This is a genomic window from Hydrogenophaga sp., from assembly GCF_031426985.1.
Taxonomy (GTDB): Bacteria; Pseudomonadota; Gammaproteobacteria; order Burkholderiales; family Burkholderiaceae_C; genus Hydrogenophaga.
Genome location: NZ_JASJOY010000172.1, coordinates 1 through 43,680, shown reverse-complemented (window position 1 = coordinate 43,680; position 43,680 = coordinate 1). Strand labels below are relative to the sequence as shown.

44 protein-coding genes and 1 riboswitch are annotated in these 43,680 nt (G+C 68.3%); of the genes, 12 read left to right on the top strand and 32 right to left on the bottom strand.

Annotated features, from left to right (window positions below; genetic code table 11):
- The 4 genes from cysW to RMP09_RS18585 form a co-directional block, all read right to left on the bottom strand.
- Nucleotides 1-664: sulfate ABC transporter permease subunit CysW (gene cysW / locus RMP09_RS18600; RefSeq protein WP_310567465.1), on the bottom strand; the 664-nt coding region annotated here is incomplete at its 3' end.
- Nucleotides 661-1,539, bottom strand: a complete 879-nt coding sequence (gene cysT, locus RMP09_RS18595) for a sulfate ABC transporter permease subunit CysT (RefSeq protein WP_310567464.1) — start codon at nucleotides 1,537-1,539, stop codon at nucleotides 661-663. The genes cysW and cysT, both read right to left, overlap by 4 nt.
- Before the next feature lie 132 nt (nucleotides 1,540-1,671).
- On the bottom strand, nucleotides 1,672-2,235 hold the full coding sequence (locus tag RMP09_RS18590) for an alpha/beta hydrolase (RefSeq protein WP_310567463.1): 564 nt from the start codon (nucleotides 2,233-2,235) through the stop codon (nucleotides 1,672-1,674).
- Nucleotides 2,232-3,260: a sulfate ABC transporter substrate-binding protein gene (locus RMP09_RS18585; RefSeq protein WP_310567462.1), complete on the bottom strand. Its 1,029-nt coding sequence runs from the start codon at nucleotides 3,258-3,260 to the stop codon at nucleotides 2,232-2,234. Before RMP09_RS18585 ends, RMP09_RS18590 begins: the two co-directional genes overlap by 4 nt.
- A gap of 212 nt (nucleotides 3,261-3,472) precedes the next feature.
- Here RMP09_RS18585 and RMP09_RS18580 point away from each other — a divergent pair, with 212 nt between their 5' ends.
- The 3 genes from RMP09_RS18580 (at nucleotide 3,473) to RMP09_RS18570 (ending at nucleotide 7,243) form a co-directional block, all read left to right on the top strand.
- On the top strand, nucleotides 3,473-4,492 hold the full coding sequence (locus RMP09_RS18580) for a ZIP family metal transporter (RefSeq protein WP_310567461.1): 1,020 nt from the start codon (nucleotides 3,473-3,475) through the stop codon (nucleotides 4,490-4,492).
- A gap of 57 nt (nucleotides 4,493-4,549) precedes the next feature.
- Entirely contained in the window at nucleotides 4,550-5,914 is a 1,365-nt protein-coding gene (locus RMP09_RS18575; protein WP_310567460.1) for an MBL fold metallo-hydrolase, read from the top strand.
- A 135-nt stretch (nucleotides 5,915-6,049) separates the two neighbouring features.
- Complete coding sequence (locus RMP09_RS18570; protein WP_310567459.1) at nucleotides 6,050-7,243, top strand: lytic murein transglycosylase; 1,194 nt, start codon at nucleotides 6,050-6,052, stop codon at nucleotides 7,241-7,243.
- A gap of 28 nt (nucleotides 7,244-7,271) precedes the next feature.
- Here the strand turns inward: RMP09_RS18570 and RMP09_RS18565 are convergent, their stop codons facing one another.
- Together RMP09_RS18565 and RMP09_RS18560 are read right to left on the bottom strand one after the other, a co-directional pair.
- Nucleotides 7,272-7,751, bottom strand: a complete 480-nt coding sequence (locus RMP09_RS18565) for a hypothetical protein (protein ID WP_310567458.1) — start codon at nucleotides 7,749-7,751, stop codon at nucleotides 7,272-7,274.
- A 39-nt stretch (nucleotides 7,752-7,790) separates the two neighbouring features.
- Nucleotides 7,791-8,138, bottom strand: a complete 348-nt coding sequence (locus RMP09_RS18560; protein WP_310567457.1) for a heavy metal-binding domain-containing protein — start codon at nucleotides 8,136-8,138, stop codon at nucleotides 7,791-7,793.
- A 132-nt stretch (nucleotides 8,139-8,270) separates the two neighbouring features.
- Here RMP09_RS18560 and bfr point away from each other — a divergent pair, with 132 nt between their 5' ends.
- A complete protein-coding gene (gene bfr / locus RMP09_RS18555; RefSeq protein WP_310567456.1) occupies nucleotides 8,271-8,738 on the top strand; it encodes a bacterioferritin in 468 nt (155 codons plus the stop codon).
- 13 nt (nucleotides 8,739-8,751) lie between these two features.
- Here the strand turns inward: bfr and RMP09_RS18550 are convergent, their stop codons facing one another.
- From RMP09_RS18550 to RMP09_RS18515, 8 genes are all read right to left on the bottom strand, one after another.
- Entirely contained in the window at nucleotides 8,752-9,195 is a 444-nt protein-coding gene (locus tag RMP09_RS18550) for a hypothetical protein (RefSeq protein WP_310567455.1), read from the bottom strand.
- Between the two features lie 14 nt (nucleotides 9,196-9,209).
- Complete coding sequence (locus tag RMP09_RS18545; protein ID WP_310567454.1) at nucleotides 9,210-10,820, bottom strand: DHA2 family efflux MFS transporter permease subunit; 1,611 nt, start codon at nucleotides 10,818-10,820, stop codon at nucleotides 9,210-9,212.
- Nucleotides 10,821-10,822: 2 nt separating this feature from the next.
- Nucleotides 10,823-12,070, bottom strand: a complete 1,248-nt coding sequence (locus RMP09_RS18540; RefSeq protein ID WP_310567453.1) for an efflux RND transporter periplasmic adaptor subunit — start codon at nucleotides 12,068-12,070, stop codon at nucleotides 10,823-10,825.
- A gap of 34 nt (nucleotides 12,071-12,104) precedes the next feature.
- Nucleotides 12,105-13,547 carry an efflux transporter outer membrane subunit gene (locus tag RMP09_RS18535; RefSeq protein ID WP_310567452.1) on the bottom strand — a complete coding sequence of 481 codons (1,443 nt, stop codon included), beginning with the start codon at nucleotides 13,545-13,547 and terminating at the stop codon, nucleotides 12,105-12,107.
- Nucleotides 13,548-13,598: 51 nt separating this feature from the next.
- Nucleotides 13,599-14,009, bottom strand: coding sequence for a MarR family transcriptional regulator (locus tag RMP09_RS18530; RefSeq protein ID WP_310567451.1), 411 nt, complete (start codon nucleotides 14,007-14,009; stop codon nucleotides 13,599-13,601).
- 176 nt (nucleotides 14,010-14,185) lie between these two features.
- Complete coding sequence (locus RMP09_RS18525) at nucleotides 14,186-14,830, bottom strand: ABC transporter ATP-binding protein (RefSeq protein WP_310567450.1); 645 nt, start codon at nucleotides 14,828-14,830, stop codon at nucleotides 14,186-14,188.
- Nucleotides 14,823-16,466: an iron ABC transporter permease gene (locus RMP09_RS18520; protein WP_310567449.1), complete on the bottom strand. Its 1,644-nt coding sequence runs from the start codon at nucleotides 16,464-16,466 to the stop codon at nucleotides 14,823-14,825. Before RMP09_RS18520 ends, RMP09_RS18525 begins: the two co-directional genes overlap by 8 nt.
- A gap of 138 nt (nucleotides 16,467-16,604) precedes the next feature.
- Complete coding sequence (locus RMP09_RS18515) at nucleotides 16,605-17,645, bottom strand: thiamine ABC transporter substrate-binding protein (RefSeq protein WP_310567448.1); 1,041 nt, start codon at nucleotides 17,643-17,645, stop codon at nucleotides 16,605-16,607.
- A 67-nt stretch (nucleotides 17,646-17,712) separates the two neighbouring features.
- A riboswitch (TPP riboswitch) is annotated at nucleotides 17,713-17,819 on the bottom strand.
- Between the two features lie 155 nt (nucleotides 17,820-17,974).
- Between RMP09_RS18515 and RMP09_RS18510 the strand changes: the two genes are divergently transcribed.
- Entirely contained in the window at nucleotides 17,975-18,754 is a 780-nt protein-coding gene (locus RMP09_RS18510; protein WP_310567447.1) for a hypothetical protein, read from the top strand.
- Between the two features lie 108 nt (nucleotides 18,755-18,862).
- Here the strand turns inward: RMP09_RS18510 and RMP09_RS18505 are convergent, their stop codons facing one another.
- A complete protein-coding gene (locus RMP09_RS18505; protein WP_310567446.1) occupies nucleotides 18,863-19,033 on the bottom strand; it encodes a hypothetical protein in 171 nt (56 codons plus the stop codon).
- Nucleotides 19,034-19,119: 86 nt separating this feature from the next.
- The gene (locus tag RMP09_RS18500) at nucleotides 19,120-20,016 is read right to left on the bottom strand and encodes a transglutaminase family protein (RefSeq protein ID WP_310567445.1); all 897 of its coding nucleotides are present in this window, start codon (nucleotides 20,014-20,016) and stop codon (nucleotides 19,120-19,122) included.
- 192 nt (nucleotides 20,017-20,208) lie between these two features.
- Between RMP09_RS18500 and RMP09_RS18495 the strand changes: the two genes are divergently transcribed.
- From RMP09_RS18495 to RMP09_RS18475, 5 genes are all read left to right on the top strand, one after another.
- The gene (locus RMP09_RS18495; protein ID WP_310567444.1) at nucleotides 20,209-22,758 is read left to right on the top strand and encodes an ABC transporter permease; all 2,550 of its coding nucleotides are present in this window, start codon (nucleotides 20,209-20,211) and stop codon (nucleotides 22,756-22,758) included.
- Nucleotides 22,758-23,882 carry a carotenoid 1,2-hydratase gene (locus RMP09_RS18490; RefSeq protein WP_310567443.1) on the top strand — a complete coding sequence of 375 codons (1,125 nt, stop codon included), beginning with the start codon at nucleotides 22,758-22,760 and terminating at the stop codon, nucleotides 23,880-23,882. The genes RMP09_RS18495 and RMP09_RS18490 overlap by 1 nt, the downstream gene beginning before the upstream one ends.
- A 214-nt stretch (nucleotides 23,883-24,096) precedes the next feature.
- A complete protein-coding gene (locus tag RMP09_RS18485) occupies nucleotides 24,097-24,408 on the top strand; it encodes a hypothetical protein (protein WP_310567442.1) in 312 nt (103 codons plus the stop codon).
- A 96-nt stretch (nucleotides 24,409-24,504) separates the two neighbouring features.
- Nucleotides 24,505-24,795 (top strand): hypothetical protein, encoded by a 291-nt coding sequence (locus RMP09_RS18480; protein ID WP_310567441.1) that lies wholly within the window; start codon nucleotides 24,505-24,507, stop codon nucleotides 24,793-24,795.
- 58 nt (nucleotides 24,796-24,853) lie between these two features.
- Nucleotides 24,854-26,641 (top strand): ABC transporter transmembrane domain-containing protein, encoded by a 1,788-nt coding sequence (locus RMP09_RS18475; protein WP_310567440.1) that lies wholly within the window; start codon nucleotides 24,854-24,856, stop codon nucleotides 26,639-26,641.
- A 117-nt stretch (nucleotides 26,642-26,758) separates the two neighbouring features.
- Here the strand turns inward: RMP09_RS18475 and RMP09_RS18470 are convergent, their stop codons facing one another.
- The 6 genes from RMP09_RS18470 to RMP09_RS18445 all read right to left on the bottom strand — a co-directional run bounded on the left by RMP09_RS18470 (nucleotide 26,759) and on the right by RMP09_RS18445 (nucleotide 32,568).
- Entirely contained in the window at nucleotides 26,759-26,881 is a 123-nt protein-coding gene (locus tag RMP09_RS18470; RefSeq protein ID WP_310567439.1) for a hypothetical protein, read from the bottom strand.
- Nucleotides 26,878-27,840 carry a dipeptide ABC transporter ATP-binding protein gene (locus RMP09_RS18465; RefSeq protein ID WP_310567438.1) on the bottom strand — a complete coding sequence of 321 codons (963 nt, stop codon included), beginning with the start codon at nucleotides 27,838-27,840 and terminating at the stop codon, nucleotides 26,878-26,880. Before RMP09_RS18465 ends, RMP09_RS18470 begins: the two co-directional genes overlap by 4 nt.
- Nucleotides 27,837-28,814, bottom strand: a complete 978-nt coding sequence (locus tag RMP09_RS18460) for an oligopeptide/dipeptide ABC transporter ATP-binding protein (RefSeq protein ID WP_310567437.1) — start codon at nucleotides 28,812-28,814, stop codon at nucleotides 27,837-27,839. The genes RMP09_RS18465 and RMP09_RS18460 overlap by 4 nt, the downstream gene beginning before the upstream one ends.
- Before the next feature lie 18 nt (nucleotides 28,815-28,832).
- The gene (locus tag RMP09_RS18455) at nucleotides 28,833-29,690 is read right to left on the bottom strand and encodes an ABC transporter permease subunit (RefSeq protein ID WP_310567436.1); all 858 of its coding nucleotides are present in this window, start codon (nucleotides 29,688-29,690) and stop codon (nucleotides 28,833-28,835) included.
- Entirely contained in the window at nucleotides 29,687-30,715 is a 1,029-nt protein-coding gene (locus RMP09_RS18450) for an ABC transporter permease subunit (RefSeq protein WP_310567435.1), read from the bottom strand. Before RMP09_RS18450 ends, RMP09_RS18455 begins: the two co-directional genes overlap by 4 nt.
- A gap of 260 nt (nucleotides 30,716-30,975) precedes the next feature.
- Nucleotides 30,976-32,568: an ABC transporter substrate-binding protein gene (locus RMP09_RS18445; protein WP_310567434.1), complete on the bottom strand. Its 1,593-nt coding sequence runs from the start codon at nucleotides 32,566-32,568 to the stop codon at nucleotides 30,976-30,978.
- Nucleotides 32,569-32,767: 199 nt separating this feature from the next.
- Between RMP09_RS18445 and RMP09_RS18440 the strand changes: the two genes are divergently transcribed.
- A complete protein-coding gene (locus RMP09_RS18440) occupies nucleotides 32,768-33,745 on the top strand; it encodes a dipeptidase (protein WP_310567433.1) in 978 nt (325 codons plus the stop codon).
- 131 nt (nucleotides 33,746-33,876) lie between these two features.
- Nucleotides 33,877-35,205 (top strand): Glu/Leu/Phe/Val dehydrogenase, encoded by a 1,329-nt coding sequence (locus RMP09_RS18435; protein ID WP_310567432.1) that lies wholly within the window; start codon nucleotides 33,877-33,879, stop codon nucleotides 35,203-35,205.
- Nucleotides 35,206-35,272: 67 nt separating this feature from the next.
- Here the strand turns inward: RMP09_RS18435 and RMP09_RS18430 are convergent, their stop codons facing one another.
- The 10 genes from RMP09_RS18430 to RMP09_RS18385 form a co-directional block, all read right to left on the bottom strand.
- Nucleotides 35,273-35,743, bottom strand: coding sequence for a DUF1178 family protein (locus tag RMP09_RS18430; RefSeq protein WP_310567431.1), 471 nt, complete (start codon nucleotides 35,741-35,743; stop codon nucleotides 35,273-35,275).
- Nucleotides 35,744-35,751: 8 nt separating this feature from the next.
- Nucleotides 35,752-36,345, bottom strand: a complete 594-nt coding sequence (locus RMP09_RS18425; RefSeq protein WP_310567466.1) for an NUDIX hydrolase — start codon at nucleotides 36,343-36,345, stop codon at nucleotides 35,752-35,754.
- Nucleotides 36,346-36,396: 51 nt separating this feature from the next.
- Nucleotides 36,397-36,699, bottom strand: coding sequence for a DUF2818 family protein (locus RMP09_RS18420; RefSeq protein ID WP_310567430.1), 303 nt, complete (start codon nucleotides 36,697-36,699; stop codon nucleotides 36,397-36,399).
- Nucleotides 36,700-36,761: 62 nt separating this feature from the next.
- Nucleotides 36,762-38,258: an NADH-quinone oxidoreductase subunit NuoN gene (gene nuoN, locus RMP09_RS18415; RefSeq protein ID WP_310567429.1), complete on the bottom strand. Its 1,497-nt coding sequence runs from the start codon at nucleotides 38,256-38,258 to the stop codon at nucleotides 36,762-36,764.
- Between the two features lie 30 nt (nucleotides 38,259-38,288).
- Nucleotides 38,289-39,764 carry an NADH-quinone oxidoreductase subunit M gene (locus RMP09_RS18410; protein WP_310567428.1) on the bottom strand — a complete coding sequence of 492 codons (1,476 nt, stop codon included), beginning with the start codon at nucleotides 39,762-39,764 and terminating at the stop codon, nucleotides 38,289-38,291.
- A gap of 13 nt (nucleotides 39,765-39,777) precedes the next feature.
- On the bottom strand, nucleotides 39,778-41,820 hold the full coding sequence (gene nuoL, locus RMP09_RS18405) for an NADH-quinone oxidoreductase subunit L (protein WP_310567427.1): 2,043 nt from the start codon (nucleotides 41,818-41,820) through the stop codon (nucleotides 39,778-39,780).
- Between the two features lie 28 nt (nucleotides 41,821-41,848).
- A complete protein-coding gene (nuoK, locus tag RMP09_RS18400; RefSeq protein WP_310567426.1) occupies nucleotides 41,849-42,157 on the bottom strand; it encodes an NADH-quinone oxidoreductase subunit NuoK in 309 nt (102 codons plus the stop codon).
- Nucleotides 42,154-42,792, bottom strand: coding sequence for an NADH-quinone oxidoreductase subunit J (locus RMP09_RS18395; RefSeq protein WP_310567425.1), 639 nt, complete (start codon nucleotides 42,790-42,792; stop codon nucleotides 42,154-42,156). Before RMP09_RS18395 ends, nuoK begins: the two co-directional genes overlap by 4 nt.
- 23 nt (nucleotides 42,793-42,815) lie before the next feature.
- A complete protein-coding gene (gene nuoI / locus RMP09_RS18390) occupies nucleotides 42,816-43,349 on the bottom strand; it encodes an NADH-quinone oxidoreductase subunit NuoI (RefSeq protein WP_310567424.1) in 534 nt (177 codons plus the stop codon).
- A 15-nt stretch (nucleotides 43,350-43,364) separates the two neighbouring features.
- Nucleotides 43,365-43,680: NADH-quinone oxidoreductase subunit H (locus RMP09_RS18385; RefSeq protein ID WP_310567423.1), on the bottom strand; the 316-nt coding region annotated here is incomplete at its 5' end.

Here is a 43,680-nt window from a genome sequence, read left to right as displayed (position 1 = left end):
CCGCGCCGAACTCGCCCATGGCCCGCGCGTTGCACAGGATCACGCCGTAGATCAGACCCCACTTGATGTTGGGCAGGGTCACGTACCAGAAGGTCTGCCAGCCGATCGCGCCCAGCACGATGGCGGCCTGTTCTTCGTCGTTGCCCTGGGCCTGCATCAGCGGGATCAGCTCGCGCGCGATGAACGGGAAGGTCACGAAGATGGTGGCCAGGATGATGCCGGGCACGGCGAACACGATCTTGATGTCGTGCTCCATCAGCCAGGGGCCAAACCAGCCCTGCGCGCCGAACACCAGCACGTAGATCAAGCCCGCCACCACGGGCGAGACCGAGAACGGCAGGTCGATCAGCGTGGTGAGGAAGGACTTGCCCCGGAACTCGTACTTGGCAATGGCCCAGGCCGCCGCCACGCCGAACACCAGGTTCAGCGGCACGGCCACGGCCGCGGTCAGCAGCGTCAGGCGGATCGCCGCCCAGGCGTCGGGCTCTTTCAACGCTTCCCAATAAGCGTCCCAGCCCTTGCGCAGGGCTTCGGTGAACACGGCCGCCAGCGGCAGTACCAGGAACAGAAACATGAACACCAGCGCGATGCCGGTGAGCAGGTAGCGGATCCAGGGCGCTTCGGTGGTACCGCGCTGGGCGGTGCGAACAGTGTTCTGGCTCATTGGGAGTTACCTGCCGAACGCTTGCGCTGCCAGCCTTGCAGGCCGTTGATCACGAGCAAAAGCGCAAACGAGATGACGAGCATCACGGTGGCCACGGCGGTGGCGCCGGCGTAGTCGTACTGCTCCAGCTTGCCGATGATGATCAGCGGCGTGATCTCGGAGACCATGGGCATGTTGCCGGCGATGAAGATGACCGAGCCGTACTCACCGACGGCGCGCGCAAAGGCCATGGCAAAGCCGGTCAGCAGCGCGGGTGCGATGCTGGGGAAGATGACGCGGCTGAAGGTCTGCCAGCGCGTGGCGCCCAGGCAGGTCGCAGCTTCTTCCAGTTCTTTCTCGGCGTCCTCCAGCACCGGCTGCACCGTGCGCACCACAAACGGCAGGCCGATGAAAATCAGCGCGATCACCACGCCGTTGGGGTTGAAGGCGAGCTGGATGCCGTGCGGCTCCAGCAGCGAACCGACCCAGCCGTTGCCGGCCAGCAGGGCGGTGAGCGAAATGCCCGCCACGGCGGTGGGCAGCGCGAACGGCAGGTCCACCAGCGCATCCACGATCTTCTTGCCCGGGAACGGGTAACGCACCAGCACCCAGGCCACCAGCAGCCCAAACACCACATTGACCAGGGCCGCGATGAACGAGGCGCCAAAGGTCAGGCGGTAGGACGCCAGCACGCGCGGCGAGGTGACCGCCTCCCAGAACTGCGGCCAGGTCAGGGTGAAGGTCTTGAAGACCAGCGCCGAGAGCGGGATCAGCACGATCAGGCTCAGGTAGAAGACCGTGAAGCCCAGCGTGAGGTTGAAGCCCGGCAGCACGCGCGCGCTGCGGCGAACAACGAAGGAAGGGGCCGTCGCGACGGACAGCGTGGCAGTGGTCATGAAAGATCCAAAAAAAGCGAGGTCAGATCCGGCGCGACGTGCCCCCACCAGGGGCACCGCGGAACCGGCTGTGCCGGGCCGCCCGTGCCACCCCCTTGGGGGGTGACGCGAAGCGGCGCGGGGGGTGTCATGTCACGCTGCGCGTCGCAACAGCTCGGCCGGGTCCACCTCCACCCCCAGCTGCGCCAGCAACTGAAGACCCAGCGGCCATTCGCCAAAGCCCGCTGCCACGTTGATGTGGCCGGCGTTCTCCAGCCGCACGAATGCGCTGCCCCAGGCCCGGGCGTATGCGCCGGCCAGGCGCACGGGGCAATACGGGTCGTTGCCGCTGGCGACCAGGATGCTGCGGTAGGGCAGGCGCCGGTGGGGCACGGGCGCGAAATCGGCCAGTTGCGAGCGCCGCTCCGGATCGGCCGGCGCCACCAGCAACGCGGCGCTCACGCGCGCGGCCGCCTCGGGCGGCAGGTGGGCGGTGGTGATGCAGCCCAGGCTGTGGGCCACGATCACCACCCGCTCCCCCCGGCTGGAGAGGATCTCTTCGGTCAGCCGGTCCACCCAGTCTTGCCGGCGCGGAAACAGCCAGTCGCCCTGCGCGACGCGGCGCGCATGGGGCAGCCGGGCCTCCCACAGGCTCTGCCAATGCGCGGGCTCGGAGTTGCGCCAGCCCGGCACGATGAGGATGCGGTCCGGGCTCATTTGCGCGTGTAGATCTGGTCGAACGAGGCGCCGTCGGCGAAATGGTCCCTGGCCGCCTTCTCCCAGCCACCGAAGGCGTCGTCGATCTTGAACAGGTTGAGCTTGGGGAACTGCTTGCCGTACTTGGCCTGCGCCTTGGCCGAGATGACCGGGCGGTAGAAGTTCTTGCCGATGATGTCCTGGCCTTCCTCGGAATACAGGTACTCCAGGTAAGCGGTGGCGACGGCACGCGTGCCCTTCTTGTCGACGTTCTTGTCGACCACGGTCACCGCCGGCTCGGCCAGGATGGAGATCGAGGGATACACCACGTCGAACTTGGTGTTGAACTCCTTGTCCAGCAGGTAGGCCTCGTTTTCCCAGGCGATCAGCACGTCGCCCTGGTTGCGCTGGGCGAAGGTGATGGTGGAGCCGCGGGCGCCCGTGTCGAGCACCGGCACGTTGCCGTACAGCTTGGCCACGAAGGCCTTGGCCTTGCTGACGTCACGGTTCGGGCCGCCGTACTTGCGCAAAGCAAATTCCCAGGCCGCCAGGTAGTTCCAGCGGGCACCGCCCGAGGTCTTGGGGTTGGGGGTGATGACCTTCACGTCGGGGCGGATCAGGTCGTCCCAGTCCTTGATGCCCTTGGGGTTGCCCTGGCGCACGGCCAAGATGATGGTGGACGCGTAGGGCGTGCTGTTGTGCGGCAGGCGCTTTTGCCAGTCTTTCGGAATCCAGCCGCCGTGGGCGTTGAGCGCGTCGGTGTCGCCGGCCAGGGCCAGGGTGGCGACGTCGGCGTCCAGGCCGTCGATGATGGAACGGGCCTGCTTGCCCGAGCCGCCGTGGCTCTGCTTGATGGTCACGTCCTGGCCGGTCTTGACCTTCCAGGCCTTGGCGAAGGCGGCGTTGAATTCGACGTAGAGCTCGCGCGTCGGGTCGTACGACACGTTGAGCAGGCTCACGGGGGCGGGCTGTGCAAAGGCCAGGCCGGCGCTGGCGGCCAGGGCGGACGCGATGACGGCGGCGGTGAACGTGCGGCGGGTGTTCATGGTTTTGCTCCGGAAAAGTGGTTCAACGGAGCGGATCATGAAAGCCGCGCATCAAAACTGGAACGAATACGTTCTCAGTTGTTTATGAAGAAAACAGCTAAGCAGCGCGCATTCACGTCGCTATGGCGCCCATCAAGACAATCGAATTCCAATGTGTGATAGTTTTTGACAAACTACCACCCATTCCCGATTGCCCCCACAGGAGCCCACCCATGACCGCCCTCATCCGCCAAGTCCGCCCCGTCTGGTTGCAGATGCAACAGCTGGACCTGCCGGTGGCGCCGCACGCGCTGCGCAACGCGCTGCTGGCCCTGAGCGTGGGCCTGTTGCTGATGGCCGGGCTGGCCGCGGGCAGCACCTTCTGGGCGCCCACCCGCGTGTGGTGGGACGCCACCGGCGCCAGCAGCGGCATGACGGCCGGGGTGCAGGCCTCGCTGCTGGCGGCGCTGGCCACCGCCGTGGGCGCCCTGCCCGTCTTCCTGGTCGAGCGCGTGAGCAAGCGGCAGGAATCGGCCTTCATGGCCTTTGCCGCGGGCGTCATGCTGGCCGCGGCCATCTTCGCGCTGCTGCTGCCGTCGCTGGGCGCCGGGCGCGCGCTCATGGCGGCCACCGGTTCGCACGCGATCGGGGCGGCGGCGCTCACCGCCGTGGGCCTGGCCCTGGGCATGGCGCTGATGATCGCCATCGACCGCTTCACCCCGCACGAACACGCCGTGCTGCCGCCGGCGGCGCACGGCCACGCCATGCCCCACGCCGACGCCCACACCGCCGGCCAGCGCGCCTGGCTCATGGTGCTGGCCATCCTGATCCACAACGTGCCCGAAGGCCTGGCCGTGGGCGCGGCCTACGCCGGTGGCGCGCTGGGGGTGGCCGGCGCCGACGCGGTGAACGCGGGCGCATCGGTGGCGCTGGCCATTGGCCTGCAGAACATGCCCGAAGGCCTGATCGTCGCCATGGCCCTGCGCACCCTGGGCCAGAGCGCCGGCCGGTCCTGGGCGGTGGCCGCGCTCTCGGGCCTGGCCGAGCCCTTTGGTGCCATCGTCGGCCTGGCCGTGCTGGGCAGCCTGCCCGCCTTCTACCCGGTGGGGCTGGCGGTCGCGGCCGGCGCCATGATCTTCGTCGTCAGCCACGAGATCATTCCCGAGACGCACCGCAACGGCTTCGAGGGCATGGCCTCGGTCGCGCTGATGGCGGGGTTCATCTTCATGCTGCTGCTCGACGCCGCGCTCTGAACACGGACCCTGCGCTGCGTCATGACCGGGCGCCGTCGCGGGCGTACCATGGCCCGCATGAACGTCCATCTGCGCTTTCTCGGTGCTGCGGGCACCGTCACCGGCTCCAAATACCTCGTCGAGTTCAGCGGCCAGAGCCTGCTGGTCGATTGCGGGCTGTTCCAGGGCTACAAGCAGCTGCGCCTGCGCAACCGCGACCCGCTGCCGGTGCTGCCCAACCACATCGGCGCCGTGCTGCTGACGCACGCGCACCTGGACCACAGCGGCTACCTGCCGCTGCTGGCCAAGGAAGGGTTCCACGGCAAGGTCTGGTGCACGCCGGCCACGCGCGACCTCGCGCAGATCCTGCTGCCCGACAGCGGCCACATCCAGGAAGAAGACGCCGCCTTCGCCAACCGCAAGGGATTTTCCAAACACGCGCCGGCGCTGCCGCTCTACACCGAAGGCGATGCGCTGGACAGCCTCAAGCTGCTGCGCACCGTGCCCATGGGCCAGCCGTTCGAGCCGCTGCACGGCTGGACCGCGCAGTTCTTCCGCGCCGGGCACATCCTGGGCGCGGCCAGCCTGCTGCTGGAGGTGGGCGGCAAGCGCATCCTGTTCTCGGGCGACCTGGGCCGCCCCGACGACATGCTGATGCTGCCGCCCGACCCGCCGCCCGCCGCCGACGCGGTGGTGATCGAGTCCACCTACGGCGACCGCGAGCACCCCGACGAGGACACGCTGGCCGAGCTCGGCCCGGCCCTGCAGCGCGTGGCCGCGCGCGGCGGCACCGCCGTGCTGCCGGTGTTCGCGGTGGGGCGTGCGCAAGAGATCCTGCATGCCATCGCGCTGCTCAAGGCCAACGGCACGCTGCCGCACAGCCTGCCGGTGTACCTGGACAGCCCCATGGCCATCCACACCACCGACCTGTATGAGCGCCACCTGGGCGAACACCGCCTGAGCGCCGCCCAGTGCCACGACATGGAGCACGTGGCCAAGATGACGCGCTCGACCGACGAGTCCAAGGCCATCGCACAACAGCACGGCCCCAAGGTCGTGCTGGCCGCCGCCGGCATGGCCACCGGCGGGCGCGTGCTGCACCACCTGGTGCAGTACCTCGGCCACCACCGCAACATGGTCATGCTCACCGGCTACCAGGCACCGGGCACGCGCGGCGCGGCGCTGGGCGATGGCGCCAAGAGCGTCCGCATCCACGGACAGGACGTGGCCGTGCGCGCCGAGGTGGTGCAGATGCGCTCGGCCTCGGCCCACGCCGACGCCAGCCAGCTCATGGACTGGCTGCGCGCCCTGCCCCAGCCGCCGCACCGCGTGTTCGTCACGCACGGCGAGATGGGCGCGTCCGACGCGCTGCGCCACCGCATCGAGACCGAACTGCGCTGGCGCGCGATGGTGCCGGAGCACGGCAGCACCTGGGCTGTATAGGTAGTGCCCCCCTGCGCCGCTGACGCGGCTTCCCCCCTGCTGCGCGGGGGGACGGCCCCTGTGGCCGGGCCAAGCCCGTTCCACGGGGCCCCTGGCCTTGGGGGCACGTGCGCCGGAGGCGTTACGCTCTTGCCCATGCGTTCCATCACCCCTGCCCTGCTGCTGATTGCAGCACTCGCTCCGTCGGCCTTTGCCCAGTCGGCCTCCCCCGACTTCACCCGCTGCATCGAGAGCCTGCGGGGCGATGCGCGCGCCGCGCGTGTGCAGGACGAGGCCTTCACACGCTTCACCCAGGGCCTGGTGCCCGACATGAGCGTGGTCGAGAAGCTGGACTACCAGCCCGAGTTCCGCATGCCGATCTGGGACTACCTGGCCGCGCTGGTGGACGACGAACGCGTGGCCGACGGGCAGGCGCAGCTGGCGCAGCACGCCGAGGTGCTGGCGAAAGTGGCCGAGCGCTACGGCGTGGACCCGGCCACCGTGGTCGCGGTCTGGGGCGTGGAAAGCAACTTCGGCCGCAACTTCGGCAACTACCCGCTGGTGCAGGCGCTGGGCACGCTGTCGTGCCACGGCCGGCGCCAGGCCTTCTTCCGCGGCGAGCTGTATTCGGCACTGCGCATCCTGCAGGCCGGCCACATCGCGCCAGAACGCCTGGTGGGCAGCTGGGCCGGCGCCTTCGGTCACACCCAGTTCATGCCCACCACGTTTGAACGGCTGGCGGTGGACTTCGACGGCGACGGCAAGCGCGACCTGATGGACAACACCGCCGACGCGCTCGCCTCCACGGCCAACTTCCTGAAGAAAGCCGGCTGGCAGAGCGACCAGCCCTGGGGCTTTGAGGTCAAGCTGCCCGAAGGATTCAACGCCAATGGCGAAGGCCGCCGCAGCAAGCGCCCCATCGGCGACTGGATCGCACGCGGCCTGACGCAGGTGGACGGCGCGCCGCTGTCCCGCGACCTGGGCAGCGCCGGCCTGATGCTGCCCGCCGGCCCGCAAGGCCCGGCCTTCCTGGTGTTCAAGAACTTCGACGCCATCTACAGCTACAACGCCGCCGAAAGCTACGGCCTGGCCATCGCCCACCTGGCCGACCGCCTGCGTGGCGCCGGCCCCTTCACCACCCCCTGGCCCACCGACGACGCTGGCCTCTCACGCGCCGAACGCCGCGAACTGCAGGGCCTGCTGGTGCTGCGCGGCCACGACATCGGCGCCATCGACGGCGCGCTGGGCGAAAAAAGCCGCGCCGCCATCCGCATCGAGCAGGCGCGGCTGGGGCAGGAGGTCAGTGGCCGCGGTGGGCAGAAAATTTTGCGGGCGTTGCGCGGCGGCTGACCGCCGCCCCGTCCCGCACGCGCACGGCTTAGCGGCAGGTCTCGCCTCTGGACGGCGTGTAGCACTGGGCGGTGCGGCCCCGGGCACACACCTGTTGACCCATCCCGCACACGGTGCCGCTCTGGCAGCTTTCGCCCCGGCTGGGGGTGTAGCAGGACGCGCCCCACGGGCCCAGACAAGCGTTCTGTCCGGCGGTGCAGACCACCCCGTCGGTGCAGCGCTCGCCGGCGCTGGGGGTGTAACAGCGCTCCCCATGCCCACCCCGGCAGGCCTGCTGCCCCGCGCCGCACACCAGGGGACCCGACACGACCGGCGGCCGGTGCGGCAGCCGGTGGACCGGCACCGTCTCCACCAGCACCGGAACGACAACTGGAACGGGAATAAACACCGGGTCGGTTTCGATCGGCGCGCTGGCGCACCCGGCCAGCAACAGCCCGAGGGACAGCAGCCCTGACACCACCGCGAACCTCGCCTGGCGCGGCATGGCGGCTTCCGTGGTTGTTTGCATGTCCGTGTCCTCCTGCTGCCCGGCGCGCGCGGACCCCGCTCAGCCCAGCTTCACCGCCGTCCCACTGACGGCCACCATCATCATGCCGTTGGTCTCGCCCAGCACCTCGTAGTCGAAGTCGATGCCGATCACGCCGTTGGCACCCAGTTCTTTCGCGGCCTCGGTCAGGCCTTCCAGGGCCGCGTCACGCGCCCCGGACAGCGCGCGTTCGTAGCCGCCCGCGCGGCCGCCGACCACGTCGCGCACCGACGAAAACATGTCGCGGAAGATGTTGGCGCCGATGATGGCTTCGCCGTTGACCACGCCCAGGTACTGGCTGCGCGGGATGTCCGGCGGCGTGGTGGTGCTGAGAAAAAAACCGTCGGTGCTTTTGGAAAACCAGCCCATGTGAATGCTCCCGGTGAATGGGGTTGACGCACCCGGTCGCGGATGCGCTTTCATTCTGCCAGCCGCTGCGCTTGTGACGGGGTGTTGGTCGGCGCGATACTCGGTGCATCCCCAACCCCACCCCCAAGAATCATGCAAGGCCATCCCGACGTCATCGCCTGCCTCGTCGATCTGCTGCGCGGCGAGCTGGCCGCGCGCGACCAGTACTTCGTGCATTCGCGCACCTACGAAGACCAGGGCTTCAGCCGGCTGTTTCAGCGCCTGGACCACGAGATGCAGGAAGAGACGCAGCACGCCGATGCGCTGTTGCGGCGCATCCTGATGCTCGGTGGCCGGCCCGACATGCGGCCGATGGCGTTTGAACCCGGCCTGAACGTGCCCGAGATGCTGCGCAAGGACCTGGACACCGAGTACGAGGTGCGCAGCCGCCTGCAGGCCGCCATGGCGCTGTGCGAGCGCCTGCGCGACTTCGTCACGCGCGACATCATCCAGGCGCAGTTGAACGACACCGAAACCGATCACGCCTACTGGCTGGAGAAGCAGCTGGGCCTGATCGACCAGCTGGGCCTGCCGAACTACCTGCAGTCACAGGCGCGCTGAGCCACCCGCGGGTTCAGAGCCAGCCGAACTGCGCGCGCACCTCGCGCGCGGTCGCGTTCACCGGTGCCGACGGGGCCTGCACGTATTGCCGCAGGTTGGTCGCGCGCACACCGCCACCGTCCTGCCCGAGCACGGCCACACCCTTGAAGCGCCAGCCCCGCTCGCGCAGGCCGGCCACATAGGTCTGGGCATCGGGGTAGTCCATCAGGTCGGTGTGCACGGCGACCGGCAGCAGGCTGAACAGCACCGCGTCGCAACGCGAGCGGTGTACTTCCTGCACGAATTCGTCCAGCGTGGTGCGGGTGTTCTGCAGCGCACCGACGCGCGCGTAGAAGCGCACCGGTCGGCCCGATTGCAGCTGGATGTCGCGCACGCTGCGGTTGAAGCAGCCGGTCAGGCTGCGGATGACGGAGGTCTTGCGGGTGTTGGCGTTGCCAATGAGGAGGTAGGCGTCCATCCGGGCATTCTGCTTCAGTGCGCGCCGCCACCCCCGCCGCCGCCAACGCCCCGTATCGGCCGCGACAGCCAGACGACCCCCACCAGCAGGAAGAACAGGCCGGAGGACAGGTAGAACAGGTCGGTCACCGCCAGCGTGAAGGCCTGCTGGTTGAGCATGCGGTCGATGTTCGACAGCGCCTGCTCGCGGCTCATGCCGCTGGCCATGAGCTGGGCGATGGTGCCCACGGCGGTGGCGCTGCCGTCGTTCACCGCTTCGGCCAGCTGGGCATGGTGCAGCGCGGCGCGGCTTTCCCACAGGGTCGTGAACAGCGAGGTGCCGACCGCGCCCGCGGTGATGCGCACGAAGTTGGACAGGCCGGCCGCCGAGGGCATCTGGTCCGGCCGCAGCCCCGAGAAGACGATGGCCTGCAACGGAATGAAGAAAAAGGCCATGGCCGCGCCTTGCAGCAGCGTGGGGATCAGGATGGTCGTGAAGTCGGCCTGGGTGTTGAAGTGGGAACGCATCCACAGCACCGCACCGAAGCCGACGAAGGCCACGGTGGCCAGCCGGCGCGGGTCGATGCGGCTGACGTTCTTGCCCACCCAGGGCGAGAGCACGATGGCCAGCAGCCCCACCGGCGCCGTGGCCAGACCGGCCCAGGTGGCGGTGTAACCCATGAACTGCTGCAGCCACAGCGGCAGCAGCACCACGTTGCCGAAAAACAGCCCGTAGGCGACCGAGAGCGACAGCGTGCCGGTGAGGAAGTTGCGGCGTGCGAACAGGCGCAGCTCGACGATGGGGTGCTGGTCGGTCAGTTCCCAGGCCAGGAAGAACAGGAAGCTGACCACCGACACCACGGTCAGGGCGATGATTTCGCCGGACTCGAACCAGTCGAGTTCCTTGCCCTTGTCGATCATGATCTGCATGCTGCCGACGAACAGCACCAGCAGCAGCAGCCCCACCACGTCCAGCGGCACGCGGCGCGGCCCGGGGTCGCGCTGGTGGTAGATCGACCAGGTCAGCGCCGCCGCGAACAGGCCCACCGGGATGTTGATGTAGAAGATCCAGGGCCAGGAGATGTTGTCGGTGATCCAGCCGCCCAGCAGGGGGCCGGCCACCGGTGCGACCAGCACCGTCATGCCCCACATGGCCATGGCCATGCCGGCCTTGGCCGGCGGGTAGCTGGCCAGCAGCAGTGTCTGTGACAGCGGGATCATGGGCCCGGCCACCAGGCCCTGCAGCACGCGAAAGGCGATCAGCAGTTCGATGTTGGGCGCCAGGCCGCACAGCCAGGACGCCACCACGAACAGCAGCACGCTCATGACGAACAGGCGCACCTGCCCGAAGCGCTGCGTGAGCCAGCCGGTCAGCGGCACCGAGATGGCGTTGGCCACCGCGAACGAGGTGATGACCCAGGTGCCCTGCCCCGGGCTCACGCCCATGTCGCCCGCGATGGCGGGGATGGACACGTTGGCGATGGAGGTGTCGAGCACGTTCATGAACGTGGCCAGCGACAGGGCCAGCGTGCCCAGCACCAGTTCGCGCCCCTGCAAGGGCGGATAAGCCACTGGCCGCGCCGGCGGCGCAGGCGGTGGTGGTGGCGGCGCAGCGGAATCCGGCTGCGCGGTGACCGTGGCCGACATGCTCAGGCTCCGCTGCCGCCCGCAACCGCGGCGTGGGCGCGGGCGCCGCCGCTGTTGGCCGCGATGATCTGGCGCACACGGGCGTCGGCCTCACGGCTGTCCTGTTCGAACACCTTGGTCTCGGCCGGCGGGGTGGTGGTGCTGTCGGCGGCGAGCACTCGGCCATCGGTCTGGCTCACGTCCACCCGGGTCTCCATCGACAGGCCCACACGCAGGGGGTGCGCCTGGAGCTCGGCCGCATCGAGCTGGATGCGCACCGGCACGCGCTGCACCACCTTGATCCAGTTGCCGGTGGCGTTCTGGGCCGGCAGCAGGGCAAAGGCCGCGCCGGTACCGGCACCCAGGCCATCGATCTTGCCGTGGTAGACCACCTGGGAGCCGTACACATCGGCGGTGAGCTCGACCGGCTGGCCCAGGCGCAGCTTCTGCAGCTGGCTTTCCTTGAAGTTGGCCTCGACCCAGACCTGGTCGAGTGCGATCACCGACAGCAGCGGCGCACCGGCCTGCACGCGCTGGCCGAGTTGCACGTTGCGGCGCGCCACATAGCCGTCCACGGGCGCCTGCACATCCACACGGCGCAGCGCCAGGAAGGCCTCGCGAACCCGCGCCGCCGCGCGTTGCACGCTCGGGTGCTGGTCGAAGGCGATCCCGTCGGTGAGCGACTGGCTGGCCGCGAGCTGCTCGCGCGCCGCCTGAAGGGCCGAGCGCGCCGCTTCAGCACTGCTGCGGGCCGCGGTCAGCTGGGCGCCGACGTGGTTGAACTCTTCGCGCCCCACAGCGCCGGTGGCCACCAGCGGCTGGCGGCGGTTCACGTCGTCCTGCAGACGCGCCTGTTCACTCTGGGCGCGGGCCAGATCGGCTTCGCGCAGGGCGATCTGCGCGGCCTGGGTGCGGTTGTTGGCATAGAGCGTGCGCACCTCGCGCACGGTCTGGGCGAGCTGGGCCTCCGCCTGGTCGAGCGCGACCTGCGCATCCGCCGGATCGAGGCGGACCAGCCACTGGCCGGCCTTGACGTGGTCGGTGTCGTTGGCGTTGATGGCCACCACGGTGCCGCCCGCCTGCGGGGTGAGCTGCACCACGTTGCCCTGCACATAGGCGTTGTCGGTGGTTTCGTAGTGATTGAGCACCAGCGCCCAGTAGGCGCCGTAGCCGATGGCCGCCAGGGCAACGGCGGCGGCCACGCCGGTGAGCGCCTTGCGGCGGGCGGTGTTGCCCTGAACTGCGGGCGTTGTGTGGTGGTCGGTGGTCATGTCGGGGCTCTGGAAGCGTTGGGGTCCGGCGGCATCAGCCGCGCAAGGGGGTGGGGGTGTCGGCCGTGTAGCCACCGCCGAGCGCGCGCACCAGGCCGATGCGGGCCACCAGGTCGCGGGCCCGCAGGTCCACGCCCAGACGGCGCTGGTTGAGCAGGCCGGTTTCGGCGGTCAGCACGGTGAGCTGGCCGGTCAGGCCGGCGCGGTAGCGCTGCAGGGCGATGTCGTAGGCCGATTCGGCGGCGGCCTGCGCCTTGGCCTGATCGGCCTGCTGCCGCTGCACCGACTGCAAGCTGGTCAACTGGTCGGCCGCGTCGCGCACCGACTCCAGCAGCGCGCTGTTGTAGCCCTCGATGGCGGCGTCCAGATCGGCGGTCCGGCCACGCAGGTTGGCGCGCAGGGCGCCGCCGTCGAAGATCGGCAGGCGGATCGCCGGCCCCGCGCCGAACTGGCGGCTGTCGGCCTCGACCAGCCGGTCCAGCCCGATGCTCGACAGACCGATGAAGGCCGTGAGGTTGACGTTGGGATAGAACTGCGCGCGGGCCGCGTCCACCCCGCGGGTGGCGGCTTCCACGCGCCAGCGCGCGGCCGCCAGGTCGGGCCGGCGGCCCAGCAGGTCGGCCGGCACCGCAGCGGGCAGGTCGGTCGAGCGCAGGCGCAACAGGTCGGGTGTCAGCGTGTCAAAGCGGTCCTGCGGTTGCGCCACCAAGGCCGCCAGCGCATGGCGCGTGAGGGCGATCTGTTCGTTGATCTGTTCGATCTGCTGGCGCGCATCAGGCAAGGTCCCCTCGCCTTGGCGCAGCTCGACCCGGGTGTCGAGACCGGCGTCCACGCGCTGGCGGATCAGGCCCAGCATCTGCTCGCGCTGGGCAAGGGCGCGCTGCGCCACCTCGCGCTGGGCCAGCAGGCGCCCCAGCTGCACCCAGGTCTGGGCGACCTGGCTGGCCAGCAGGTTGCGGGCCGCCTGCAGGTCGGCCTGCGCGGCGCGGGTCTGACCCAGGGCAGCGTCCAGGGCGGCGCGGTGACGGCCGAAAAAGTCGAACTCCCACTGGGCCGCGACCTGCGCGTTGGCCAGGGTGCGGATGGAGCCGCCCAGCGGCGCGGGGTAGATGCTGGTGGCGCTGAAATGCTGTCGCGTGGTGTCGGCCGATGCGTTGACGTGCAGCCCGTCAGCGGCCTGTTCACCGGCCACCGCGGCCTGTGCACGGTCCAGGCGCGCCTGTGCCACTTTCAGGCTGGGCTGCGACCGCAGGGCCTGCTCGATCAGCCCCGACAGGCTGTCGTCACCCCAGGCCGTCCACCAGTCGGCGGCCAGCGGCGCGGCGGTGGTCTGGCTGAGCCCCAGTTCGGCAGCGCTCAAGGGCCGTGCGGAAGACGACATCCCGCCCGGGCTGGCACAGCCGGCCAGCAGGCTCAGGGCGGCCAGCGCGAGCACGGCAGAGCCCCGGCGGGCAGCAGATAAATGATCAGGCTTCATTTGCTCAGGCAATGATTTGAATCAAAAAAAAGGATTGCCGGACCGGGTCGGTCAGCCAGCATCGCGCAGCGTGTCACCCGTCTCGGCCATGCGTGTCAGGTAGCCCTTGAGGGCCTCCCACTCGGACTTGGAAAACCCGGCGAGGTGGGCATTGAGCACGTCCGACAGGACCTGCGGCACATGCACCAGCGCCGCCTCGCCTTCGGGTGTGAGCTCGACCATCACCACGCGCCGGTCTTCGGTCGAACGCACGCGCTTGCACAGGCCCTTTTTTTCCAGACGGTCCAGCAGGCGCGTCATGGCGCCACCATCTGAATTCGTCCAGCGAGCCAGCTCGGCCACCGTGCTGCGACCACCGTTGGACTGCAGGTGCTTCAGCGGCCCCCACTGGGCGGTGGTCAGGTCGTGCTCGACCAGCCGCTTGTCCACCTGCTGGACGACAGACAGCAAGATCCGCTTCATGAGAAAACCCAGGCTCTCCTCAGCGTTGTAGGTTTCCGCTTGGTAGAACTGGACGGGCTTCGGTGGTCGGGACATGGCGGCGTGTGCAAGGGTGGACACGCGATTATATGTTTGCCTAGTCAATGAATGACCAGGCATCAAAAGCCCCGACAGCGGTCAGGGCCTCATGTGGGCATTCACCACAGGGCCTGCGGCCGACCCTCGCGCAGCACCCAGGCGCGCTGCGCCATGGCGCGCGCTTCCTGCTCGTCGTGGGTGACGAGGATGGCGGTCATGCCGGCTTCGGTGATGCGCTCGCGGAACTCGGCGCGCAGCTGTTCGCGCAGGTCGGCGTCGAGCGCGGAGAACGGTTCGTCCAGCAGCAGGGCGCGCGGCTGGGTGATGAGGGCGCGGGCCAGCGCCACACGCTGCTGCTCACCGCCCGAAAGCGTCCACACGCGGGCCGTGGCGTGGTCGCCCAGACCGAAGCGCTGCAGCATCGCGCGGGCACGCTCGCGCGCCTCGGCCTTGCGCACGCCCTGCTCCACCAGACCGAAGGCCACGTTGTCCTGCACGTTCAGGTGCGGGAAGAGCGCGAAGTCCTGGAACATCAAGGCGAAACGCCGCCGCTCGGGCGGCAAGGCGGTGATGTCCACGCCGTCGAACCACACGCTGCCGCGCTCGGGCGCTTCCAGCCCCGCAGCGATCTTGAGCAGGGTGCTCTTGCCGCTGCCCGAGGCCCCCAGCAGGGCCACGGTTTCGCCCGCCGCCACCCGCAGGCTCACGCCGACCAGCAGCGGCCGGTGGTCCCATTGTTTGGCGATGTCGCGCAGTTCAAGCATGGCGGTCATTCTCGCGGGGGCGGCCTTCGATGAGGGCAAACGCGCCCAGGGCCAGCAGCATGAGCAGGCCGGCCAGCACCAGGGCAGCGTCCAGGTTGGCCTGGCCGGGACGGCCCAGGTGCTGGTAGATCAGGGTGGTGAGCGTGGTCCATTCGGGCCGCGCGAGGAACAGCGTGACCGCGAATTCGCCCAGCGCGGTGGCGGCGGCAAAGGCCATGCCGCGGCGCAGGGCCGGCGCCACCAGCGGCAAGGTGACGCGCCAGAACACGCGCCACGGACGCGCGCCCAGCGACGCGGCGGCCTGGGCCAGGCTGGCGGGCAGGCCGTCCAGGGCGGCGGTGAGGGACTTGGCCACGAACGGGTAGGCCAGCAGCACGTAGGCGGCCAGCAGCAGCGCGAGGCTGGCACTGGCGTCCGGGTAGAGCAGCAGCAGGCCGAAGGCCACCGTGACCGACGACACCACAAAGGGCAGGAAGGCCGCGGCGCGCCAGACCAGGGCCAGCGCGCCCGGCCCGGGGCCGGCGTGGCGCGCCTGCGCGGCCGCGTCCAGCGCGCGCACGCCCAGGGCATGTACCAGGCCCAGCACGGTGGCCAGCAGCAGCGCCAGGGTGGAAAAGCGCACGGTGTTCCACAGCGCGTCCAGCGTGTCGGCATCGGTCAGCACGGCCGCGCCCTGCCCCAACAGCAGGGCCTGCAGCGCCCGCCACACGATGGCCAGCAGCGGCGCGGCACAGACCACGAACAGCACCACCACCGCGCCCAGCAGCGCACACCACTGCGCAGCCCCCTGCGGGCGCTGGCGCGCGATCGGCACCACGCGGCCGGGCGCGGCTAGGCGTTTTTCCAGCACGGCGTAGGCCAGTGCCACGGCGCCGGTCAGCGCGAGCATCCACACCGCCAGCACGCTGGCCTGGCCCAGCTCCAGCTCGTGCGCGACCAGGGTGTAGATCTCCACCTCGACGGTGGCGTAGTCCGGCCCGCCCAGGATGAGCGCGAGACCAAAACCGGCGAAGCAGTACAGGAACACCAGACAGAGCGCCGAGGCCAGCCAGGGCGTGATGACCGGCCATTCGACGCGCCAGAACGCGCGCCACGGCGTGGCGCCCAGGGTGCGGGCCGCGGCCACGCGGGGCGCGCTCACCTGCTCCAGCGCGTCCACGCCGGCGCGCACCACCACACACAGGTTGAAGAACAGGTTGCCGTAGAGCAGCAGCCAGGGCGTCTCGCTCAGGTCCAGACCGGCCGCCGCCAGCGGCCCGCCCAGCAGGCCGCGCGGGCCCCACAGCGCCAGCACCCCCAGCGCGGCCACCAGCGTGGGCACGACGAAGGGCAGCATCAGCAGGCGCAGGACCAGGGTGCGGCCCGGAAACGCCAGCCGGGCCAGCACCCAGGCCACCGGCAGGCCCAGCACCAGGGCCAGCGCGCAGGTGATGGCCGCCTGCGCGAACGACCACAGCACGCGCCAGCGCAGAAAGTCGTCCTGCCACACATCCAGCCAGCGCAGGGGCTCAGCGTCCAGCGCCGCACCGGGCGCCAGCCCTTCGGCCAGCAGGCGCAGCACCGGCGCCACCAGCACCATGGCCAGAAAGACCAGCGGCAGGGCCGGTAGCAGGTAACGGGATCTCAATCCACGCATGAACGCGATGTACCCAGACGAAGGGTCGGAGCACGCGCCGCCACCAGGGCACCCGTGGAACCGGCTTTGCCGGGCCACTGGGTGCGTCCCCCCCGGGGGGAAGCCGCGGAGCGGCGCAGGGGGGTCATCCGAAGACGTTCACTTCAAGACGGTTTTGGTCCAGCGCTGCAGCCAGGCCTTGGACTTGCCCGAAGCTTCCGCGCTGGCCGGGTTGTCGTAGCTGGACGGCTCGACCGCGTGCCGCTTGATCAGGTCCGCACGCGCGGCGCCGACCTCGGCCGGGTACATCCACATCGTGGTCTGCAACGCCTGTTGCACCTGTGCCGAGCGCAGGAATTCGATGAACTGGCCGGCGGCTTCGCGCGCGGCCGGGCGGCCGCCCTTGACCAGGGCCACGCCCTCGACCTGGCGGAACACGCCGCCCTTGAGGAACAGGTTGGCGGTGGGCGATTCGGTGATCTTGTCCTTGCTGTAGAACACCTCGGCCGCCGGGCTGGTGGCGTAGCTGACCACGATGGGCCGCGTGCCGCCGTTGCGGGTGAATTCGGTGTAGTAGGCCTCGGTCCAGCCCTTGACCACTTTCACGCCATTGGCGCGCAAGGCCTTCCACCAGTCGAAGGCTTTTTCTTCACCCAGCCCGCCGATGGTGGCCTGCAAAAACGCCATGCCAGGGCTGGAGGTGGCGGGGTTCTGCACCACCAGCAGCTTGGCGTAGGCGGGCTTGGTCAGATCGTCCAGGCTGGCGGGCAGGGCCAGGCCGCTCTTGGCGAACCAGGCCTTGTCGATGTTGAGGGTGACGAAACCGTAGTCCACCGGCACCACCCCGGCATTCAGCGTGGCGGCCGACATGCGCTGCGATGCGGGGCCGGTGTAGGGCTGGATCACACCGGCGGCCAGGGCGCGCGGCAGCAGGGTGTTGTCGATGCCGTAGACCACGTCGGCAATGGGGCGTGCGCGGGTCAGGATGAGCTTGTTGGTCATCTCGCCGGCGTCTCCGGCCTTGACGATCTGCAGCTTCACGCCGGCGTCTTTTTCGAACTGGGCCAGCTGTTCCTTGGGCAGGTCGAACGAGCTGTGGGTGAGCACCCGCAGCGTGACGGGCGCCGCCGCCAGGGCCACGGGGGCCAGGCCAAGGCCCGCGAGAGACAGGAGAACCGGAAACAGAAACCGCCGTTGCATGTGAAGCCGCCTTTTCATACCAACAAAGCCATGAGGCCAGCGGCTGAAGACCGATCACCGCACAGGGCGGACCACTTCAACACGCTCCCTACGCTGGCACAACCCAGATCAGGTGAGAGGGGTATTTCTCAGCGCTGTGGCCCTTTGGACCACGGCGCACCCCCGGTGGAAGGCGCCATTGTAGGCCGGCCGTACTAGCGAAAAAACAGGCGACGAAATGTCTGCAAAAACCGCTCAAGAAGCGCAAGGATGGTTCGAAACAAAGGGTACCGACTCCCTTTTCGAGTCGCCCGGACATCACAACGACCCCCAGGGAAATGGAAACCGCCATGAACCGCAAACCACTGACCTCCCGCCTGGCCCTGTCGCTGAGCACCCTGACGCTGGCCCTGCTCACCGCTTGCGGTGGCGGCGGGGACGGAGCACCTGTTGTCGGATCCTCCGATTCGCCGGTCCAGCCGGCATCGGCCCCCACCATCTGCGGCGTGGTAGCGACGCCCGTCACCGTCGCGACCGGTCTTGAGCGCCTTGACATCGTCTACGACCTGACGACCGAGATCAACAGCGTCGAGATGCCGATGCGCTTGCTCACCTCGCTCACGGGATACCCCTACGACGTTGGCACGCAAAGTCTGGCCCTGCCGCTGGAAGACCTGCGCGACGTGATGACGCACAGCTACACGCCCACCGAAACGAACGACCGCATGGGCGTGGAGCTGGGCAGCCGCTTTGCGGCCGGCTCGGTCGGCTGCGTCACCGGCGTGAGCCGTGTGAACAACACCGGCAGCGAAGCATCGCCCAACTACCTGCTGTCGTGGACCAGCGCGATGCTGACCGACCTGCCCGTGGGCTCGCTCCCGGGCACCGCCGTCAACGGTTTCGAGTACACGCACAACTTCACGGACAAGCCCGCCACGGCCGTGTTCCGCCTGAGCAAGAGCCAGCTGGGCGACAGCAGCGCGGTGCAGATCTGCCATGTCAACCGCACCGGCGCCATCAGCTGCGAAGCACCGGTGGTCACGAGCGACGACCAGCAGTGGACCTTCAAGCGCGCCATCACCGAGTCGGGCGTCTACCTGCTCTCGGCACCGGTGGAGCCGCTGACCTGATCCGCCACCCCGGCGCGGACACCCCAACAAAAAGGCCCCGAAAGGGGCCTTTTGCATGGGTAGGGTTGCGCCCAGCGGTCCACCGAACCGCTGGCCACCGCAGGGCGATCAGCCGCCCTTCTTGGAGCGCTTGCCGGGGTTCTTTTTGGAGCGGGTGGCGACACCGCGCTCCAGGCTCACGCGCTGGCCACGGCCGGGGGTGGGCAGAACAACGCCGTTGACGGCGGAGGGACGGGGGGTGGCACGGCGGTCGGCTTCGGTGAAGAGTTTGTTGCCCATGGCAGTCTGTCTCTGAGAGGTGGGTTGAAAACCCGTTATTGGACCACAGACGCCGCCCCCTCCCGCCCCGACCCGCCACAGACCGATCAGCGCGCGTTGACCAGGTTCCAGGGCGAGGCCGCGTCGGTGGACAGCGCGTCGTCGCGGTGCACCGGGTAGACCCAGCCCGACGGGCTGCCGCTCTGGGCCGAAATGTCGATGCGCGGTGCCTGCGCGGTGACCTGGCCGAAGATCGTGGCAAACGAGGCGTCGGCCGCATCGCGCCCGGTGCCGATGCGCACAAAGCCCATGGGAATGGCCGTGCCCGAAGGGTCGAACAGGTACCAGCGGTGGCTGAGGTAGACCTCCACATAGGCGTGGAAGTCGGTCGGCCCCAGGGCCGGGTCGGCGCCGAAGTCGATGCCGGTGGTGAAGCGCGCCGGGATGTTCAGCGCGCGGCACATGGCGATCATGAGGTGGGCGAAGTCGCGGCACACGCCCGCGTGGTTGTGCAGGGTGTCCAGCGCCGAGGTTGTGGAGTTGCTGCTGTTGGACTGGAAACGCACCTGGCCCCGCACCCAGTCGCGCACCGCGATCACGCGCGCATGGCCCTGCGGCAGGGCACCGAACAGGGCCATGGCCTGCGCCGCCAGACAGTCGGACTGGCAGTAGCGGCTGGGGTACAGATAAACCAGGGCCTCGGGCGGCAGCTGGGCCACCGGCGTCTCCATCACCATCGCGGGCGCTTCGCTGTGGTGGGTGATGTCCAGCGTGGCGCGGTAACGCACCAGCAACGGGCCGGGCACGGCGCTCAGCCGCAGCGTGCGGGTGCTGGTGACCGGGTCGGTGTGGCTGGTCTGGGGCACGGGCTGGCTGACCAGCAGCTCTTCCCAGACCACCTGCTGCTGGCGCGTCTGCGCGCACTGCAGGTTGAAGATGAAGTCGGCCCCGGGCGGGGTGTGGACCTGGTACTGCAGGTCGATGGCGAGGTGGATGCGGACCATGGGATCACTTTGGAGAACAGGAACAACCCAGGGTGCCGTCAGCGCCGCAGGAGCGGACTTTCCAGCGAACTGGAAAACCCATCATAGGCGCACGCAAGCTTCGGGCCAGTGCGCTGGCGCACACCGCCGATCGGGGTACGACATGCCCATGCCCCGCGGACCGTGTTGGGCCTTGCCCTATGCTGCCTCCTCATGCGCTCGCTGCTCACCACCTTCTCCTGGCAGGAACTGCGCCACCATCCCTGGCGCAGCGCGGCGGCGGTGGTGGCCGTGCTGCTGGGTGTGGCGCTGGCGATGGCGGTGCAGCTGATCAACGCCTCGGCCCTGGCCGAATTCGCCAGCGCGGTCAGCACCGTCAACGGCCAGCCCGACCTGAGCCTGCGCGCCCGCCAGGGCCTGCTGGACGACGCCCTGCACGAGCGCGTGACCGCCCACCCCGGCGTGGCGCTGGCCAGCCCGGTGCTGGACCTGCCCACCAGCGCCCGGGCTGCGTCGGGCCAGCGCGTGCCATTGCGCCTGCTGGGGGTGGACGCCCTGGCCGTGGCCGGCGTCTCGCCCGCCCTGCTGCCGCGGCTGGCCGCGGGCGCCGGCCGCAGCGACCTGTTCGCCCCCGATGCGGTGTTCCTCAACCCCGCCGCCCGCGCGGCGCTGGGCCATGCCCCGCAGCTGCAGGTGCAAAGCGGCCTGCAATGGCACACCCTGCGCGTGGCCGGCACGGTGAACGCCCCCGGCGCCCCCTTGCTGGTGATGGACGTGGCCGCCGCGCAGGCGCTGCTGCAGCGGCCCGGCGCGCTCAGCCGCATCGACCTGCGCCTGGCCCCCGGCGCCGTGGCCGACGAGGTGCTGGGCACCCTCGCGCTGCCGGCCATGGTGCTGGCGCAGCGCCCCGAACAGACCGGCGAACGCGCCAGCCTGCTCTCGCGCGCCTACCGCGTCAACCTCACGGTGCTGGCCCTGGTGGCGCTGTTCACCGGCGGTTTCCTGGTGTTCTCGGTGCTGTCGCTGTCGGTCGCGCGGCGCCAGCAGCAGTTTGCGCTGCTGGGAGTGCTGGGCCTGTCGGCGCGCGAGCGCATGCGCCTGGTGCTGGCCGAATCGGCGCTGCTGGGCCTGCTGGGCAGCGTGCTCGGCGTGGCCCTGGGCACCGGCCTGGCCGCGCTGGCGCTGCGCGTGCTGGGCGGCGACCTGGGCGGGGGCTACTTCGCCGGGGCCGCGCCCACGCTGCACTGGAGCCCCTGGGCCGCCGGGCTCTACGGCGGGCTGGGTGTGGTGGCCGCTGTGGCCGGGGGCTGGTGGCCGGCGCGCGCCAGCGCCCGCATGGCGCCCGCGCTGGCGCTCAAGGGACTGGGCACGGGCGAGCGTGCCGGCCCACGTTCGCATGCGCTGGCGCTGGGCCTGGTGGCGCTGGCGGCGGCCCTGGCCTGGGCGCCGCCGGTGGCGGGCATCCCGCTGGCGGCGTATGCGTCGGTGGGCCTGCTGCTGGTGGGCGGCATCGCGGCCCTGCCGCTGGCCGTGGGCGCGCTGCTCGACCGCATCGCGCCGCGCGTGGCGCGCCATGCCTTGCCGCTGCTGGCGGTGGAACGTTCACGCCGCCAGCGCGACACCGCCGCCGTGGCCACCAGCGGCGTGGTGGCCAGCCTGGCGCTGTCGGTGGCGCTGACGGTGATGGTGGCGAGCTTCCGCGACTCGGTCACCCAGTGGCTGGACGGTGTGCTGCCCGCCCCGCTGTACCTGCGCGCGGGCGGCAGCGGCGCGGGCGAAGGCAACACGCTGCCCGAGGCGTTTGTGGCCGCCGTGGGCCGGGTGCCGGGTGTGGCGCGCGCCGAACCGCTGCGCACCACCGCCCTGCAGCTGAACGCATCCCTGCCGCCGGTGACGCTGCTGGTGCGCCCGCTGGCCGGGGCCGACCGCCCGGGCCAGGTGCTGCCACTGGTGGTCGGCCCACTGCCGCTGCCCGCGACACGCCTGGGCGAAACCGTGGTGCCGGTGTACGTGAGCGAAGCGGTGGTGGACCTGCACGGCGCACGGCCGGGCGGCGATCTGCCGGCGCTCGCGATGGCGTTCGCGGCCCCCGCGGGCACCCGCTTTTTTGTCGCCGGCGTCTGGCGCGACTACGCCCGCCAGCACGGCAGCGTGGTCATGGACCGCGCCGACCACCTGCGCCTGGGCGGCGACCCGCGCGTGAGCGACCTGGCCCTGCACCTGGCCGACGGTGCGGACGAAGACGTGGTGCGCGAAGCCATCCGCCAGCTGGCACGCGAGCAAGGCGCCGACGGCCTGATCGACTTCGCCTCGGCCGGCGAGATCCGCGCCACCTCGCTGCGCATCTTCGACCGCAGTTTTGCCGTCACCTACTGGCTGCAGGCGGTGGCCATCGGCATCGGCCTGTTCGGCGTGGCGGCCAGCTTCAGTGCCCAGGTGCTGGCACGGCGCAAAGAGTTCGGCCTGCTGGCGCACCTGGGCCTCACGCGCCGGCAGATCCTGGGTGTGGTGGCGCTCGAAGGCCTGGCCTGGACCACGCTGGGCGCGCTGGCCGGCCTGGCGCTGGGCCTGGCGGTGAGCGTGGTGCTGGTGCACGTGGTCAACCCGCAGAGCTTCCACTGGACCATGGACATGGCCCTGCCCTGGGGGCGCCTGCTGGCACTGTGTGTTGCGGTGGTGGCCGCCGGCACGGTCACGGCTTGGCTGGCCGGGCGCGCCGCCGCCGGCCGCGACGCGGTGCAGGCCGTCAAGGAGGACTGGTGATGCAGATGCCCGGCTTCAACCGCCGCCAGTGGCTGGCCGCCGGTCTGGCCCTGCCCTGGGCGGCGCACGCGGCACCCGATATCGACGCCAGCGCCGTGCTGCAACCGCGGCCGCTACGCTTCCCGCGCGACCACGGCACGCACAACGCCACCCACACCGAGTGGTGGTACCTCACCGGCCATGCGCAAGACGCGGCAGGCCGACCGTTCGGCTTTCAGGTCACCTTCTTCCGCAGCCGGGTGGATGCGGCGCAAAGCCTGCCGGGGCGCCTGGCCGCACGGCAACTGCTGTTCGCGCACGCCGCCATCACCGATGTGCAGGGCGGCCAGCTGCACCACGACCAGCGCATCGCGCGCTGGAACGGCTCGCCGCCCGCGCAGCGCGAAGGTGGCGTGTGGGCCAGCGACCAGGACCTGCACGTGGTGCTGCGCGACTGGTCTTTGCAGCGCCTGCCGGACGGCGGCTATGTGGCGCAGGTGCGCAGCGACGGGCTGGCCATGGAACTGCGTGCGCAGGCGGACCAGGCCTTTCTGCTGCAGGGCGAGGCCGGGTTTTCGCGCAAGGGGCCGCAGCCGGCGCAGGCGAGCTTCTACACCAGCCACCCGCAGCTGGCGGTGCAGGGCCGGCTGCGCCTGGGCGGCCAGACCTTTGCGGTACACGGCCGCGCCTGGCTGGACCACGAATGGAGCCAGGCCCTGCTGCACCCCGACGCGGTGGGCTGGGACTGGATCGGCATGAACCTGAACGACGGCAGCAGCCTGACCGCCTTCCGGCTGCGCCGCGCCGACGGCAGCGCGCTGTGGGCCGGTGGCTCTTGGCGCCAGGCCAGCGAGGCCCAGCGCACCGGTGCGCGGCACTTTGCCCCCGACAGCGTGGTGTTCGAGCCCCGCCGCTTCTGGACCAGCCCGCGCACCCGGGCGCGCTACCCGGTGGAATGGCGCGTGCGCACCCCCGCCGGCCGGCACACCGTGCGCGCCGTGATCGACCCGCAGGAACTCGACAGCCGCCAGAGCACCGGCACGGTGTACTGGGAAGGGCTGGCCGACCTGCTCGACGAGCAGGGTCATCGCGTGGGCCGCGGTTACCTGGAAATGACGGGCTACGCCCAGCGCCTGGTGCTGTGAGCCACTGGGCGGGCAGTGCGGCGGTTCGCGCGCCGGGTACGCACAAGACCACAAAGACGTGACGCATGTCACCCCGGGGCCGGGATGCGCGGCCTGCAAGGTGCTGCGTGGGCCCACCACCATGCACAGTCACGGGCTGGCCAGCCCCAGACCCCTGGCAGGCCCTGCCCCCACAGCCCACGCAACGCCACCCGTTGCCCTCCGACACCGCTCCATGCCGCCCTGCATCGCCCGACTGCTGCGCGCCCTGCGCCGCGCGCGCCCCGCCCAGCGCCGGGCCGACCTGCAGACCGTTCGCAGCGCCCTGCTGGCGGCCGTCGACGACTGCCAGGGTCCGGATGCCGAGCAGCTCAAACGCCAGCTGGGCACCGCGCGCCAGCACCGCGACCTGTGGATGCTGCGCAGCGGTACCTACCGGCTGATCGCGCTGCAGCATTGCCAGGCCATCGCCGACGGGCGCATGCACGGCCTGCTGCACCTGTTTGAAGGCTGGGTGGACCCCAAAGAACTCAGGCGAATGGTCTGAACGGCGGGGGCGGGCGACCGTCTGTCGCCAAACCGACAACCGCCCCTAAAAATGCAGGTGCACAGCGCAACCGATTGCGCTATGCTGCACCGCAACATGAACACCCATCCCGCGCCCCTTCAGCTCAGCCTGGAAGATCTGCTGGGCGACATGCAACACGCCCGACGCCACCAGGACATGAGCCGGCTGGCCTTGCTGGCCTATTGCGAAGTGCGCCGCTGGGCCCGCCAGGCCGGCGAGCTGGCGCTGGCCGAGAGCGCGGCCGCCCTGGTCACGCGCAGCCCGCAAGCCACCCGGGAGCAGTTCATGGCCGAGGTCGACGAACTGATCGGACAGCTGCGAGAAGCCCACGAGCGCCTGGTGGCCGCCACCGCCACGTCCGACTGACCACCCCAACCGGGCGGGGCCGGGCCCAACCCGGCACAAACCCGGCACACTGGCGGCCATGAACGCCCGCACCGCCCCCGCACGCCCCCCCGCCCAGGGCCCAGGCCCGCTCACCGGCCTGCTCCCGTTTTTGCGCCCCTACCGCCTGCAGATCGCGCTGGCCGCCCTGTTCCTGGTGCTGGCCGCCGCCGCGACGCTGCTGTTCCCGGTGGCGCTGCGCGACCTGATCGATGGCGGCCTGGTGCCGGCCGAGCGCAGCGCGCAAACCCTCGCGTTGCGGGGCCACTTCCTGCAACTCTTCGGCGTGGCCGTCGCCCTGGGCGCGTTCTCGGCCGGGCGCTTTTACCTGGTCAGCTGGCTGGGCGAGCGCATCACGGCCGACCTGCGCGACGCGGTCTACAGCCACGTGCTGCGCCAGAGCCCGCAGTTTTTTGAAACCACGCAGACGGGTGAAGTCCTCTCGCGCCTGACCACCGACACCACCCTGGTGCAGACCGTCGTGGGCTCGTCGTTGTCCATGGGCCTGCGCAACGCGGTGATGGGCCTCGGCGCCCTGCTCATGCTGGTGTGGACCAACCCCTACGTGATGCTGCAGGTGTCGCTGATCATCGTGCTGGTGGTGCTGCCCAGCATGTGGTTTGGCCGGCGCGTGCGCAAGCTCTCGCGCGCCAGCCAGGACCGCGTGGCCGACAGCAGCGCCATCGCCGCCGAGGTGCTCAACGCCATCCCCATCGTGCAGAGTTACACCGCCGAAGACCGCGAAGCGCAGCGCTTTGCCGATTCGACCGAGCAGGCCTTTGGCACCGCCGTCAAACGCAGCCGTGCGCGCGCCGGCCTGGTGGCCTTCATCATCATCAGCACCGCGGCCCTGCTGCTGTGGGGCCTGTACCAGGGCACACAGGCGGTGCTGGCGGGCGACATCAGCGCCGGCCACCTGGGGCAGACCGTCGTCTACATCATCATCCTGGCCGGCGCGGTGGCGGTGCTGGGCGAGGTGTACGGCGACCTGCTGCGCGCCGCCGGCGCCAGCGAACGGCTGATGGAGCTGCTGCACCTGCGCTCACCGGTGCAGTCCCCGGCCCGGCCGGTGCAGGCGCCCTGGCCGGCCGGCGGCAGTGCGCTGGTGTTTGACGCGGTGCGCTTCCACTACCCTTCGCGCCCCGCACAGCCGGCTCTGCAGGACTTTGCCCTGACGGTGCAACCCGGGCAGACCGTGGCCCTGGTCGGCCCCAGCGGCGCGGGCAAGAGCACGGTGTTCGGCCTGCTGCTGCGCTGGTACGACCCGCAGGCGGGCCAGATCGTGCTCGATGGCGTGCCCATCCAGCAGATGGACCTGCAGGCCTTGCGCGCGCGCATCGGCACCGTGCCGCAGGACCCGGTGATTTTTTCCAGCAGCGCGCTGGAGAACATCCGCTACGGCCGCCCCGACGCCAGCGACGACGAGGTGCGCGCCGCCGCACAGGCGGCCTTCGCCGACGAGTTCATCACCCAGCTGCCCGAGGGCTACCACACCTACCTGGGCGAGCGGGGCGTGCGCCTCTCGGGCGGGCAGCGCCAGCGCATCGCCATCGCGCGCGCCATGCTCAAGAACCCGCCGCTGCTGCTGCTGGACGAAGCCACCAGTGCGCTGGACGCGCAAAGCGAACGCATGGTGCAGGCCGCGCTGGAATCGGCCATGAAAGACCGCACCACGCTGGTCATCGCCCACCGCCTGGCCACCGTTCAGAAGGCCGACCACATCGTGGTGCTGGACCACGGCCGGCTGGTGGAGCACGGCACGCACGCCCAGCTGGTGGCGCAGGGCGGGGTGTATGCGGGGTTGGCGGCGCTGCAGTTCAACACTTGAAACGCCCCCACGCTCCGCCGCTGCGCGGGTCGCTGCCCCCCAGGGGGGCTGTTTCGCCTTGGGAGCGGCCCGTCGGCGAAACGGCTGCCCCCACGCGCCGCCGCTGCGGGGCGTGGCTCAGCAGAACATCAGCGCCAGCCAGGCCGGGTCGTCGAGCAGGTGGAACGTGATCCAGTCCGAGGCCCGGTACACCCACCCACGCAGTGGCTCGGCATCCACCGAAAGCAGTGCGTCGATCATCCGGCGTGGTGGCAAGCCACCTGCCGCCCTTCCAGCGGCCGCAGCAACGGCAGCTCACTTTCGCAGCGCCCATCCGCCTTGGGGCAGCGCTTGTGAAAGGCACAGCCCGAGGGCGGGTTCAACGGGCTGGGCAGCTCGCCGTGGATCTTGATCTTCTTCTGGCGCTGCGCCGGGTCGATGGACGGCGTGGCCGACAGCAGGGCCTGCGTGTAGGGGTGCAGCGCGTTGGCGAACAGGGTGGCCTTGGGGCCGGCCTCCACCACCCGCCCCAGGTACATGACCATCACGTCGTTGGCGATGTGCTCGACCACCGCCAGGTTGTGCGAGACGAACACATAGGCGGTCTGCAACTGCTCCTGCAGGTCCATGAACAGGTTGAGCACCTGGGCCTGGATGGACACGTCCAGCGCCGAAGTCGGCTCGTCCGCCACCAGGATCTTGGGCTGCAGCACCATGGCGCGCGCGATGGCGATGCGCTGGCGCTGCCCGCCCGAGAACATGTGGGCGTAGCGGTCGTAGTGCTCGGGCCGCAGGCCCACGCGCTGCAGGATGTCCTGCACCTTCTGCTGGCGCTCGGCCGCACTCAACGGGGTGTTGAGCAGCAGCGGCTCGGCGATCTGGTGGCCGATCTTCTGCCGCGGGTTGAGCGAGGCGTAGGGGTTCTGGAACACCATCTGCACCTGGCTGCGCAGGCGCTTGTACTGCGCACGGTCGCCCGGCTGCACCCATTCCTCGCCCACGCGTAACCGGCCTTCGGTGGGGGGCTCGATCAGGGTGAGCTGGCGCGCCAGCGTGCTCTTGCCGCAGCCCGATTCGCCGACCACGGCCAGGGTCTTGCCGGCCTCCAGCTGGAACGACACATCGACCAGGGCCTTGACGGTGAGCTGGGGCTTCATGAAGCCTTGGGCCACACCGTAGTGGCGTGTCAGGCCCTCGGCCTGCATCACGGTGTTCGTCATGCGGCCACCTTCTCTTCGGTCATGGGAAAAAAGCAACGGGTCAGCATGCCATGCGCGTTCACCAGTGCGGGGCGTTCGTTGCGGCAACGGTCCTGCACCCGCGGGCAGCGGGGTGAGAGCAGGCAGCCCGCCGGCCGGTCGTGCTGGCCGGGCACGATGCCGGGCAGTGTGTGCAGGCGGCGCGCGCCGCGGCTGTGCTCGGGCACGCTCTGCAGCAGGGCATGGGTGTAGGGGTGCGTGGGGGCGGCGAACAGCGCGTCCACCGCGCCTTGCTCCACCACCTGACCGGCGTACATCACGGCCACGCGCTGGGCCACTTCGGCCACCACCGCCAGGTCGTGCGTGATCAGCACCAGCGCCATGTTGTGGGCGCGCTGCAGCTGCACCAGCAGCTCCATGATCTGCGCCTGGATGGTCACGTCCAGCGCGGTGGTGGGTTCATCGGCGATCAGCAGCTTGGGCTTGCAGGCGATAGCGATCGCGATCATCACGCGCTGCGCCATGCCGCCCGAGAACTGGTGCGGATAGCTTTCGAGCCGGCTCGCGGCGGCGGGGATCTCCACCATCTGCAGCAGTTCGATGGCGCGCGCACGCGCCGCCGCCCCGCGCAGCCCCATGTGTTCGCGCAACACTTCCTCGATCTGGAAGCCCACCGTGAAGCAGGGGTTGAGCGAGGTCATCGGGTCCTGGAAGATCATGGCCATGTCCTTGCCCAGGATCTTGCGACGCTGCCGGGCGGAGATGGTCTGCAGGTCCTGGCCGTCGAAGCGCAGGCGGTCGGCCGCGATGTGACCCTGGCCGGCCAGCAGGCCCATCAGCGCCATCATGGACACCGATTTGCCCGAGCCGGATTCGCCCACGATGCCGATCACCTGGCCCTGTTCGAGCTGCAGGTCCAGCCCGTCCACGGCGCGGAAGGCGCGGCCTTTGGCGCCGAATTCGACGCTCAGGTTCTGAATGTCAAGGAGACTCATGGTGTGTGTTCCCTGGCGTCAGGTGGCAGATTTGAGCTTGGGGTCCAGCGCATCGCGCAGGCCGTCGCCCACCAGGTTGATGGCCAGCACCGACAGCAGAATGGTCAGGCCGGGCAGCGTCACCACCCACCAGGCGCTTTCGATGTAGTCGCGCGCCGAAGCGAGCATGGTCCCCCACTCGGGCAGCGGCGGCTGCACGCCCAGCCCCAGGAAACCCAGTGCCGCGATTTCGAGGATGGCGGCCGAGAAGCTCATGGTGGCGTGCACGATCAGCGGCGCGGTGCAGTTGGGCAGCACGGTCACGAACATCAGGCGCAGCGTGCGCGCGCCCGACAGGCGGGCGGCGGTCACGTAGTCGCGCTGCAGCTCGCTCAGGGCCGAGGCGCGCACCAGGCGCACATAGGCCGGCAGCGAGACCAGCGCGATCGCGATCATGGCATTGAGCAGACCCGGGCCGAGGATGGCCATGATGGCCACGGCCATGAGCAGCGAGGGCAGCGCCATCACGATGTCCATCACCCGCATGATGGCCGCGTCCACCCACTTGCCCGCAAACGCGGCGATCAGGCCCAGCAGCACGCCGGGCACCATGGCCAGCAGCACCGACACCAGGCCCACCAGCAGCGACAGGCGCGCGCCGTGCATCAGCCGCGACAGCAGATCGCGGCCCAGCTCGTCGGTGCCCAGCAGAAACTGGCTGCTGCCACCGGACCAGACCGGGGCCTGCAGGAAATGCTCGCGGTACTGTTCGACCGGGCTGTGCGGCGCGACCCAGGGCGCGAACACCGCCAGCAGCACCACGACCGCCATGAACAGCAGCCCCGCCACGGCGCCCTTGTTGTGCGAGAAAGCTCGCCAGAATTCGTTCAGATTCATGACTGCACCCGGATGCGAGGGTTGGCCACACCGTAGAGCAGGTCCACGGTGAAGTTGGTCAGGATCACCAGCGTGGCGATCAGCAGGATGCCGTTCTGCACCACCGGGTAGTCACGCCGGCCAATGGCTTCGATCAGCCACTTGCCGATGCCCGGCCAGGAGAAGATGGTCTCGGTCAGCACTGCGCCGCCCATCAGCGTGCCCACCTGCAGGCCGACCACCGTGAGCACCGGGATGAGCGCGTTGCGCAGCGTGTGCACGAAGATCACGCGCAGGGGCGAGAGGCCCTTGGCGCGCGCGGTGCGCACGTAGTCTTCGCGCAGCACTTCGAGCATGGACGAGCGCGTCATGCGCGCGATCACCGCCAGCGGGATGGTGCCCAGCACGATGGCGGGCAGGATGAGGTGACGCACCGCATCCCACAGCGCACCGGCGTTGAGTTCCGGGTCGGCGCGTTCGGCCAGCCAGGCGTCGATGAGCATGAAGCCGGTCTGTGGCGGCACGTCAAACATCAAATCCAGGCGGCCCGACACCGGGGTCCACCCCAGGCCGACCGAGAAGATCAGGATCAGCAGCAGGCCCCACCAGAAGATGGGCATCGAATACCCGGTGAGCGCCGCCGTCATGACGGTGTGGTCCAGCCATTTGCCGCGCTGCACCGCTGCCAGCACGCCCGCGATGAGGCCAAAGACCAGCGCGATCAGCAGCGCCACCAGGGCCAGTTCCAGCGTGGCCGGAAACAGCGACTTGAACTCGGTCCACACACTGGCCTGCGTCTTGAGCGACTGGCCCAGGTTGCCCTGCGCGAGATCGGCCAGGTAGTGGCCGTACTGCACGTACAGCGGCTGGTCCAGCCCCAGGCGCTTGAGTGCTGCGGCGTGCATGACGGGGTCCAGCGTGCGCTCGCCCACCATCACCTCCACCGGGTCTCCCGGGATCAGGCGGATGAGCGAGAAAGTCAGCAGCGTGATGCCCAGGAACGTGGGAATGAGCACCAACAACCGTTGGAGAAGGTATCTCAGCATGGAGAACGCTCCTTGTTGTTCTACAAATGCGAAAAAAGATCAGGCGTCACGGATGACGCCTGAACCCTGACCGAAGCGAAGTGCCCCCTTCGAGAACGCGGCGGAACCGGCTTTGCCGGGCCGCACCGCGTTGCCCCCTTGAGAGGGCAGAGGGCCGCGGCTCCAAGTCGGCCTGCGCAGACTTGGACAGCCCGAAGTGACACCGGCTCCGACGGTGGCGCGGCCTGCAAGGCACGCCGCAGGCGGCGCGGGGGTGGGCCTTACTTAACGCTCACACCTTCGAAGTTGTAGTCGCCCAGCGGGCTGATGAGGAAGCCGTTCACGCCCTTGCGCATCGGCTGGTTGGTGGTCGAATGCGCGATCGTCGACCACGGCAGATCCTTCTTGAACACGGCCTGCGCCTTCATATAGAGATCGGTGCGCTCTTTCTGGTCGGTGCTGTTGCGGGCCTTGAGCGTGTAGCCATCGAACTCCTTGCTGCAGTAGCGCGCGTAGTTGGAGCCACCCACGGCCTCGCAGGTCAGCAGCACGCCCAGGAAGTTATCGGGCGAGGCGTAGTCACCGGTCCAGCCGATCAGGCCGGTGTCGTGCTCGCCCTGCTTCATGCGCTTGAGGTACTCACCCCACTCGTACTGGGTGATCTTGGCCTTGATGCCGACCTTGGCCCAGTCGGCCTGGATCATCTCGGCCATCAGCTTGGCGTTGGGGTTGTAGGGGCGCTGCACCGGCATGGCCCAGAGGGTGATCTCCGTGCCTTCGGCCACGCCGGCTTTCTTCAGCAGTGCCTTGGCCTTCTCGGGGTTGTAGGCGGCATTCTTCAGGCTCTTGTTGTAGGACCACAGCGAGGCCGGGAACGGGTTGGACGCTTCCTGGCCCTGGCCCTGGTAAACCGCGTCGATGATGGACTTGCGGTTGATCGCCATGTCCAGGGCCTGGCGCACCTCCAGCTTATTCAACGGCGCCTTCTCGGTGTTGTACGAGAGGTAGCCGATGTTGAAGCCGGGGGCGGTGTCGACCTTGAGGTTGGGGTCGGCCTTCATGGCGGCGATGTCCTGCGGCTTGGGATAGGACATGATGTGGCACTCGCCGGCCTTGAGCTTCTGGAAGCGCACCGAGGCGTCGGTGGTGATGGCGAAGATCAGGTTGTCCACCAGCACATTCTTGGCGTTCCAGTAGTCCTTGTGCTTCACATAACGGATCTGGGCGTCCTTCTCGTAGCGGCGCAGCACGAAGGGACCGGTGCCGATCGGCTGCTGGTTGATCATGCTGGCCTTGCCTTCGGCGACCAGTTTGTCGGCGTATTCTTTGGACAGCACGGACGCGAACGGCATGGCCAGCTTGACCAGCAGATCCGGGTCGGGCTTCTTGAGCTTGAGCACCACGGTCAGCGGGTCGGTCTTGGTGACGGACTCGGTGTTGCTCTCCAGGCCGACGTCGGACGCGTAGGGGAACTGGGCCGGGTAGGCCTTGTTGAAGGCGTGGTCTTTGTTGACCATGCGTTCGATGGTGAAGATCACGTCATCGGCCGTCATGTCGCGGCCGGGTTTGAAGTAGTCGGTGGTGTGGAACTTGACCCCCTTGCGCAGCTTGAAGGTGTAGGTCAGGCCGTCGGCGGAAATGGTCCAGGACTCGGCCAGGCTGGGCTGGACGTCGGTGCCACCCTTCTTGAACTGCGTCAGGCGGTTGAACATGGCATGGCCGGCGGCGTCGAAGGTGTTGCCACCGGTGTACTGCGCGGTGTCGAACCCTTCAGGGCTGCCTTCGGAACAATAGATCAGCGTGCCGGCCGCCTGCGAGGCCATGGCCACCGCGGACAGACCCAGGACTGTCACCAGCTTCTTCATTGCAAACATGCGTCATCCTTTGAATTGGTTGTGGCAGGGGCGGCAGGACGCGGCCCCCATCCGGTGAACGGCATTATGGGTACAAAAGGTCACACTGTTGTCACCCAGGGTGGTGCCACCCATGGAAAACGCAGGCACCACTTGACACCGGTCAATGCTCGCAAAATCGGTGCCACGCCTGCATCCATCCCCACCCCAAAAACTCACCATGCTCCGCTGGGAATCCCACACCTGTCTGCCCCTGCACCCCGACGCCTCGTTCGAGCCGCTGGAGCGTTACCGCGCCGCCGGCGTGCATTACGCGTGCCTGAACGTGGGCATGGACATGAACCCGCTCGCGCAGATCCTGCCGGTGCTGGCCAGCTTCCGCGCCCGCCTGACGGCCCAGCCCGAACGCTACCGCCTGGTGCGCCATGTGGAGGACATCGAGCAGGCGCGCGCCGCCGGGCAACTGGCCATCGGCTTCGATCTGGAAGGGGCCCTGCCCCTGCAGGAACGCCCCGAAATGGTGGCCCTGTTCAGCGAGCTGGGCGTGCGCCAGATGCACTTTGCCTACAACCGCAACAACGCCGTGGCCGGCGGCTGCCACGACACGCCGCAGGGCCTGACAGCCTTGGGCCGGCGCATGGTCGACGCCGTCAACGACGCCGGCGTGCTCATGGACTGCGCCCACACCGAGCGCCGCAGCACGCTGGACATCATGGCTTGCTCGCGCCACCCCGTGATCTTCAGCCACGCCAACCCGCTGGCCCTGGCCGAGCACGGCCGCAACATCACCGACGAGCAGATCCGCGCCTGCGCCGCCACCGGGGGTGTGGTCTGCATCTCCGGTGTGTCGCGCTTCCTGGGCACCGAAACCCCCACGGCGCGGGACATCGCCGGCCATGTGGCCTACGTGGCCGCGCTCGTGGGTACCGACCATGTGGGCCTGGGCCTGGACATCGGTTTCAGCGAACCCGGCCTGAACGACGACCCGCCCGGCGACTTCGACCCCGGGTTCTGGTGGCCCGCCAGCGCAGGCTACGGACAGGGCATCAGCCAGATGCGCTACGCCCCGCTGGACAGCTGGCGGGCCCTGCCCGAAGCCTTGCAGGCCACGGGCATGAACGACCGCGAGGTGCGGGCCGTGCTGGGCGACAACATGGTGCGTGTGGCGCAACAGGTCTGGGGGGCGGCCCGGGCCTGAAAACCTGGTTATGCATCAAACGCATAACCAGATGGCAACTCAGCCTTGGACAGGCCCCACCCAGGATCCGTACAGTCGCGCCCATCGACCCCACCCGGGCTCGATGAGACAAACCACCAGGAACCTTCGCCATGTCACAAGCACCGCATCCGGCCGGCGCCGCGGCCAACAGCCCGGCGGCCTTCACCAGCGCCCTGCCCTCCTACCTCGACCCGAACAACCTCGGCCCCTGGGGCATTTACCTGCAACAGGTCGACCGCGTCGCCCCCTACCTGGGCAGCCTGGCGCGCTGGATCGACACCCTCAAGCGCCCCAAGCGCACCCTGATCGTGGACGTGCCCATCCACCTGGACGACGGCACCATTGCCCACTTCGAGGGCTACCGCGTGCAGCACAACACCAGCCGCGGCCCGGGCAAAGGCGGCGTGCGCTTCCACCAGAACGTGACACTGTCCGAAGTGATGGCGCTGTCGGCCTGGATGTCGATCAAGAACGCGGCCGTCAACGTGCCCTACGGCGGCGCCAAGGGCGGCATCCGCGTCGACCCGCGCCAGCTGTCGATGGGTGAGCTCGAACGCATCACCCGCCGCTACACCAGCGAGATCGGCATCATCATCGGCCCGACCAAGGACATTCCCGCGCCCGACGTGAACACCAACGAACAGGTCATGGCCTGGATGATGGACACGTATTCCATGAACGAAGGCTCCACCGCCACGGGCGTGGTCACCGGCAAACCGGTGGATCTGGGCGGCTCGCTGGGCCGGCGCGAGGCCACCGGCCGTGGTGTTTTCACCGTCGGCACCGAAGCGGCCAAACACATCGGCATGGACATCTCCAAGGCCCGCGTGGCGGTGCAGGGTTTCGGCAACGTCGGCGGTGTCGCCGGCAAGCTGTTCGCCGAAGCCGGCGCCAAGGTGGTCGCGGTGCAGGACCACGGTGGATCCCTCTACCGCGAATCGGGCCTGGATGTGCCGGCCCTGCTGGCTCACGTGGCCCGCGCCGGCACCGTGGCCGGCTTCCCGGGTGGCGATGTGATCGACAACGACGCCTTCTGGGGCGTGCCCTGCGAGATCCTGATCCCGGCCGCACTAGAGCAGCAGATCACCGAAGCCAACGCCGGCCGCATCCAGGCCAAGATGATCATCGAAGGCGCCAACGGACCGACCACGCCGCAGGCCGACGACATCCTGCACGACCGCGGCATCCTGGTGCTGCCCGACGTGATCGCCAACGCTGGCGGCGTGACCGTGAGCTACTTCGAGTGGGTGCAGGACTTCTCCAGCTTCTTCTGGAGCGAGGACGAGATCAACGAACGCCTGGTGCGCATCATGAAAGGCGCGTTCGCCGCCGTGTGGCAAGTGGCCCAGGACAACAAGGTCAGCCTGCGCACCGCGACCTTCATCGTCGCCTGCAAGCGCATCTTGCACGCGCGCGACCTGCGTGGTCTGTACCCCTGACCCGGACACAGGTCATCGAGCAAAAAAGCCCCGCATGCGGGGCTTTTTTTTGATCCGGGCGCACGCCTTATTGCAGGGTTTCTTTCAGCGCCGGCATGGAAGGCAGCGGCATCACCTCGATGCCCTCTTCGATCAGTTCCATCGCCACCTCGGGGCTGGTGCGGCCCCGGATGTTGCGCTGGTCGATGTCTCCGTGGTGCATCGCCCGCGCCTGATCGGCAAAACGGTCACCGACGTCTTCGGTCTGCGCCAGCACCTGGCGCATGGCCCTGAGCAGCTGGGCCTGCAACGGGGTCCCGGGTGCGGGAAGCCCCAGTTCGACGCTGCCCGCACCTTCCGCGGGCGCGGCGGTCGGTTTGTCGTCCCGGCCGGCGCGCAGGTTCAGGCGCGGCGCCGAGAGCATCTTCTGGATCTGCGCATCGCCACACATCGGGCAGCTCACCAGCCCCCGCGAGAGCTGGTTGGTGAAGTCGTCTTCGGAGGCGAACCAGCCTTCAAACCCATGCTGGTGCGCGCATTGCAGATTGAGGACTTTCATGCCCCCGATTATCGGACAGCGTCCGCCGGCGGGGTGCCCGACCAGTCGAGCGTCCATGCCCCGCTGATCACATTGTTCAACCACATCGAGCCGATCAGGGTCTTGCCGTCGATCACTTCGCCGCTGCGGCACCACTGCGTCAGTTCCGCCGGGTCGGCGGTGAAGACATCGAGGAACTCTTCGTCGTCCAGGCGGCGATCACCCAGGGTGAGGCCGCGGGCAAACCAGATGTCGATGATTTCGTCCGAATAGGCGATGGTCGGGGCCAGGCGCCCGGCAAAAGCCCATTCGCGTGCGCGGTAGCCGGTTTCTTCGATCAACTCGCGCTGCGCACAGGCCAGGCTGGCTTCACCTGCGTCGAGCTTGCCCGCAGGGAACTCGATCATCACCGCCCGCATGGGGTGGCGGAACTGGCGCTCCATCACCACCCGGCCATCGTCCAGCAGGCCGATGACCATGACCGCGCCGGGGTGCAGGACGTATTCACGCGTCGCTTCGTTCCCCGAAGGCAGCCGCACCGTGTCGCGCACGACGTGCAGGAAATGGCCTCGCAGCAATTCGGTGCGCGCAACCGGCGTTTCGCGCAGGTGTTGGTCGTCCATCATGTCAGTCGGCCCGATGGTGGGCGGTGCAGCACAGCGCCCCCGCCGTGTTCAACCGCGGCGGTGGAACAGGTAACGGTAGACGAAACCCGGGAAAGCAAGCGTGAGGAAGAGCGCGCCGGTGGTGGCGTAGAACTCCCAGCCTTGCGGGTAAATCTGCCCACCCGACTGCTCCAGCGCCAGCCCGAGACCACCGACCAACAGGTACAACAGCAGCAACTCGGCCGCGTGCATCCAGAGGGTCTTGCGTCCCTGGCGCGGGATCACCGCCAGCCAGCGGCTGTTGAGGAAGGGCAGGTTCGCCCCCACGATGGCGGCTGCGATGACCAGCCAGACAGACAGGGTATGGGACATGACGCGGTTGTGAGCCACCGCTGGCGCCGAGGTTCCCGGCATCAGCGGCAGCGGGTGCGAAATCAGACGATCAGCGCAGCGATCGCCTGGGCGCACAGCGCCATCAGACCGCCGGGCAGGATGCCCAGAGCCAGCACCAGGCCACCGTTGAGCGAGAGCACGGTGCGCACATCGGCGCCGGCTTCGATGACGGCCGTCTGCGTGGGCGCATCAAAGTACATGACTTTGACCAGACGCAGGTAGTAGAACGCACCGATCAGCGACATCAGCACGGCGAACACGGCCAGACCGATGTAGAAAGGTTGCGGGGAAGCCAGCAGGGCCTGCAGCACCGACAGCTTGGCGTAGAAACCCACCAGCGGCGGCACACCCGCCAGCGAGAACATGCAGACCGCCATGACGCCGGCGTACAGCGGGCTGCGCTGGTTCAGGCCGGCCAGATCGCTGATGTTGTCGGATTCGAAGCCCTGGCGCGAGAGCAGCAGGATGACGCCGAAGGTGCCCAGCGTGGTCAGCACGTAGCTCACCACATAGAACATGGACGAACCGTAGGCGTTGGCCATGTTGCCGCCCTGCCCGCCCGACACCCCCGCCAGCAGACCCAGCAGCATGAAGCCCATCTGCGCGATGGTCGAGAACGCCAGCATGCGCTTGAGGCTGGTCTGGGCGATGGCGGCCAGGTTGCCGATCAGCAGCGACATCACGGCCAGCACGGCCAGCATCTGCTGCCAGTCCACCACCATGGGCAGCAGGCCCTGCACCAGCAGGCGGATGACGATGGCAAAGGCCGCCAGCTTGGGCGCACCACCGATCATCAGCGTGACGGCGGTCGGGGCACCGTGGTACACGTCGGGCACCCACATGTGGAAAGGCACCACACCGAGCTTGAAGGCCAGGCCGGCCACCAGGAACACCAGGCCCAGCATCAGCACGCGCGGCGAGCCGGCCAGGGTCTGGTCACCACCGGCGATGGCGCGCACCACCTCGGCCAGGTCCAGGGTCGCGGTGGCACCGTAGATCAGCGACATGCCGTAGAGCAGGAAACCCGACGCCAGCGCGCCCAGCACGAAGTACTTCATGGCGGCTTCGATGGCTTGCCCATCGTCGCGGCGCAAGGCCACCAGCGCATAGCTAGACAGCGTGAGCAGTTCCAGACCCAGGTAGATCACCAGCAGGTTGTGGCCGGAGATCATGATGAACATGCCCAGCAGCGCGTACAGCGACAGGGTGAACAGTTCGCCACCACGCAGCATGTCGCGCTGGCCTGCGTAGGCACGGCCGTAGGTCAGGGTCGCCATCAGGGCGATCGAGGCAAAGCACTTGAGCCAGTTGCCCATGGGGTCGCTGATGACCATGCCACCAAAGCCCACGGCCACCTGGCCGGAACTGGCGTAGAGGCCGGTGAGCAGGGCCAGGCCCGCCAGGGTCAGCAGCGTCAGGGCGTGCGTTGCGCCGCGCAGGGGGCTCTTGACGAACAGGTCGACCAGCGCGATCACGCAGGCCATGACCAGCAAGAGGATTTCAGGGTAGGCCACGACCCAGCCAAGGTTGTCGTTCATGTCAAAACTCGCTTATCTCTAGGTCGGGGCTCAGTGCAGTTTGGACACGGCCACATGGCGCAGCAGCTCGGCCACGGAAGCGTCCATCACGTCGGTGAAAGGCTTGGGGTACACGCCCATGTAGAGCACCGCGATGGCCAGCAAGCCCATGACCAGGAATTCACGCGCACCGATGTCGGTGAGTTCCTTGACGTGGTGGTTGCCCGGCGCGCCCAGGTACACACGCTTGAACATCCACAGCGAATAGGCGGCACCAAAGATGAGGGCCGAAGCGGCCAGCAGACCGATCCAGAAATTGGCCTTGACGGCGGCCAGGATCACCATCCATTCGCCCACGAAGCCTGCGGTGCCCGGCAGGCCGCAGTTGGCCATGGTGAACAGCAGGGCAAAGGCCGCGAACTTGGGCATGGTGTTGACCACACCGCCGTAGTCGGCGATGTTGCGCGAGTGCACGCGGTCGTACAGCACGCCGATGGACAGGAACATGGCGGCCGAGACGAAACCGTGGGCGATCATCTGCACGATGCCGCCAGAGACACCCAGGTCGCTGAAAACAAAGAAACCCAGGGTGACAAAGCCCATGTGTGCCACAGACGAATAGGCCACAAGCTTCTTCATGTCCTTTTGCACCATGGCCACCAGGCCAACGTAGATCACCGCCACCAGCGACAGGCCGATGATCAGCCAGGCCCATTCGCGCGAGGCGTCGGGCAGGATGGGCAGCGAGAAGCGCAGGAAACCGTAGGCGCCCAGCTTGAGCATGATCGCCGCCAGCACGGCCGAACCGCCGGTGGGGGCTTCGACGTGCACGTCGGGCAGCCAGGTGTGCACCGGCCACATCGGCACCTTCACGGCGAAGGCGGCGAAGAAGGCGAAGAACAGCAGGGTCTGCGCCGTGGCGGGCAGCGGCAGCTGGTGCCAGGTGGCGAGGTCGAAGCTGCCACCGGACTGCACGTACAGGTAGATCAGGGCCACCAGCATCAGCAGCGAACCCATCAGCGTGTAGAGGAAGAACTTGAACGCCGCGTAGATCTTGTTCGGACCGCCCCAGATGCCGATGATCAGGTACATCGGGATCAGCGTCGCCTCGAAGAAAACGTAGAACAGCATCGCGTCCAGCGAACTGAACACACCGATCATCAGACCCGAAAGGATCAGGAACGCGCCCATGTACTGGTTCACGCGCTCGGTGATGACTTCCCAGCCGGCGATCACCACGACCACGGTGATGAAAGCGGTCAGCAGCACCAGCCACAGGGAGATACCGTCCACGCCCAGGTGGTAGTGGATGTTGAAGCGCTCGATCCAGAGCGACTTCTCGACAAACTGCATCGCGGCCGTGCCCAGCTCGAACTGGGCATACAGGGGGACCGTCACGGCCAGCGAGACGATGGCGCCCACCAGGGCAATCCAGCGCACCGCGCCAGCGTGTTCATCGCGGCCCAGGGCCAGCAGCACGACGCCAAAGGCAATTGGCATCCAGATCGCAAGGCTCAGCAAACCCATCTTGTTCTTCTCCTTATTTGGCGAGCCAGACGAAGTACGTCATGAACAGCAACACGCCCACGATCATCATCAATGCGTAGTGGTAGAGGAAGCCGCTCTGGGCGCGCCGCACCACAGACGACACCGCGCCCACCAGCTTCCAGCTGGCGTTGACCACGCCGCCCTCGATCACGCCCTGGTCGCCGCCCTTCCAGAGACCGGTGCCCAGCGCGCGGGCGCCACGGGCCAGCACGTTTTCGTTGAACCAGTCGAGGTAGTACTTGTTCTCCAGCACGGTGATCAGCGGCTTGAGTACGCGCGCAAAGGCTGCGGGCACGGCCGGGTTGATCAGGTACATGTACCAGGCCGACACGGCACCGGCCAGGGCCAGCCAGAACGGCGCGGTGGAGAACGCATGCAGCGCCATCGCCAGCGGACCGTGGAACTCTTCCTTGAAGACTTCCATCGCCGGGTGCAGTTCCAGGTTGATGTGGATCGCGTCCTTGAGGAAGTCCCCCATCAACATGGGCTGGATGGTCAGGTAACCGATGACCACCGACGGAATGGCCAGCAGCAGCAGCGGCACCGTCACCACCCAGGGCGACTCGTGCGGCTTGCCCGCATCGTGATGACCGTGACCATGGTCGTCGTGCGCGTGGTGGTCGTCGTGCCCATGGTGGGCGTCCGGGTTCTGGTCGTAGCGCTCGGCGCCATGGAACACCAGGAAGTAGAGGCGGAACGAATAGAACGAGGTGACGAACACACCGGCCAGCACCGCGAAGTGCGCGAAGCCTGCGGCCGGGAGGTTGCTGAAATGCACCACCTCGATGATCGCGTCCTTGGAATAGAAACCGGCAAACAGCGGCGTACCGATCAGTGCCAGCGTGCCCAGCAGCGAGGTGATCCAGGTGATGGGCATGTACTTGCGCACGTTGCCCATCCAGCGGATGTCCTGGTTGTGGTGCAGGCCCATGATGACCGAACCGGCCGCGAGGAACAGCAGGGCCTTGAAGAAGGCGTGCGTCATCAGGTGGAACACCGCCACCGAGTAGGCCGACGCCCCCAGCGCCACCGTCATGTAGCCCAGCTGCGACAGCGTGGAATAGGCCACCACACGCTTGATGTCGTTCTGGATGATGCCCAGGAAGCCCATGAACAGCGCCGTGATGGCACCGATCACCATGATGAAGTTCAGCGCCGTCTCCGACAGCTCGAACAGCGGCGACATGCGGCTGACCATGAAGATGCCGGCCGTCACCATGGTGGCGGCGTGGATCAGCGCGGAGATCGGGGTCGGACCTTCCATCGAGTCCGGCAGCCAGACGTGCAGCGGGAACTGGGCCGACTTGCCCATGGCACCGACGAACAGGCAGATGCAGATCACGGTGATCAGCAGCCAGTCGGTGCCGGGGAAGCCCAGCTCGCCGAGCTCGGGCGCCTTGGCGAATACCTCGGAGTAGTTCAGCGTGCCGGTGTAGGCCACGATCAGGCCGATGCCCAGGATGAAGCCGAAGTCGCCCACGCGGTTGACCAGGAAGGCCTTCATGTTGGCGAAGATCGCCGTCGGCTTGTTGAACCAGAAACCGATCAGCAGATAGGACACCAGACCCACCGCTTCCCAGCCGAAGAACAGCTGCAGCAGGTTGTTGCTCATCACCAGCATCAGCATGGAGAAGGTGAACAGCGAGATGTAGGCGAAGAAGCGGTTGTAGCCAGCGTCTTCTTCCATGTAGCCGATGGTGTAGAGGTGCACCATCAGCGACACGAAGGTGACCACCACCATCATCATGGCGGTCAGGCCGTCGATCATGAAGCCGATCTCCATCTTCAATCCACCGACGCGCATCCACTCGTAGATGGTCTCGTTGAAGCGGGCACCGTCCACGGCCACGCTCTTGAGCGTGATGGCTGAGAGGATGAAGGCGATCAGGACGCCCAAAATGGTCAGGCTGTGCGAGGCGCGCCGGCCGATGACGTTGCCGCCAAAGGTGGTGCCCAGCAGGCCGGCCAGCGCCGAACCCACCAGGGGGGCCAGCGGAACGGCCAGCAGGGTGCTTGCAGATAGTGTGGAGCTCATGGTGTTCTTGCCTCGTCGGGTGTTGGCGTCAGCCCTTGAGGGTGTTGAGTTCTTCGACGCTGATCGATGCCTTGTTGCGGAACAGCAGCACGAGGATGGCCAGACCAATGGCCGACTCGGCGGCCGCCACGGTGAGGATGAAGAACACGAACACCTGGCCGTGCAGGTCACCCAGGTAATGGGAGAAGGCCACGAAGTTCATGTTGACGGCCAGCAGCATCAGCTCGATGGCCATGAGCAGCACGATCAGGTTCTTGCGGTTCAGGAAAATGCCGACCACCGACAGTGCGAACAACACCGCGCCGACCGAAAGGAAATGTCCCAATGTGAGGCTCATGCCTTGCCCTCCTCTGCAGTCACGACTGCGGGTGCTTGTTGTTGGGTGGCGGCCAGCGGAAGCACCACCAGGCGATCGGCGGCGCGCACACGCACCTGCAGCGCAGGATCGATGGCCTTGCTGTCCTTGCGCTGGCGCAGGGTCAGGGCGATGGCCGTGACCATGGCCACCAGCAGGATCACGGCGGCGACCTCCACCGCGTACAGGTATTCGGTGTAAAGCAGCTTGCCCAGTGCCTTGGTGTTCGAGGCCTCGGCCGCGACGGCGGCCGGCGCCTGCGCACTGATGGCCGGGAAACCGACCCACAGCACCGCGATGATTTCGGCCGCCACGATGGCCCCCAGCGCTGCCGCGAGCGGGAAGTTCTGCCAGAAGCCCCAGCGGTCATCGTCGAGCTTGATGTCCAGCATCATGACCACGAACAGGAACAGCACCATCACCGCGCCCAGGTACACCAGCACCAGGGTCAGACCGAGGAACTCGGCCTTGAGGATCAGCCACAGGGCCGCGGCCTGGGAGAAGGACAGCATAAGGTAGAGCACCGCGTGCACAGGGTTGCGCGCCGTGACCACCCGGTAGGCTGCGAACAGCAGCACCGCCGAGAAGAGGTAGAAAAAGCCGGTCTGGTAATCCATGGTTCTTGTCTTTCGCGGGGCGCTCAGCGGTACTTGGCGTCCGCCGCCTTGGCCGCAGCGATCTCGGTTTCGTACCGGTCGCCCACCGCCAGCAGCATCTCTTTGGTGAAGTACAGGTCGCCGCGCTTTTCGCCGTGGTACTCCAGGATCTGCGTCTCGACGATGGCGTCCACCGGGCAGGCTTCTTCGCAGAAACCGCAGAAGATGCACTTGGTCAGGTCGATGTCGTAGCGCGTCGTGCGACGCGAACCGTCTTCGCGCTGGGCGGCTTCGATGGTGATGGCCATGGCCGGGCAGACGGCTTCGCACAGCTTGCAGGCGATGCAACGCTCTTCGCCGTTTTCATAACGGCGTTGTGCGTGCAGGCCACGGAAGCGCGGCGACAGCGGCGTCTTTTCTTCCGGGAACTGCACCGTCACCTTGCGGCGGAAGGCGTAGCGGCCGGTCAGGGCCATGCCCTTGAACAATTCAACCAGCAGAAAGCTTTTGAAGAAATCGCCGATCGAGAACGGCGCGACGACGTTGGGAGACGCCGTGGTGGCAGCGGTGGTGGACATGATCGTTCGCCCTGCTTATTTCCAGATGTTCCACGGTGTCTGCATCAGACCGCCCACGAGCAGCAGCCAGACCAGGGTCACGGGAATGAAGATCTTCCAGCCCAGACGCATGATCTGGTCGTAACGGAAACGGGGGAAGGTGGCGCGGATCCAGATGAACATGGACACGACGACGAAGGTTTTGAGACCCAGCCAGATCCATCCCGGGATCCAGTTGAACAGCGCGCTGTCGATGGGCGGCAACCAGCCGCCCAGGAACATCAGCACCGCCAGGATAGACACCAGCCACATGCTGGCGTATTCGGCCAGGAAGAAGATGGCGAAGCCCATG

Coding starts and splice junctions, on each gene's coding strand:
- RMP09_RS18470 (WP_310567439.1), bottom strand. CDS start 26,881: ATGATCGACGCACTGCTTTCGGTGGATGCCGAGCCACTGCGTGGGTGG.
- RMP09_RS18450 (WP_310567435.1), bottom strand. CDS start 30,715: ATGCTGAGATACCTTCTCCAACGGTTGTTGGTGCTCATTCCCACGTTC.
- RMP09_RS18480 (WP_310567441.1), top strand. CDS start 24,505: ATGAACACCCATCCCGCGCCCCTTCAGCTCAGCCTGGAAGATCTGCTG.
- nuoN (WP_310567429.1), bottom strand. CDS start 38,258: ATGAACGACAACCTTGGCTGGGTCGTGGCCTACCCTGAAATCCTCTTG.
- nuoK (WP_310567426.1), bottom strand. CDS start 42,157: ATGAGCCTCACATTGGGACATTTCCTTTCGGTCGGCGCGGTGTTGTTC.
- bfr (WP_310567456.1), top strand. CDS start 8,271: ATGCAAGGCCATCCCGACGTCATCGCCTGCCTCGTCGATCTGCTGCGC.
- RMP09_RS18430 (WP_310567431.1), bottom strand. CDS start 35,743: ATGAAAGTCCTCAATCTGCAATGCGCGCACCAGCATGGGTTTGAAGGC.
- RMP09_RS18490 (WP_310567443.1), top strand. CDS start 22,758: ATGCAGATGCCCGGCTTCAACCGCCGCCAGTGGCTGGCCGCCGGTCTG.
- RMP09_RS18515 (WP_310567448.1), bottom strand. CDS start 17,645: ATGCAACGGCGGTTTCTGTTTCCGGTTCTCCTGTCTCTCGCGGGCCTT.
- RMP09_RS18465 (WP_310567438.1), bottom strand. CDS start 27,840: ATGACGAACACCGTGATGCAGGCCGAGGGCCTGACACGCCACTACGGT.
- RMP09_RS18440 (WP_310567433.1), top strand. CDS start 32,768: ATGCTCCGCTGGGAATCCCACACCTGTCTGCCCCTGCACCCCGACGCC.
- RMP09_RS18510 (WP_310567447.1), top strand. CDS start 17,975: ATGAACCGCAAACCACTGACCTCCCGCCTGGCCCTGTCGCTGAGCACC.
- RMP09_RS18585 (WP_310567462.1), bottom strand. CDS start 3,260: ATGAACACCCGCCGCACGTTCACCGCCGCCGTCATCGCGTCCGCCCTG.
- RMP09_RS18565 (WP_310567458.1), bottom strand. CDS start 7,751: ATGCAAACAACCACGGAAGCCGCCATGCCGCGCCAGGCGAGGTTCGCG.
- RMP09_RS18540 (WP_310567453.1), bottom strand. CDS start 12,070: ATGACCACCGACCACCACACAACGCCCGCAGTTCAGGGCAACACCGCC.
- RMP09_RS18535 (WP_310567452.1), bottom strand. CDS start 13,547: ATGAAGCCTGATCATTTATCTGCTGCCCGCCGGGGCTCTGCCGTGCTC.
- RMP09_RS18580 (WP_310567461.1), top strand. CDS start 3,473: ATGACCGCCCTCATCCGCCAAGTCCGCCCCGTCTGGTTGCAGATGCAA.
- RMP09_RS18410 (WP_310567428.1), bottom strand. CDS start 39,764: ATGGGTTTGCTGAGCCTTGCGATCTGGATGCCAATTGCCTTTGGCGTC.
- RMP09_RS18485 (WP_310567442.1), top strand. CDS start 24,097: ATGCCGCCCTGCATCGCCCGACTGCTGCGCGCCCTGCGCCGCGCGCGC.
- RMP09_RS18455 (WP_310567436.1), bottom strand. CDS start 29,690: ATGAATCTGAACGAATTCTGGCGAGCTTTCTCGCACAACAAGGGCGCC.
- RMP09_RS18570 (WP_310567459.1), top strand. CDS start 6,050: ATGCGTTCCATCACCCCTGCCCTGCTGCTGATTGCAGCACTCGCTCCG.
- cysT (WP_310567464.1), bottom strand. CDS start 1,539: ATGACCACTGCCACGCTGTCCGTCGCGACGGCCCCTTCCTTCGTTGTT.
- RMP09_RS18475 (WP_310567440.1), top strand. CDS start 24,854: ATGAACGCCCGCACCGCCCCCGCACGCCCCCCCGCCCAGGGCCCAGGC.
- RMP09_RS18520 (WP_310567449.1), bottom strand. CDS start 16,466: ATGCGTGGATTGAGATCCCGTTACCTGCTACCGGCCCTGCCGCTGGTC.
- RMP09_RS18525 (WP_310567450.1), bottom strand. CDS start 14,830: ATGCTTGAACTGCGCGACATCGCCAAACAATGGGACCACCGGCCGCTG.
- RMP09_RS18420 (WP_310567430.1), bottom strand. CDS start 36,699: ATGTCCCATACCCTGTCTGTCTGGCTGGTCATCGCAGCCGCCATCGTG.
- RMP09_RS18395 (WP_310567425.1), bottom strand. CDS start 42,792: ATGGATTACCAGACCGGCTTTTTCTACCTCTTCTCGGCGGTGCTGCTG.
- RMP09_RS18550 (WP_310567455.1), bottom strand. CDS start 9,195: ATGGACGCCTACCTCCTCATTGGCAACGCCAACACCCGCAAGACCTCC.
- RMP09_RS18460 (WP_310567437.1), bottom strand. CDS start 28,814: ATGAGTCTCCTTGACATTCAGAACCTGAGCGTCGAATTCGGCGCCAAA.
- RMP09_RS18505 (WP_310567446.1), bottom strand. CDS start 19,033: ATGGGCAACAAACTCTTCACCGAAGCCGACCGCCGTGCCACCCCCCGT.
- nuoL (WP_310567427.1), bottom strand. CDS start 41,820: ATGAGCTCCACACTATCTGCAAGCACCCTGCTGGCCGTTCCGCTGGCC.
- RMP09_RS18590 (WP_310567463.1), bottom strand. CDS start 2,235: ATGAGCCCGGACCGCATCCTCATCGTGCCGGGCTGGCGCAACTCCGAG.
- RMP09_RS18575 (WP_310567460.1), top strand. CDS start 4,550: ATGAACGTCCATCTGCGCTTTCTCGGTGCTGCGGGCACCGTCACCGGC.
- nuoI (WP_310567424.1), bottom strand. CDS start 43,349: ATGTCCACCACCGCTGCCACCACGGCGTCTCCCAACGTCGTCGCGCCG.
- RMP09_RS18500 (WP_310567445.1), bottom strand. CDS start 20,016: ATGGTCCGCATCCACCTCGCCATCGACCTGCAGTACCAGGTCCACACC.
- RMP09_RS18545 (WP_310567454.1), bottom strand. CDS start 10,820: ATGTCGGCCACGGTCACCGCGCAGCCGGATTCCGCTGCGCCGCCACCA.
- RMP09_RS18560 (WP_310567457.1), bottom strand. CDS start 8,138: ATGGGCTGGTTTTCCAAAAGCACCGACGGTTTTTTTCTCAGCACCACC.
- RMP09_RS18445 (WP_310567434.1), bottom strand. CDS start 32,568: ATGTTTGCAATGAAGAAGCTGGTGACAGTCCTGGGTCTGTCCGCGGTG.
- RMP09_RS18495 (WP_310567444.1), top strand. CDS start 20,209: ATGCGCTCGCTGCTCACCACCTTCTCCTGGCAGGAACTGCGCCACCAT.
- RMP09_RS18425 (WP_310567466.1), bottom strand. CDS start 36,345: ATGGACGACCAACACCTGCGCGAAACGCCGGTTGCGCGCACCGAATTG.
- RMP09_RS18530 (WP_310567451.1), bottom strand. CDS start 14,009: ATGAAGCGGATCTTGCTGTCTGTCGTCCAGCAGGTGGACAAGCGGCTG.
- RMP09_RS18435 (WP_310567432.1), top strand. CDS start 33,877: ATGTCACAAGCACCGCATCCGGCCGGCGCCGCGGCCAACAGCCCGGCG.